The 55,153-nt window shown below is 42.2% G+C and carries 63 protein-coding genes (1 of these 63 running past the window's edge); 6 read left to right on the top strand and 57 right to left on the bottom strand.

From position 1 onward, the window contains the following. From HMPREF1149_RS09455 to HMPREF1149_RS09535, 18 genes are all read right to left on the bottom strand, one after another. A protein-coding gene (locus HMPREF1149_RS09455) for a manganese-dependent inorganic pyrophosphatase (RefSeq protein ID WP_000036055.1) crosses the window boundary here: on the bottom strand, positions 1–6 show its start. 930 nt of this gene lie to the left of the window's left edge; only the first 6 of its 936 coding nucleotides appear in the window; it begins with the start codon at positions 4–6; the stop codon falls past the left edge of the window. An 85-nt stretch (positions 7–91) separates the two neighbouring features. Next, the gene (locus tag HMPREF1149_RS09460; RefSeq protein ID WP_000349627.1) at positions 92–376 is read right to left on the bottom strand and encodes a GIY-YIG nuclease family protein; all 285 of its coding nucleotides are present in this window, start codon (positions 374–376) and stop codon (positions 92–94) included. Next, entirely contained in the window at positions 366–1,115 is a 750-nt protein-coding gene (locus tag HMPREF1149_RS09465; RefSeq protein ID WP_000657015.1) for a tRNA1(Val) (adenine(37)-N6)-methyltransferase, read from the bottom strand. The genes HMPREF1149_RS09460 and HMPREF1149_RS09465 overlap by 11 nt, the downstream gene beginning before the upstream one ends. A 53-nt stretch (positions 1,116–1,168) precedes the next feature. After that, the gene (locus tag HMPREF1149_RS09470; protein WP_000689616.1) at positions 1,169–1,528 is read right to left on the bottom strand and encodes a S1 RNA-binding domain-containing protein; all 360 of its coding nucleotides are present in this window, start codon (positions 1,526–1,528) and stop codon (positions 1,169–1,171) included. Position 1,529: 1 nt separating this feature from the next. Next, a complete protein-coding gene (locus HMPREF1149_RS09475) occupies positions 1,530–2,930 on the bottom strand; it encodes a bifunctional Cof-type HAD-IIB family hydrolase/peptidylprolyl isomerase (RefSeq protein WP_025170463.1) in 1,401 nt (466 codons plus the stop codon). Between the two features lie 124 nt (positions 2,931–3,054). Further along, the gene (locus HMPREF1149_RS09480; protein WP_000856183.1) at positions 3,055–4,158 is read right to left on the bottom strand and encodes a glycosyl hydrolase family 8; all 1,104 of its coding nucleotides are present in this window, start codon (positions 4,156–4,158) and stop codon (positions 3,055–3,057) included. Between the two features lie 8 nt (positions 4,159–4,166). Further along, positions 4,167–5,477, bottom strand: a complete 1,311-nt coding sequence (locus tag HMPREF1149_RS09485; RefSeq protein ID WP_000625494.1) for a glycosyltransferase family 2 protein — start codon at positions 5,475–5,477, stop codon at positions 4,167–4,169. After that, positions 5,470–5,610, bottom strand: a complete 141-nt coding sequence (locus HMPREF1149_RS11575) for a hypothetical protein (RefSeq protein WP_000176306.1) — start codon at positions 5,608–5,610, stop codon at positions 5,470–5,472. Before HMPREF1149_RS11575 ends, HMPREF1149_RS09485 begins: the two co-directional genes overlap by 8 nt. A gap of 9 nt (positions 5,611–5,619) precedes the next feature. Further along, a complete protein-coding gene (locus HMPREF1149_RS09490; RefSeq protein ID WP_000759218.1) occupies positions 5,620–6,399 on the bottom strand; it encodes a hypothetical protein in 780 nt (259 codons plus the stop codon). Continuing rightward, on the bottom strand, positions 6,399–7,553 hold the full coding sequence (gene wecB / locus HMPREF1149_RS09495; RefSeq protein WP_000734442.1) for a non-hydrolyzing UDP-N-acetylglucosamine 2-epimerase: 1,155 nt from the start codon (positions 7,551–7,553) through the stop codon (positions 6,399–6,401). Before wecB ends, HMPREF1149_RS09490 begins: the two co-directional genes overlap by 1 nt. 430 nt (positions 7,554–7,983) lie before the next feature. Beyond that, positions 7,984–8,493 carry a GNAT family N-acetyltransferase gene (locus HMPREF1149_RS09500; RefSeq protein WP_000450286.1) on the bottom strand — a complete coding sequence of 170 codons (510 nt, stop codon included), beginning with the start codon at positions 8,491–8,493 and terminating at the stop codon, positions 7,984–7,986. Positions 8,494–8,786: 293 nt separating this feature from the next. Continuing rightward, on the bottom strand, positions 8,787–9,026 hold the full coding sequence (gene rpsR / locus HMPREF1149_RS09505; RefSeq protein WP_000068664.1) for a 30S ribosomal protein S18: 240 nt from the start codon (positions 9,024–9,026) through the stop codon (positions 8,787–8,789). 31 nt (positions 9,027–9,057) lie between these two features. Beyond that, positions 9,058–9,528 carry a single-stranded DNA-binding protein gene (locus tag HMPREF1149_RS09510; protein WP_000609614.1) on the bottom strand — a complete coding sequence of 157 codons (471 nt, stop codon included), beginning with the start codon at positions 9,526–9,528 and terminating at the stop codon, positions 9,058–9,060. A gap of 11 nt (positions 9,529–9,539) precedes the next feature. After that, positions 9,540–9,830 (bottom strand): 30S ribosomal protein S6, encoded by a 291-nt coding sequence (gene rpsF, locus HMPREF1149_RS09515; protein WP_001151776.1) that lies wholly within the window; start codon positions 9,828–9,830, stop codon positions 9,540–9,542. 135 nt (positions 9,831–9,965) lie between these two features. Further along, a complete protein-coding gene (locus HMPREF1149_RS09520) occupies positions 9,966–11,171 on the bottom strand; it encodes an MFS transporter (protein WP_000476801.1) in 1,206 nt (401 codons plus the stop codon). A 125-nt stretch (positions 11,172–11,296) separates the two neighbouring features. Next, a complete protein-coding gene (gene asnS / locus HMPREF1149_RS09525; RefSeq protein ID WP_000167170.1) occupies positions 11,297–12,640 on the bottom strand; it encodes an asparagine--tRNA ligase in 1,344 nt (447 codons plus the stop codon). Between the two features lie 152 nt (positions 12,641–12,792). Then, entirely contained in the window at positions 12,793–13,971 is a 1,179-nt protein-coding gene (locus HMPREF1149_RS09530) for a pyridoxal phosphate-dependent aminotransferase (RefSeq protein WP_000777446.1), read from the bottom strand. A gap of 9 nt (positions 13,972–13,980) precedes the next feature. Continuing rightward, positions 13,981–14,457 (bottom strand): cell wall elongation regulator TseB-like domain-containing protein, encoded by a 477-nt coding sequence (locus tag HMPREF1149_RS09535; protein ID WP_000776861.1) that lies wholly within the window; start codon positions 14,455–14,457, stop codon positions 13,981–13,983. 118 nt (positions 14,458–14,575) lie between these two features. On the opposite strand from HMPREF1149_RS09535, the gene HMPREF1149_RS09540 reads away from it, so the two are divergent. Together HMPREF1149_RS09540 and HMPREF1149_RS09545 are read left to right on the top strand one after the other, a co-directional pair. Beyond that, positions 14,576–15,022 (top strand): MarR family winged helix-turn-helix transcriptional regulator, encoded by a 447-nt coding sequence (locus HMPREF1149_RS09540; RefSeq protein ID WP_000816320.1) that lies wholly within the window; start codon positions 14,576–14,578, stop codon positions 15,020–15,022. Positions 15,023–15,113: 91 nt separating this feature from the next. After that, positions 15,114–15,662, top strand: coding sequence for an NADPH-dependent FMN reductase (locus HMPREF1149_RS09545; RefSeq protein ID WP_000039636.1), 549 nt, complete (start codon positions 15,114–15,116; stop codon positions 15,660–15,662). Between the two features lie 31 nt (positions 15,663–15,693). On the opposite strand, the gene yaaA is transcribed toward HMPREF1149_RS09545, so the two are convergent. The 5 genes from yaaA to HMPREF1149_RS09565 all read right to left on the bottom strand — a co-directional run bounded on the left by yaaA (position 15,694) and on the right by HMPREF1149_RS09565 (position 21,537). Beyond that, positions 15,694–16,422, bottom strand: coding sequence for a peroxide stress protein YaaA (gene yaaA, locus HMPREF1149_RS09550; protein ID WP_000697806.1), 729 nt, complete (start codon positions 16,420–16,422; stop codon positions 15,694–15,696). A 79-nt stretch (positions 16,423–16,501) separates the two neighbouring features. Beyond that, positions 16,502–16,633 (bottom strand): DUF3953 domain-containing protein, encoded by a 132-nt coding sequence (locus HMPREF1149_RS11465; RefSeq protein WP_155991712.1) that lies wholly within the window; start codon positions 16,631–16,633, stop codon positions 16,502–16,504. An 86-nt stretch (positions 16,634–16,719) separates the two neighbouring features. After that, positions 16,720–18,315, bottom strand: a complete 1,596-nt coding sequence (locus tag HMPREF1149_RS09555; protein WP_000821459.1) for a hypothetical protein — start codon at positions 18,313–18,315, stop codon at positions 16,720–16,722. Between the two features lie 11 nt (positions 18,316–18,326). After that, positions 18,327–18,737 carry a peptide deformylase gene (locus HMPREF1149_RS09560; protein ID WP_000412247.1) on the bottom strand — a complete coding sequence of 137 codons (411 nt, stop codon included), beginning with the start codon at positions 18,735–18,737 and terminating at the stop codon, positions 18,327–18,329. A 103-nt stretch (positions 18,738–18,840) separates the two neighbouring features. Then, the gene (locus HMPREF1149_RS09565; protein WP_000032438.1) at positions 18,841–21,537 is read right to left on the bottom strand and encodes a cation-translocating P-type ATPase; all 2,697 of its coding nucleotides are present in this window, start codon (positions 21,535–21,537) and stop codon (positions 18,841–18,843) included. Positions 21,538–21,844: 307 nt separating this feature from the next. On the opposite strand from HMPREF1149_RS09565, the gene mntE reads away from it, so the two are divergent. Next, on the top strand, positions 21,845–23,032 hold the full coding sequence (mntE, locus tag HMPREF1149_RS09570) for a CDF family manganese efflux transporter MntE (protein WP_000813907.1): 1,188 nt from the start codon (positions 21,845–21,847) through the stop codon (positions 23,030–23,032). A 37-nt stretch (positions 23,033–23,069) separates the two neighbouring features. On the opposite strand, the gene HMPREF1149_RS09575 is transcribed toward mntE, so the two are convergent. From HMPREF1149_RS09575 to cdaA, 8 genes are all read right to left on the bottom strand, one after another. Then, on the bottom strand, positions 23,070–24,941 hold the full coding sequence (locus HMPREF1149_RS09575; RefSeq protein ID WP_001279092.1) for an ABC-F family ATP-binding cassette domain-containing protein: 1,872 nt from the start codon (positions 24,939–24,941) through the stop codon (positions 23,070–23,072). After that, a complete protein-coding gene (locus HMPREF1149_RS09580; protein WP_081502348.1) occupies positions 24,938–26,137 on the bottom strand; it encodes a CCA tRNA nucleotidyltransferase in 1,200 nt (399 codons plus the stop codon). Before HMPREF1149_RS09580 ends, HMPREF1149_RS09575 begins: the two co-directional genes overlap by 4 nt. After that, positions 26,134–26,901, bottom strand: coding sequence for a 4-hydroxy-tetrahydrodipicolinate reductase (gene dapB / locus HMPREF1149_RS09585; RefSeq protein WP_000027880.1), 768 nt, complete (start codon positions 26,899–26,901; stop codon positions 26,134–26,136). The genes HMPREF1149_RS09580 and dapB overlap by 4 nt, the downstream gene beginning before the upstream one ends. Positions 26,902–26,940: 39 nt before the next feature. Continuing rightward, positions 26,941–27,789 (bottom strand): DegV family protein, encoded by an 849-nt coding sequence (locus HMPREF1149_RS09590; protein ID WP_000762156.1) that lies wholly within the window; start codon positions 27,787–27,789, stop codon positions 26,941–26,943. A 2-nt stretch (positions 27,790–27,791) separates the two neighbouring features. Beyond that, entirely contained in the window at positions 27,792–28,166 is a 375-nt protein-coding gene (locus HMPREF1149_RS09595) for a DUF1149 family protein (protein ID WP_001050092.1), read from the bottom strand. Positions 28,167–28,239: 73 nt separating this feature from the next. After that, the gene (gene glmM, locus HMPREF1149_RS09600; RefSeq protein WP_000521457.1) at positions 28,240–29,592 is read right to left on the bottom strand and encodes a phosphoglucosamine mutase; all 1,353 of its coding nucleotides are present in this window, start codon (positions 29,590–29,592) and stop codon (positions 28,240–28,242) included. Positions 29,593–29,620: 28 nt separating this feature from the next. Further along, positions 29,621–30,403 carry a CdaR family protein gene (locus HMPREF1149_RS09605; RefSeq protein ID WP_001230921.1) on the bottom strand — a complete coding sequence of 261 codons (783 nt, stop codon included), beginning with the start codon at positions 30,401–30,403 and terminating at the stop codon, positions 29,621–29,623. Continuing rightward, positions 30,390–31,247, bottom strand: a complete 858-nt coding sequence (gene cdaA, locus HMPREF1149_RS09610) for a diadenylate cyclase CdaA (RefSeq protein WP_001011080.1) — start codon at positions 31,245–31,247, stop codon at positions 30,390–30,392. The genes HMPREF1149_RS09605 and cdaA overlap by 14 nt, the downstream gene beginning before the upstream one ends. 136 nt (positions 31,248–31,383) lie before the next feature. On the opposite strand from cdaA, the gene HMPREF1149_RS09620 reads away from it, so the two are divergent. Continuing rightward, positions 31,384–32,352: an NAD(P)/FAD-dependent oxidoreductase gene (locus tag HMPREF1149_RS09620; protein WP_000081034.1), complete on the top strand. Its 969-nt coding sequence runs from the start codon at positions 31,384–31,386 to the stop codon at positions 32,350–32,352. A gap of 90 nt (positions 32,353–32,442) precedes the next feature. Here HMPREF1149_RS09620 and HMPREF1149_RS09625 read toward each other — a convergent pair whose 3' ends face one another. The 16 genes from HMPREF1149_RS09625 to HMPREF1149_RS09695 form a co-directional block, all read right to left on the bottom strand. Then, entirely contained in the window at positions 32,443–32,754 is a 312-nt protein-coding gene (locus HMPREF1149_RS09625) for a hypothetical protein (protein WP_000024397.1), read from the bottom strand. 5 nt (positions 32,755–32,759) lie between these two features. Beyond that, positions 32,760–33,146, bottom strand: a complete 387-nt coding sequence (locus HMPREF1149_RS09630) for a hypothetical protein (protein ID WP_009067771.1) — start codon at positions 33,144–33,146, stop codon at positions 32,760–32,762. Then, on the bottom strand, positions 33,143–34,390 hold the full coding sequence (locus HMPREF1149_RS09635; protein ID WP_000371918.1) for an Mbeg1-like protein: 1,248 nt from the start codon (positions 34,388–34,390) through the stop codon (positions 33,143–33,145). The genes HMPREF1149_RS09630 and HMPREF1149_RS09635 overlap by 4 nt, the downstream gene beginning before the upstream one ends. A 2-nt stretch (positions 34,391–34,392) precedes the next feature. Beyond that, positions 34,393–34,785, bottom strand: a complete 393-nt coding sequence (locus tag HMPREF1149_RS0102195; RefSeq protein WP_000743070.1) for a DUF1310 family protein — start codon at positions 34,783–34,785, stop codon at positions 34,393–34,395. 47 nt (positions 34,786–34,832) lie between these two features. Next, complete coding sequence (locus HMPREF1149_RS09640; RefSeq protein WP_000410314.1) at positions 34,833–35,054, bottom strand: hypothetical protein; 222 nt, start codon at positions 35,052–35,054, stop codon at positions 34,833–34,835. Between the two features lie 4 nt (positions 35,055–35,058). After that, positions 35,059–35,445: a DUF1310 family protein gene (locus tag HMPREF1149_RS09645; protein ID WP_000842552.1), complete on the bottom strand. Its 387-nt coding sequence runs from the start codon at positions 35,443–35,445 to the stop codon at positions 35,059–35,061. Between the two features lie 132 nt (positions 35,446–35,577). Beyond that, positions 35,578–36,489: a DNA-binding protein WhiA gene (whiA, locus tag HMPREF1149_RS09650; protein WP_000011269.1), complete on the bottom strand. Its 912-nt coding sequence runs from the start codon at positions 36,487–36,489 to the stop codon at positions 35,578–35,580. Next, entirely contained in the window at positions 36,486–37,463 is a 978-nt protein-coding gene (locus HMPREF1149_RS09655; protein WP_001231060.1) for a YvcK family protein, read from the bottom strand. Before HMPREF1149_RS09655 ends, whiA begins: the two co-directional genes overlap by 4 nt. Next, positions 37,460–38,350: an RNase adapter RapZ gene (rapZ, locus tag HMPREF1149_RS09660; RefSeq protein WP_000163046.1), complete on the bottom strand. Its 891-nt coding sequence runs from the start codon at positions 38,348–38,350 to the stop codon at positions 37,460–37,462. Before rapZ ends, HMPREF1149_RS09655 begins: the two co-directional genes overlap by 4 nt. 51 nt (positions 38,351–38,401) lie before the next feature. Then, positions 38,402–38,782 carry a RidA family protein gene (locus tag HMPREF1149_RS09665; protein ID WP_001140430.1) on the bottom strand — a complete coding sequence of 127 codons (381 nt, stop codon included), beginning with the start codon at positions 38,780–38,782 and terminating at the stop codon, positions 38,402–38,404. A 9-nt stretch (positions 38,783–38,791) separates the two neighbouring features. Further along, positions 38,792–39,379, bottom strand: coding sequence for a ribosome biogenesis GTP-binding protein YihA/YsxC (gene yihA, locus HMPREF1149_RS09670; protein WP_000405196.1), 588 nt, complete (start codon positions 39,377–39,379; stop codon positions 38,792–38,794). 8 nt (positions 39,380–39,387) lie between these two features. After that, a complete protein-coding gene (clpX, locus tag HMPREF1149_RS09675; RefSeq protein ID WP_002874765.1) occupies positions 39,388–40,620 on the bottom strand; it encodes an ATP-dependent Clp protease ATP-binding subunit ClpX in 1,233 nt (410 codons plus the stop codon). 31 nt (positions 40,621–40,651) lie between these two features. Next, a complete protein-coding gene (locus tag HMPREF1149_RS11580) occupies positions 40,652–40,822 on the bottom strand; it encodes a hypothetical protein (RefSeq protein ID WP_000442251.1) in 171 nt (56 codons plus the stop codon). Further along, entirely contained in the window at positions 40,822–41,328 is a 507-nt protein-coding gene (locus HMPREF1149_RS09685) for a dihydrofolate reductase (RefSeq protein ID WP_000162304.1), read from the bottom strand. The genes HMPREF1149_RS11580 and HMPREF1149_RS09685 overlap by 1 nt, the downstream gene beginning before the upstream one ends. Positions 41,329–41,446: 118 nt before the next feature. Beyond that, positions 41,447–42,121 carry a (d)CMP kinase gene (gene cmk / locus HMPREF1149_RS09690; protein ID WP_000849406.1) on the bottom strand — a complete coding sequence of 225 codons (675 nt, stop codon included), beginning with the start codon at positions 42,119–42,121 and terminating at the stop codon, positions 41,447–41,449. A 9-nt stretch (positions 42,122–42,130) separates the two neighbouring features. Further along, complete coding sequence (locus tag HMPREF1149_RS09695; protein WP_001040924.1) at positions 42,131–42,637, bottom strand: SAG1386/EF1546 family surface-associated protein; 507 nt, start codon at positions 42,635–42,637, stop codon at positions 42,131–42,133. Between the two features lie 45 nt (positions 42,638–42,682). Between HMPREF1149_RS09695 and HMPREF1149_RS11410 the strand changes: the two genes are divergently transcribed. Then, positions 42,683–42,886: a ferredoxin gene (locus HMPREF1149_RS11410; protein ID WP_162278996.1), complete on the top strand. Its 204-nt coding sequence runs from the start codon at positions 42,683–42,685 to the stop codon at positions 42,884–42,886. A gap of 82 nt (positions 42,887–42,968) precedes the next feature. On the opposite strand, the gene HMPREF1149_RS09700 is transcribed toward HMPREF1149_RS11410, so the two are convergent. The 6 genes from HMPREF1149_RS09700 to HMPREF1149_RS09730 all read right to left on the bottom strand — a co-directional run bounded on the left by HMPREF1149_RS09700 (position 42,969) and on the right by HMPREF1149_RS09730 (position 50,276). Further along, positions 42,969–43,952, bottom strand: a complete 984-nt coding sequence (locus tag HMPREF1149_RS09700) for a glycosyltransferase family 2 protein (RefSeq protein ID WP_000364600.1) — start codon at positions 43,950–43,952, stop codon at positions 42,969–42,971. After that, positions 43,936–44,955 (bottom strand): UDP-glucose 4-epimerase GalE, encoded by a 1,020-nt coding sequence (galE, locus tag HMPREF1149_RS09705; RefSeq protein ID WP_001156514.1) that lies wholly within the window; start codon positions 44,953–44,955, stop codon positions 43,936–43,938. The genes HMPREF1149_RS09700 and galE overlap by 17 nt, the downstream gene beginning before the upstream one ends. Before the next feature lie 301 nt (positions 44,956–45,256). Beyond that, positions 45,257–46,360, bottom strand: coding sequence for an NAD(P)/FAD-dependent oxidoreductase (locus HMPREF1149_RS09715; protein ID WP_000754637.1), 1,104 nt, complete (start codon positions 46,358–46,360; stop codon positions 45,257–45,259). Positions 46,361–46,376: 16 nt separating this feature from the next. Beyond that, positions 46,377–47,174, bottom strand: a complete 798-nt coding sequence (locus tag HMPREF1149_RS09720; protein WP_000881147.1) for a Nif3-like dinuclear metal center hexameric protein — start codon at positions 47,172–47,174, stop codon at positions 46,377–46,379. Continuing rightward, a complete protein-coding gene (locus HMPREF1149_RS09725; protein ID WP_000624054.1) occupies positions 47,161–47,838 on the bottom strand; it encodes a tRNA (adenine(22)-N(1))-methyltransferase in 678 nt (225 codons plus the stop codon). Before HMPREF1149_RS09725 ends, HMPREF1149_RS09720 begins: the two co-directional genes overlap by 14 nt. Positions 47,839–47,939: 101 nt before the next feature. Beyond that, positions 47,940–50,276, bottom strand: a complete 2,337-nt coding sequence (locus tag HMPREF1149_RS09730; RefSeq protein ID WP_025170466.1) for a cation-translocating P-type ATPase — start codon at positions 50,274–50,276, stop codon at positions 47,940–47,942. A gap of 132 nt (positions 50,277–50,408) precedes the next feature. Here HMPREF1149_RS09730 and HMPREF1149_RS09735 point away from each other — a divergent pair, with 132 nt between their 5' ends. Next, positions 50,409–51,158, top strand: a complete 750-nt coding sequence (locus HMPREF1149_RS09735) for a lysophospholipid acyltransferase family protein (RefSeq protein ID WP_000500183.1) — start codon at positions 50,409–50,411, stop codon at positions 51,156–51,158. Between the two features lie 42 nt (positions 51,159–51,200). Here HMPREF1149_RS09735 and HMPREF1149_RS09740 read toward each other — a convergent pair whose 3' ends face one another. From HMPREF1149_RS09740 to HMPREF1149_RS09755, 4 genes are read right to left on the bottom strand one after another with little or no spacing between them, the layout of a single operon-like run. Beyond that, positions 51,201–51,893, bottom strand: coding sequence for an alpha/beta hydrolase-fold protein (locus tag HMPREF1149_RS09740; protein WP_000175781.1), 693 nt, complete (start codon positions 51,891–51,893; stop codon positions 51,201–51,203). After that, the gene (locus tag HMPREF1149_RS09745) at positions 51,874–52,884 is read right to left on the bottom strand and encodes an ABC transporter substrate-binding protein (RefSeq protein ID WP_000753255.1); all 1,011 of its coding nucleotides are present in this window, start codon (positions 52,882–52,884) and stop codon (positions 51,874–51,876) included. The genes HMPREF1149_RS09740 and HMPREF1149_RS09745 overlap by 20 nt, the downstream gene beginning before the upstream one ends. Positions 52,885–52,903: 19 nt before the next feature. Continuing rightward, positions 52,904–53,659: an ABC transporter ATP-binding protein gene (locus tag HMPREF1149_RS09750; protein ID WP_000364120.1), complete on the bottom strand. Its 756-nt coding sequence runs from the start codon at positions 53,657–53,659 to the stop codon at positions 52,904–52,906. 1 nt (position 53,660) lies between these two features. Next, positions 53,661–54,707 carry a FecCD family ABC transporter permease gene (locus tag HMPREF1149_RS09755; RefSeq protein WP_000949325.1) on the bottom strand — a complete coding sequence of 349 codons (1,047 nt, stop codon included), beginning with the start codon at positions 54,705–54,707 and terminating at the stop codon, positions 53,661–53,663. Between the last annotated feature and the right edge of the window lie 446 nt (positions 54,708–55,153).

The raw sequence follows: 55,153 nt of genomic DNA on the forward strand, positions 1-55,153 counted from the left end.
AGACATGATAATACCTCTTTAAATTTATTCATCTTATTGTAGCACTTTTTTCCTCTTTTGACAAAAGTAAGAGGAGCCAAAGGACTCCTCGTTAGATATCAATATGGTTGACTAGATTTTTCTCTTGATTTTCGGATAGAAATCGTTTTTTCTGTGGTCTTTTCTTGCGTTTAAGGAGAGCCTCAGCAGACATGGCTTCTTCCTTGCTAGCAAAACCCTGAGCATAGATAAGTTTAACTGGCAAGCGAGCTCGGGTATACTTGGCTCCCTTACCACTATTATGAACGGCAAGGCGCCTCTTCACATCCGTTGTATAGCCTGTATAGTAAGAACCATCACGACACTCTACCACATACATATAGGCCTTATGATCCATAGTAAATCTCTTGAATTTCTGGTGTATAGGAACCATCATCATTGTGAACAATGAGTGGTGGCAAGACCTTGAAGCCACTCGTCGAGCCATCCTTGATAGCTTCGATTAAGAGCATATTGGCCTCCTTCTCACGTTTAGGATAGACAAATTGCAAGCGCTTGGGTGCCAAATTGTGGCGTTTGAGCATATCTAAGATATCCAAGAGCCGATCAGGACGATGGACCATGGCCAAACGGCCATTAGACTTGAGAATACTCTGAGCACTACGGCAAATTTCTTTCAGGTTAGTCGTAATTTCGTGTCTGGCTAGAAGGTAGTGTTCACTCTCGTTCAGATTGGAATGCGGATCCACCTTAAAATAAGGCGGATTGCACAAAATCATATCCACCTTACTTCCCTGAATGTGGGCAGGCATATTTTTCAAATCATCACAGATGACCTGCATCTGCTCTTCCAAGCCATTCAACTGAACCGAACGCTCTGCCATATCCGCCAAACGCTCCTGAATCTCTACAGATATTATCTGCGCCTGAGTACGTGAACTAGCAAAAAGTCCCACTGCACCATTTCCAGCACAAAAGTCCACAATTAAACCCCGTTTAGGGAAGCGAGGAAAGCGTGACAAGAGAACACTATCCACCGAATAGCTAAACACCTCTCTATTTTGGATGATCTTGATATCTGTCGAAAAGAGCTGGTTGATTCGCTCTCCTGGTTTTAATAATTGTTCTTCTTTCATACTTTCATTATAACAAATTATGTTAATATTACAAATGTTTTAGATAATCGTATTTACGGTTTCTTTTTTAAATGCTCTAATGCTTCACGCGTCCAAACAGGCATCATTCGGGCAAGAGGAGCAAAACCGTGCTTGATCCGATCATTTGAAAAACGTCTCCGTCTTGGCAATTGATGTTTTTCTTCCTCCAAAGTACGTATGGAAAGACTAGCCTTCCCAGTGTATTCGTCAAAATCCACTACCTGAACTTGGACTTCATCGCCAATTTTTAAAATGTCATAGATATTTTCAATAAATCCCGTCCGAATCTCCGAGATGTGAATCAGCCCTGTCGCCCCTGTCTCTAACTCAACAAAGGCACCATAGGGCTGAATTCCTGTAATACGCCCAGTTAGCTTATCACCAATTTTCATCCTAGTCCTCAATTTCAATCGTTTCAATTACTACATCTTCAACTGGTTTATCCATGGCCCCTGTCTCAACAGCTGCAATGGCATCCAAGACCGCAAACGATTCCTCGTCTACCAATTGCCCAAAAACAGTATGGCGACGGTCAAGGTGAGGAGTTCCACCTTGTTCTGCATAAATCTCAGCGATTGGTTCAGGCCAACCACCACGCGCAATCTCTTTCTTAGAATATGGCAAATGTTGGTTTTGCACGATAAAGAACTGGCTACCATTGGTATTTGGACCCGCATTGGCCATAGAAAGGGCACCACGGATATTGTAGAGTTCTTCTGAAAATTCATCCTCAAAAGAGTCACCGTAGATTGACTCTCCCCCCATACCAGTACCGGTTGGGTCCCCGCCTTGGATCATAAAGTCCTTGATAATGCGGTGGAAAATGACACCATCATAGTAACCATCTTTTGAAAGAGCAACAAAGTTAGCCACTGTTTTGGGAGCATGTTCAGGGAAGAGCTTGATACGCAAGTCTCCGTGATTTGTCTTAATGGTCGCAAGAGGACCTTCTACTGTTTCAATATTTATTTGTGGGAAATGCAATTCTTTTTCTACCATACCAAATCCTTCTAAGGCATCAAAAATGCCATCTTCTTCTACTGTTTTTGTAATATAATCTGCTTTTTCTTTAATCTTTTCATGGGAAACACCCATAGCAACACTAATGCCTGCATAATCAAAGAGTTCTAAATCGTTAAGACCATCCCCAAAGACCATGACATTCTCTGGTTTTAAGCCTAGATGTTCCACCACCTTGGCTACACCAGTTGCTTTGGATCCTGAAATCGGCACGATATCAGATGAATGTTCATGCCAACGCACCATGCGAAGTTTATCCGATAAAGACTCTGGTAAGTGCAAGCTATCCCCTTTATCTTCAAAGGTCCACATCTGGTATATATCTGCTTTTTCATGAAAGTCAGGATCCACACCCAAGTTTGGATAAATCGGATCAATAGCCTCACTGATCAGTTCTGTTCGCGTGGAGAGTTTGGCGTCATGACTGCCAACCAAGCCATATTCAATTCCCTCTCGCTTAGTCCAAGAGATATACTCTTCAACATCTGACTTGTCAATCTGATGCTGATAAATGACCTGACCTTTTTTATCTTCGATATAGGCCCCATTCAGGGTTACAAAAAAGTCCGGCTTGAGCTCACGAATCTCTGGAACGACACCGAAAATACCACGCCCAGAGGCGATTCCTGTTAAAATTCCTTTTTCATGTAACTGTTTAAAGACAGTGGGAATTGTAGCTGGAATAAAACCTGTCTTTGACGTACGCAGGGTATCATCAATATCAAAAAAGATGATTTTAATCTTCTTTGCCTTGTATTTTAATTTCGCATCCATCTCTCTACCTCTTTTTTCCATTACTCTTTCCATTATACCATAAAGCTGATGAAATTCCTTTTTTGAAAAAAGATGAAAATCCTATCAAAAAGAGAGCCAGTAAAACTAGCCCTCTCTTTTCATCCTAGAACAACTCTAGAGCAATCATAGTAATCATCGTTGCATCATAGTAGTTGTCCAAAGGTAAATTTTGTGTGAAAATGTATTTATTTTGTTGAAAGAGTTTCAGGTAACCTTCTCCCTTATCAGCTGCATAGGAAATCGGTGCCAAGAAACTACCTGCCTGGTATTGATTGAGGGCCGTTCCATTCAAGTCATAGCCAGCATAAACGCGTCGCTCCTTCATAAAGAAATTCATCATTTTTTGAACAAGTTTTTGACTTCTTTCATCTTGACTTTGAGACAAGTGATAAGGCAAGCGACAAGCGTTATAAGAGTACGCCCCATCGTATTGAGATTCGATTGTGTTGGCATCAACAAGACGTGCCCCTGACTTCTCAGCCCAGATAAAGTCTGGCAAGAGACCCGTATCAGAATGAGAACTGATTTGCTCCAATTGCTCAAGCATCTTATCCTTAACATCTAACCACTGCTTGTTTCCAGTCAGGTCATAGAAAGACTGGAAATAGTGGGGAAGGGTATCAGACGTCCGCATTAAGTAATAATAATCGGAATCCTTGTTTGCCCAGTTTCCTACTGTTAAAACACCTGTCTCTTCATTGTAATTGTATCGAAGAATATCTTCTAAGATTTTTTTAGCTTGCGCTTGGTATTCCTGCGCTTTATCTGGCCACTGCTTGGCAGCTTCAATCAAAGAATAAGCGATATAGAGATCACCATCGGTTGCGTTTTGCTTCTCAACCGTTTCGCTACCATTTGTGATCACTTGCTTCCAAGACATCAACTGCGTTCCCTCAATACGATGATTTTGATAATAGCGATAAAGATTCTCAAAATCTGCTTGTGTCGCTTGCCCTTTTTGGGCTGCTAAAACCGTTATGAGCATGCCGTAACTTTGGGCTTCAGATAGAACTGTTGTTCCCTCCGAATCACTCGTCGTACGAACATAAGACTGATCGCCTTTTGTAACAAGGAACTGTTGGCTCCATTGGCTATAAAGGCGATTGCGCATCTCGATTTTAGTCCTTCCTCTTGCCAAAAACAAGGCTAAACAAAAGATAGAAAGAATGAGCACAAACCAGACATATTTTAATTTATTCGTTTTCATAGAACCTCCTATCCTGCAAATCGCTTGGTTTTAACCCACTTGGTTTCTTTCCGTCGGAGTACTTTGTCCAGCACGATTGAAGAAATGGAATCAATGGAAACAACGATAAACATCTGTGCATAAGTGAAATAGGCAGCCAAAGCCAACCAGATTTGCTTTGTCGTCGCTTGTCCAAATTGACTGGCCAATGCTGTCATAATTTGCATCAAATAGAGACCAATCATGAGTATCCAGTTGAAGAGCATGAGCTGGGCGATGTAGATATTATCCGCATCAAAAGCAAATGGAACCCTGATATCTGGGAAGAATAGGTTCAGGCAAATTGCTAGCACATTCGCTAGGAAAATCAAATCTGATAGAACAATGGCAAAGTTAAACCAAAAGAAAACACACGAATAGTTAAAAACTTCTAATTTAACACGCCAGTTTGCTCTGCCAAATAAATGCTTAAAGTTTGAGAGAACAACTTCGTAGTTTCCTTTAGCCCATCGTTTTCGTTGCATATAGTAACTCTTTAAAGTCTCAGGTTCTTGTTGGAAAGCCTCTGAGTTATAGGCAAGGGCAATCAATTTACCACTCTGCATGATTTTGAAAGAAATATCGGTATCCTCTGTCAAGGCACCATTTTTCCAACCACCGATACTCTTTACAAAGTCGGTTTGAATGATAAAGTTGGTTCCTGGGATACGACCAATTTTAAAGAGATGCCACATCCCAACATGGTGCACCCGTTGGGTAACAACGATTTCTTGGTTGATACAACGAGTCAAGAAATTTTGATTGGCATTTCGAGTCTTGTTTCGACCGAAAGATGCCACATGGCGTTCAGGGTCTTTCATCACTTCTTTGACAAGGAAATATAGGGCATTTTTTTCAGGCATGGCATCCGCATCATAGACACAGATGTATTCACCTGTTGCCATCTTCAAAGCATCGTTTAGAACTCCTGCTTTTCCTCCCGTACCAGTACGGTCGATAATAGTAAGATTTCTTTCTGCATATTCAGGCATGGCTTGTACAGACAAACACTCTGAATAAGTGTTGTCCGAACAGTTATCCGCAAACAGGAGTAACTCCACACGATCGTGAGGATAGTTCATATCCAAGATAGCTTTTGCCGTCTGTGCAATAACCACATCCTCATTATGAGCAGGAACAACAATGGTGACCTTAGGATAATAAGGTAGCGGCGACGTATCTACACGAAAATCACTGTGTTTAAACCAAAAGTGTACTGCCGAAAAGAGAATTACCAAGCCCCAAGCTAGAGAAATCCAAATTGTAAGCAAGGTAAAAATCATTAACATTTGACTAATCATGATTCACCGCCTTAAAATTTTTGTTCACTCGATGGTAAAGAATATTGTATGCAATAAATAATATGATAAAACAAATGCCAAAGGCGAGACTGAGTGCCAAAGCAATGCCAAAAAATAGTTCGGTTAAAGTCATGTTTCCCTCCTAATATTCTACAATTACATCTGTCTCTAGTTGACGTTTGAGATGACTGGCAACATCTGCGTAGTCTTGGTATTTATCTTTATTATCAGAATTAATCACCAAATAGCCTGTTTGAAACTGAATTCCTTGATTGCCATCTTCTCCATGAAAAACTAAACTGCTCAGTTTCTCCTGCAAATCACTCAGATAGACTTCCTTTAAAGAACGCTTATTACTACTAGATAGAACGAGAAAATTACCTTCTGAAACATAATAGAGCTTATCATTGTAACTCAATTCCTGAGCAATGACCTCTTGAATGCGACTGAGCATCTGGTTATACTCTTTAGGTTTTATCTGGAAGAACAAATCTTCATGTGCCCAATGAATCAATAGAGATTGAACCGTCACATCACTTTGTGCAGTTACCATAGCCTGGTAATCTGCTCGAGCTTCGTCTTCCTGTTCTTGGACCTTTGAAGCTACCTTGAAGAAATAACAACGAACTTTAAGTAGAATCCCAATCAAAAGTGGAAAACTGATCAATAAGAACACCAGTTGAATGATTGGGATATAAACCACACCCGCAACCAAAACGATAAGTCCAAGCCCAAATGTTAAGATAAGGGTCCAAGTAAGCAAAAGGTCAGATAATACCAATACTGCAAACAAGGCTAAAGCTAAAAACAAAATTTGTTCTAAAATAATCTCTCGAGCAAAGAAAAAAGAAAGCCCTAAAAGAAGTGACTCGCACCCCAGAAAAGCGAGGAGCCAATTCCTAAATTTATTCCATTTTTTCATTACGCCTCTTCCACCTCTTTAAATTCGGATACAGATTCAGCAATACCAAAATAATGTTGTATAGCACGAACGATTCGTTCAGAGGCTTTTCCATCTCCATAAGGATTTGGTGCCTGAGACATTTGTCTATAAAGGGGTTCATCTGTTAAGAGGGCTGTCATCGCTTCTTTTACACGTGCAGGATTCGTACCAACTAACTTCAAGGTTCCTGCGCGAACCCCTTCTGGGCGTTCCGTCGTATCACGAAGGACGAGAACAGGTTTGCCGAGGGAAGGCGCCTCTTCCTGGACACCGCCAGAGTCAGTCATGATAAAATCACTTCTTGAAGCCAAATTATGAAAATCGAGTACATCTAAAGGTTCAATCAAGTGAATACGATCGTGACCAGCTAAGATATCTTTTGCTACTTCTTGCACAGCAGGGCTAAGGTGAACAGGATAAACAACTTCAATTTCCTGATGAAGATCGACCATCTCACGTAAAGCTGTAAAGACATTTCTCATTGGTTGACCTTGATTTTCACGACGGTGCATGGTTACCAATACAAGTTTCTTATTTGGATCCAATTGATCTAGAACTTCATGATAGTAATCCGATTGAACGGTTAGTTTCAAGGCATCTATGGCTGTATTTCCCGTAATGACAATAGCAGACTCAGGATGATTTTCCTTGAGGAGATTTTCCTTACTCTCACTTGTTGGAGCAAAATAAAGATCCGCAAGGTTATCAGTCATCTGACGATTCATTTCTTCTGGGAAAGGAGAATACTTATCAAATGTTCTTAGGCCGGCTTCAACGTGTCCGATACGTACCTGATTATAGAAAGCAACTAAACTCGCTGCAAAAGTTGTCGTTGTATCTCCATGAACAAGAATCATATCTGGAAGTTCTTGCTTAACAACTGGATCAAACTTTTCTAAAATTTTTCCAGTAATATCCAAGAGGGATTGATTTTTCCCCATAATATCCAAGTCATAATGTGGCTCTATGCTAAACGTTTCAAGAACTTGATCTAGCATTTGACGGTGCTGAGCTGTCACAACTGTGATCGTCTCAATACTATCACTATGTTTTTGCAATTCTAACACTAAAGGGGCCATTTTAATAGCTTCTGGTCGTGTTCCAAAAACAACCATCACTTTCAATTTCTTCATTATGGTATCCTTCTACTATAATAAAATTTGACACATCAGATTAATCTTTATATCGAATTATTGCGCAAATCAATTAATTTGATTATCTTAATTATTTTACCGCTAATTAATTTATATGTCAAATTTTTCCAAGTATATTATTGCATTTAATTTAATTTTAAATAATCGTAATATTTTTGTAACGCTGTGATTTACAGCTTGTAAACCTTATATCTTAAAGTTTCCTTAAAATTTTTTTGAGTGAAGTATTTTTTAAACATTCTAAAACTTACCATTATCTAAATATTTATTTTTTCTTAACAATCCAGATAATTATATTTTAGCGTTTCATAGAATGCATCTCATTTTCTAATACGAAAAAATCCCTCTCTAATGAAAAAGGAATTTATGACTTCTTGCTATTTTATAGTTAAACCTTATAAGATCTATCTTAAATCAAATCTTTTGACAGATATAAAACAAGATCACCGATATCTTCACAAGTAGCATCCATAGCCGGTCTGTGATTTTGATACCAAACACCCGTCCCATCTGGAATATAGCCTCGTTTGATATACAATCTCTGGGCAGGTCCATACCCTGAATGGAGCCCAACACCAAGGGTCACCTTATCCGATATGAGCCTAACTCGTTTTTCCGATTCTTCCATCAAGAGATTTCCAATACCTTGATTTTGAAAGGGCTCAAAGACATTGAAATCTGAGAGTTCTGGATAGATTTCTGCAAAAGGGCCATGTTTAGCAGAGGGCAAAATGGTAATGTAGCCCGCTACAGCACCCTCAACCTCTGCAACTAAGACTTCTCTCTCCCCACTTTCTTGCTCCTTAAAGTATCGAGTTAAAATCTCCTCTCTACCCGGCCAACCTTGATTGATAAAACCTTGGGATAGTTCTTTAACATCAGATGTTTGCATTTTTCTAATCAGACACGTTGTTTCCATAAGGTACTCCTTAAAAGTCTTCTCCCACTATTATAGCACGATAATAGTGATAAAAAGGAAAAGAAAGACCTGTCAAACTAAAAATAGAATCCTACTAGACCCCCAAATATCTACTTTTGATTGTTTACTGTAAGGGACTTAATTCGCTTTCTTGTTTTCGAGCTCATGAAAAGAGCTCCACTGGACCCAACTCGCTCTCTCATTTCCATGCTCGTGAAAAAAAGACCCACCCGGGTCTTAATTCGCTTTCTTATTTTCAAGCTCATGAAAAAGAGGTCCACTGGACCTCTTTTTTAATCTTCGTTTACGAAAGGCATCAAAGCCATTACGCGAGCGCGTTTGATAGCTGTTGTTACTTTACGTTGGTTTTTAGCTGAAGTTCCTGTTACACGACGAGGAAGGATTTTCCCACGTTCTGAAACGAAACGGCTAAGAAGCTCAGTATCTTTGTAATCAACATATTCAATTTTGTTTGCTGCGATGTAATCAACTTTTTTACGGCGTTTGAATCCGCCACGACGTTGTTGAGCCATGTTTTTTCTCCTTTATAGTATTAATTGTCCATTAGAATGGTAAATCATCATCTGAAATCTCCAATGGATTTGTTGCTCCAAATGGATTTTCAGAACGTGAAAAGTCTGGTACTGGGTTTGCAGGTGCTGATTGACCAGCAGTTGGTGCAGAATATGCGCCACCTGAATGTCCTTCACGCACTCCGCGGCTTTCCAACATTTGGAAATTATCCGCCACGACTTCTGTTACGTAAACACGTTGTCCTTGCTGGTTATCGTAACTACGAGTCTGGATACGACCTGTGATCCCGATAAGAGAGCCTTTTTTAGCCCAGTTAGCAAGATTTTCAGCCTGTTGACGCCACATAACGACATTGATGAAATCAGCCTCACGTTCGCCATTTTGACTCTTAAATGTACGGTTTACTGCAAGAGTGAAAGTCGCAACTGCTACATTTGATGAGGTATAACGCAACTCAGCGTCACGCGTCATACGCCCTACAAGTACAACATTGTTAATCATAATCTACCTTCTTACGCGCCAAGTTTGACGATCATGTGACGAAGAATGTCAGCGTTGATTTTTGAAAGACGGTCAAACTCTTTAAGAGCTACGTCATCGTTTGCTTCAACGTTAACGATGTGGTAAAGTCCTTCACGGAAATCTTGGATTTCGTATGCAAGACGACGTTTTTCCCAATCTTTTGATTCAACAACAGTTGCACCGTTGTCAGTCAAGATAGAGTCAAAACGTGCTACCAAAGCGTTTTTCGCTTCTTCTTCAATGTTTGGACGAATGATATAAAGAATTTCGTATTTAGCCATTGATATGTTCCTCCTTTTGGTCTAATGACCCCCAGTCTTTGCAAGGGGTAAGTGAGGTTCGCTCACAATAAACCATTATACTAGAAAAACTGATAGATAGCAAGTAAAAAAGATAAAAGTGAAAAAATAACTTTATTACTTAGAAATAACATCCTCTTTGAGTTCCAAAGCTCTGGCCATCTCTTTCAAAATGAAAAATAGCAAAAAGCTGGCTAGCACTAAAACGAGCCCTAAGTAAAGGAAGGATACTACAAATCCTAGATAGTCAATCAACCATCCCGTCAGAGGAAAAATGATGATCATACTTAGGCTGAACATCATAGAGTAGACACTTAGCATGGTTGCCCGTACCTCGCTTGGGAGTCGCTTTTGTAAATCATTATCAAAAATCGGCTGAAAGAGGGCATATAAGGCGTTACTGAGCCAATAAATCAAAATGTAAATCAGCGGCGTTCCGAAGTAGGAAAGCAAATAAGTTCCTCCCGTCAAGAGTACAAGAATGGGAAAGAGTTTTAAGGCTGAATACTTCTTTCCAATCTTACTTGCTAGATAAACTGCCCAGATATTCAAAATACTGCCCATCAACATGACCATCGAAATCTGCCACCCTTCTAAGTCAGGAAGTTGATTTTGATAGTAAAAATAAAACATGCACATCAGTGTCCCGATGATTTGGGAAAGAATCATCCAACTAAAAAGACTGGGGTTTCTCCGCAACTCCTCTTTGACAGTCCAGATTATTTTTTTCATCGTCAAGGGCTCAGATTTTTGCGCTTTAACACTAGGCTCTTTTAGCATCCAAGTTAGGAAAAGAACGATTATAGAAGTAACAATCATGATATAGTAGGTCAAGTGCAATTGACCATGGACAAAAAATCCCGCTAAAACGGTCCCCAAAGACCGAGTCCCTTCTGCGACTCCTGACATAAAACTGGAGATAGATAAGTAGCGCTCTTTTAATCCGGCTTCCACAGCCGAATCATAAACCATGGCTGCACTCGTCCCCGAATCAAAATTATAAGACAAGGCACTCACCACCATAGCAAGTGCGTAAATCCAAAAATTACCTTGCCCTGCTAACATGAGAATAGACGAGGCAATCCCAGCTATTCGACTTAAATATAGATTGGTTTTATAGGAATAGCGGTCAGCTAACATTCCAGAGGGAATTTCACAGATGACACTGGTGGCATGAAAAATACTTTCCAATAAGCCAATCTGCCAAAGTGACATCCCATTTTGACTGAGAAATAGAATCCAAAAGCTGGTAATGCCCAGAAAGGCAAAAAATTCCACACCAGCCATGAGACCGATATTCTTCCGGTAATTTCGTTTAAACATAGTTTCTCCTTTAACAAGTGTATTTGTATCTTTGTGTTTGTCACTTGTTAAGCTGTGCTTTACATGTTCTCCACCTCTTCTTTCTTCTACTTTGAAAAAACGCCCCTAGGGCGTTTTGATTTGTTTTATGGTTTGATACGATGCAACATACGTGGGAATGGAATGGCTTCACGGATGTGTTTGGTTCCAGCTGCGAAGGTTACCATACGTTCAATACCGATACCAAATCCACCATGTGGCACTGTACCGTATTTACGAAGGTCAAGGTAGAATTCGTATTCTGTACGATCCATGCCAAGTTCTTCCATCTTAGCGACAAGGGCATCATAGTCTTCCTCACGCATAGAACCACCGATGATTTCTCCATAGCCTTCTGGTGCAAGCAAGTCTGCACAAAGCACGCGCTCTGGATTTCCAGGAACTGGTTTCATGTAGAAGGCCTTGATGGCTGCTGGGTAGTTCATGACAAAGGTTGGTACACCAAAGTGGTTTGAAATCCAAGTTTCGTGTGGTGAACCAAAGTCATCTCCATGCTCCAAATGCTCATAGTCAGCGTCTTCATCATTCTCATGCTCTTGCAAGAGGTCAATGGCTTGATCGTAAGTGATGCGTTTGAATGGCTCTGCAATGTAGCGTTTCAAAAGATCTGTATCACGTTCCAAAGTTTCCAAGGCTTGGGGAGCACGGTCAAGTACACCTTGAAGAAGGGCTTTTACGTAAGCTTCTTGCAAGTCAAGTGATTCATCGTGTGTCAAGTAGGAGTACTCAGCATCCATCATCCAGAACTCAGTCAAGTGACGGCGTGTTTTTGATTTTTCAGCACGGAATACTGGACCAAAGTCAAAGACACGGCCAAGAGCCATAGCACCTGCTTCTAGGTAAAGCTGACCTGATTGGCTCAAGTAGGCTGGTGTTCCAAAGTAGTCTGTTTCAAAGAGTTCTGTTGAGTCTTCTGCCGCATTTCCTGAAAGAATTGGGCTATCAAACTTCATGAATCCGTTCTTATCAAAGAACTCATAAGTTGCATAGATGATTGCATTACGGATTTGCATAACAGCCACTTGCTTACGAGAACGGAGCCACAAGTGACGGTTGTCCATCAAGAAGTCTGTTCCGTGTTCTTTTGGTGTGATTGGGTAGTCTTGAGATTCACCGATCACTTCGATATCTGTAATATCGAGTTCATAGCCAAACTTAGAACGTTCGTCTTCTTTGACAATCCCTGTCACATAAACAGAGGTTTCTTGGCTCAAGTGTTTGATTGTTTCAAATTTTTCAAGGCCTACCTCTTCACCAAATTTTTCAATGAAGTTTGGTTTGAAGGCGACTCCTTGGAAAAAGGCTGTTCCGTCACGCAATTGCAAAAAAGCAATTTTCCCTTTTCCTGATTTGTTGGCAACCCAGGCTCCGATGGTCACTTCTTGACCAACGTAGTCTTTTACTTCGATAATTGTTACACGTTTTGTCATAATCTATCTTCCTTTTTTCGTTTAACTTGTCCGAAGACATCATTACCCACTATTTTACCATAAATAGACTGCGATAGCTAGGTTCTACTAGAGAAAAATCGCGAGATTTTCGTTACAAAAAATCTTCGCTAAAAAGGCGAAGATTCTAAGTTTTATTTTTCCATAAATTGATGCAAACGGCGAATAGCTTCTTTCAAAGTATCCAAGTCTGTGGCATAGCTGAGACGAACATTTTCTGGTGCTCCAAATCCAGCTCCTGTAATCAAGGCCAGTCCGACTTCTTCGAGAATAGCCGTTGTAAACTCTGTCACATCGGTATACCCCTTCATCTCCATCGCTTTTTTTACATTTGGGAAGAGATAGAAGGCTCCTTGGGGCTTGACAACTTCAAAACCTGGGACTTGGCACAAGAGAGGATAAATGGTATTCAAACGTTCCTCAAATGCTTGGCGCATGGTTTCAACAGAGTCTTGCGGTCCAGTCAGCGCCTCAATCGTTGCATATTGGGATACTGCTGTCAGATTTGAGGTCGTTTGTCCTGTTAGTTTGCTCATGGCAGCGATAATCTCAGGATTTCCCACAGCATAACCTACCCGCCAACCAGTCATAGCATATGCCTTAGATACACCGTTAATCACGATGGTTTGCTTGCGAATGGCTTCTGACAGACTAGAGATTGGAACAAATTCGTTCCCGTTATAAACCAAACGGCCATAAATATCATCTGCTAGGATAAGGACATCATGCGCAACAGCCCAATTTCCGATAGCCAAGAGTTCCTCACGAGAGTATATCATACCAGTCGGATTCGATGGTGAATTGAGAACCAAGACCTTGGTCTTATCTGTTCGTGCTGCTTCTAGCTGCTCTACTGTTACTTTAAAGTGATTGTCTTCCTTGGCCTGGACAAAGACTGGCACACCTTCTGCCATCTTGACCTGGTCTCCATAGCTGACCCAGTATGGTGTAGGAATGATGACCTCATCACCTGGATTGACCACAGCCATAAAGAAGGTGTAGAGAGAGAACTTAGCACCAGTGGCAAAGGTAACCTCGTTGGCTGCAACAGAATACCCATAATAGCGTTCAAAATAGGTATTAACCGCCGCTTTTAACTCTGGTAGGCCTGAAGCAACTGTATAAAAGGAAGCTCGTCCATCTCGAATCGCTTCTACCGCTGCATCCTGAATGTTTTCAGGAGTATGAAAATCAGGCTGTCCCAAGGTTAAGAAAAGAACATCCTTTCCCTGAGCTTTTAATGCTTTGGCTCTTGCATCACTAGCTAGAGTGACGCTTTCTTCCATTTCTAGTACACGTTTGGATAGTTTCATATGCCCTCCTTATTGGATCACTGCTCCTGTTTCAAAGTCAACCAGATAGTACTGGTTTCCTGACTTAACTTCCCAAATCGGCTTGTCCTGATAACGACCAAAGGTAATCTTGTCAATGTCGCTAGCGCCTTTTCCCCTCGAAATCGTTGCTGCCTTGTCTTGAGAAATCCCCTTATCAAGCTGATAAACATAAATCTTGTGGTCATTCTTTTCAATCAGTACGGCAATGGCCTCTTGCTTTTTATTATGTCCTAAAACGCTGTAATAACCTTCTAGTCCATTATAAAAATCAACCTGATCTGCCTTTTCCAATTCTGCATACTGCTTGGCCAGTTTTTCTCCTTCAACCCTAGCATCTTGATAGGGTTTCATGCTGAGTGATATCAGATAAAGGAAGGAAGTCGTCATGACTAGTAGTACCAGAGAAATGCCGATTCCATACTGTAAAAGTAGCTTGTTTTTTGCTTTTTTCTGTCTTAGTTTCACTCGTCTATTTTACCATCTCTCCTCTTTTATTACAAGTGAAGACAGGAACATTCTAAGATTCTTTTCCTATAAAATATAAGTTCTTGTTTTTCTCTCTCATTATTGATAAAATAACCTTATGAAACAATACTTAAAAGAGAAAATTTCCGATAATCAACTAGACTTAAAAACAGCTATCGTCCTCAATAAAGCCATACGAACCTTTAAACCATATGAAGCCAAAGCCGCTAAAGAACATAGGCTAACACCCACTCAATTTTCAGTTTTGGAAACCCTCTATAGCAAGGGGGAACTACGCATTCAGGATTTGATTGAAAAAATGCTAGCCACTTCTGGAAACATGACTGTTGTCATTCGAAATATGGTTCGAGATGGATGGATTTCTAGAACTTGCGACCCCAAGGATCGTCGCTCTTTTTTCCTGAAATTAACACCTGCAGGACGCAGAAAAATCGAAGAGGTTCTTCCTGACCATATCGATTCTATCGTAGAAGCACTCAGCATCTTGGAAGATGGCGAAAAGGAAGACTTAATCCGCATTTTAAAAAAATTTAAAAATTTGTGAGCAAAATTATTGCTAATTAGTATCATTTGTTGTAACATAGATGGTAACAAAAGAGTTCGCTCTTTGAATTTTAAACTAAAGGAGACACATCATGTCTAAAAAAGTATTATTTATCGTCGGTTCACTACGCCAAGGTTCTTTCAACCACCAAATGGCCCTCGAAGCTGAAAAAGCACTTGCTGGAAAAGCAGAAGTTAGCTATCTTGATTACTCAGCTGTTCCTCTCTTCAGCCAAGATTTGGAAGTTCCAACTCATCCAGCTGTAGCTGCTGCTCGTGAAGCAGTCCTTGCTGCGGATGCTATCTGGATCTTCTCTCCAGTCTACAACTTCTCTATCCCTGGAACAGTAAAAAACTTGCTTGACTGGCTCTCTCGTGCCCTTGACTTGTCTGATACACGTAGTGCTTCTGCCCTCCAAGACAAGTTTGTTACTGTCTCATCTGTAGCCAATGCCGGTCACGATCAACTCTTTGCTATTTATAAAGACCTCTTGCCATTTATCCGTACACAAGTCGTTGGTGACTTTACTGCCGCTCGTGTCAATGACTCTGCTTGGGCAGACGGAAAATTGGTGTTAGAAGAAGCAACTGCTTCATCACTTGAAAAACAAGCTGACAACCTTCTTGCAGCCATCAACTAATCCAGCAAAAACCAGCTCATTCGAGCTGGTTTTATGCTTGTTTCACAAAGACGAGTTCTAAGTCACTTGATAAATCAGGTCGGTATTCAAAGCCGGCGAAGCGGAGCTTACGAGTTTGTTCGACTGTTTGAACTTGCCCTTCTATCAAGGCTGTCAAAAAGGCGCCACGGGCTTTTTTTGAAATGGTTGAGTGAATCTTCAGCTGACCATCCTTGCCCTCCATAAATTTGAAAGTCACCATCTTTTCTCTAATATCCTTAGAAAATACGGTTTCAAACTCTGATGATAGGAGTGAAAATATCAAATCCTCATCCTCTAGCGCCCCATCATAGGCTGACTTCCAATGAGTCTTTAAAGTCTTACCAGCTACTTTTAACTTCATCAAAAAGTCCAAACGGTGGGGAGCCATGGGCGACAAGGCGGGGACAACACCGTATAAAGCCGAGGTAATCAGGACATGATTTTCAAGATAGGTTTGTTCAGCCTCGGTTAACCCATCTCGTTTGATGTGACGATACATGAGACCATCGAATAGTTTCAAAGCTGGATAATGTTTAGCCCTGTGATCTTTTAAATCTTGAATATGAGCGTACTCTTCTTCTGCTTTCTCGGCAGATACCTTATAAAAAGTCTCTAATTCACTAGCTGAGTAATGCGCAAGTGAGTCAAGGACTGCCTGACTTTCTTCCCTCAAGGGGAGCGCTTCGATACAAGGATAGTTTGTGTTCATTTCTTTTGCTGTTGGGATTAAAATTTTCATATTGTTAGTGTAGCATATTTTTCAATCACGACCAAGAATTTCATCTTACAAACCTCGGTTCACACCGAGGTTTGTCTGTTTATTTTGGCCATCCTAACCAGATAGCTACGACAACAAGGGATGTGCCAGCTAAGCTTGTTAAGATAGATAAGAATTTATCTTTTTTCTCCTTGAACTGAGAAAACCTATTTTTATACTCAATGAAAATCAAAGAGCAAACTAGGAAGCTAGCCGCAGGCTGTACTTGAGTACGGCAAGGCGACGCTGACGTAGTTTGAATTTGATTTTCGAAGAGTATTATTGTACTTTAAAGGTCTTGAGATAATTATCTTTTCCAACTTGACCTTCAAAGGATTGGCCATTTTCGAGGTAAGGAAGGTCGTCTGACACGGAAGCCTTGACCTTGTATATCTTACCATCAACTTTAAAGAAGTAGACGGTATCCCCCTTGATGACAGCTGATTTAAGGTCTGAAACCACTCCCTTGATACTTTCTACCGTTTCATTATCCAGGTCGAGGTCGTTTTTATTGGCATACTTGCTGAGGAGTTCATCTACCGTAGTTGCTACGATGACGTTTTGGTACTCCACGGCATCGACCAATGCATACTCCTTGACCAAGCCTGCATTGTCCTTCAAGCCCATGATATAGAGTGGTTTGTCATTGAGATTGACAAGAATAGGGAAGGTGGCCTTGTAGGCCTTCTCTTGCACTGCTCCTTCTGCGGAAGCACGGGCTGATTCTTCGGTTGCTGAAGCCAGATTGTACTTGGTGATTTCACCTGTGCGCATATTTTCAAGGATAAATCCTAGATTACTTTCGTCAGCATTGGCTGAAGTCACCCCTGTATAGAGATAAATGTCATTCCCGATAGAAAGATAGTTATAGCCCTCAGTCGTTTGGGTAACGTTTTTCTTAGAAATTAAGGCATTCCAGAAGCCGTCTTTATACTTGCCGTTGTAGTTGATTTGCTCGATGGTTTCTTCGGCCGGATAGACACGGTCCACCCATTCTGGCACCTCATCCAAGCTGTATTCCTTGGTTTCTCCATTGGTGGCGTCTAAGATAATAACAGACGAAGGGCGAGGAACTCCTAGACCAAACTGTTTTTGATAAACGGTTGCTACATAGAAGGGATTGCCTTCATCATCCACCTCAAAGGAGGGCGTTTTAAAAATCTTGGTTGGGTACTTGATTCGAAGATGACGTTTGACATCACGATTAAAATACTCGGAGTCTGAATACTTCATCGGTGTTTTTAAATCTACCAATTCCGCATTTCCTGTCACCATATCAACCTTGATATACTCGCCAATCCCCTTGGACTGATTATTAAACCATTTGATCGGGTCGGCATACTCCAAAGGTGTCACCCGATAGGGTTTGCCATCAACCGTCAGCTGAGTATAGGTATCTGCTGCTACGTACTGGGATACCTTATCCGTCAGAGAGCCTAGGTAACGGTCACCAATCTTTTCTGCAGTGCTCCGATCTAGGATTGGAACCTTACTGGTATCACTCTTAGGAAAATCTTTAAAGTCTTTTTCTGTGATGGACACCACATTAGCATAATTTTTTGCTTGGAAAAAGCTAGAGGTTACTAGGCTTACCAGACCAGCAAGGGCAAAGATAAGACCTGCAGCCAGCAACAATCCTCCACCTAATTTATTAAAATGAAGCCCTTCTAGATTGAGTTCGTTGGCAACCTTGCCATGACGTACGTGAACGGTCTTGAAAGGATTGGTATCCCTTCGAAAACTAAACAAAATCCCCATCACCACCAAATGTCCACATAGGAAAAAGATAAATTCCCAGCTGGTAAGATTGAAGGGTGGTAAAAAGATATACCAAGTCGTTGCGATAAAAACAAGTTCAAAAAGTATACGTTTCATCTGAGTTCCTCCTAAATAATCCGTCCTTCCAAATGATCCAGTTCATGTTGGCAGATCTGAGCTGGAAAGCCTGTTAACGTAATGGTCTGTTCCTGCCACTTGCTATCGCGATAGGAAACCGTAATCGTTTCATAGCGAGTCGTTGGCCGTACCCCAGTCAAGGACAAACAACCTTCCTCTGTCTCGTAAGGATCTTCAGAGGAAAGGAGAATGGGGTTAAACATAACTATGGGAACCAAGCCAAGATTAAAGATAATCACCCGCTTCTGCACCCCAATCATATTTGCCGCCAGACCAACACAGGTCTCGCGATTGGCTAGCAGGGTATCCTGTAAATCTCTAACCAGATAAAGGTCTTCCTGACTTGCAGCTTTCGAAACTTGCGACAGGAATAAGACATCTCGGACAATTTTCTTTTCCATTTCTTTCGCTCCTTGCCATTTTACTTTATTATAGCATAAAAGTGGATAACTCCTAACTATTCTCCTCAAATGCAAAAAAAGCCATCCGAAGATGACTTTCTTTTTAAATCGCGTTCTTATCAAAACCAAGCTTGCGTTGAACAAACTTAACGATTTCGACAATGAGTATCATTGAGAAGCTTCCGCCCATAACGATTCCCCATTGTGATAAGTCTAGTTTGGTTACGTGGAAGATGCTTTCTAATGGGTCGATAACAATAGTTGATGCTAGTAAAATAAATGAAACCAAGATTGACCAGTTGAAAGTCTTAGACTTGAATGGTCCGACTGTCAAGATGGATTGGTAAACAGACTTGACGTTGTAGGCATGGAAGAGCTGAATCAAGCCAAGTGTTGCAAAGGCCATAGTGAGGGCATCCGCGTGAATGGCTTGGTTGTCTCCTACATGGACTGGATAGGCAAGAGCAAGACCATAAACAGTCAAGACGAGGGCACCTTGAAGGAGACCTTGGTAGATGATAGAACTCATGACCCCACCTGAGAAGAAGCTTGATTTGCGTCCACGTGGTTTGTGGGTCATAACACCTGGCTCAGCAGGTTCAACACCAAGAGCGATAGCTGGGAAGGTATCGGTTACCAAGTTAATCCACAAGAGATGAACTGGCTGTAAGACATCCCAACCAAACAAGGTTGATAAGAAGATGGTTAATACTTCAGCCGTATTGGCAGAAAGCAAGTACTGAATAGTCTTTTGAATGTTTGAGAAGACCTTACGTCCTTCTTCAACTGCGACAATGATGGTCGCAAAGTTATCATCTGCAAGAATCATGTCTGATGCACCCTTAGAAACCTCTGTACCAGTGATTCCCATACCGATACCAATGTCGGCTGTTTTCAGAGCTGGCGCATCATTAACACCGTCACCTGTCATGGCAACGACCTTACCTTGGTTTTGCCAAGCCTTCACGATACGAACCTTGTGTTCTGGAGATACACGCGCGTAAACAGAGTATTGACCAACGACTTTTTCAAATTCTTCATCTGAAAGTTCGTTCAATTCCGCACCTGTCAGAACATGGTCCGCCGTATCTTTTTCATCAATGATTCCCAGACGTTTGGCAATCGCTTCTGCTGTGTCTTGGTGGTCACCAGTGATCATGATTGGACGGATTCCTGCTTCCTTAGCCACACGAACGGCTTCTGCTGCTTCGGCACGTTCAGGGTCAATCATCCCAATCAAACCAGTAAAGATCAAGTTGTTTTCAAGCTCTTCAGAAATGAGGTTTTCTGGAATGCTGTCTACAATCTTATAAGCACCTGCAAGGACACGCAAAGCTTGGTGAGCCATGTCAGAGTTGTTTGTATGGATTAATTCAGTGACTTTCTCATCGATCGGAGCAACATCTCCAGCCTTGTCACGAGCAACACAACGTTTCAAAAGTTGATCTGGAGCCCCTTTGACTGCTACGAGGAAACGACCATCTGGCAATGGATGAACCGTTGACATGAGTTTACGATCTGAGTCAAACGGCAATTCAGCTACACGAGGATATTTCTCTAAGAACCCTTTAACATCGTAGCCCTTGTCCAAGGCATACTGGATGAAGGCTGTTTCCGTTGGATCCCCGATCAAGTTTCCCTCAGCATCAATCTTGGTATCATTAGCCAAGACAACTGAACGAAGTAGTGGCATGTCCAAGCCAAGTTCAATGTCATCAGCAGAGTCATGTAGGACTGCATCATAGAAGACTTTTTCGACTGTCATCTTGTTCATAGTAAGTGTACCAGTCTTATCAGAAGCGATGATCTCAGTCGAACCAAGCGTTTCAACTGCTGGCAACTTACGAACGATAGAGTTTCGTTTTGCCAAAACTTGAGTACCAAGGGCAAGAACGATGGTCACGATAGCAGGAAGTCCTTCTGGGATGGCTGCAACAGCAAGCGCAACAGAGGTCATCAACTCACCAAGTGGATCTTTGCCTTGGATGAAGACTCCAACTACAAAAGTAACAAGGGCAATAACCAAAATTGCATAGGTTAAGACCTTAGAAAGGTTGTTCAAGTTTTGTTTAAGAGGTGTATCCGTCTCATCAGCATCTTGGAGCATGCCAGCGATATGCCCCACTTCAGTATACATACCTGTATTGACAACAACACCAAGACCACGACCATAAGTCACGTTTGAGTTTTGGAAGGCCATATTGACACGGTCACCAATACCAGCATCTGCAGCAAGCTCGACTGTCAAGTCTTTTTCAACTGGAACAGACTCACCTGTCAAAGCCGCTTCTTCGATTTTAAGAGAGTTGGCTTCTAGCAAACGTAGGTCTGCTGGTACCACATCACCAGCTTCAAGGGCAACGATATCTCCTGGCACCAATTCTTTGGAATCAATCTCTGCCATGTGCCCATCACGAATAACGCGAGCAGCTGGACTGGACATAGACTTGAGGGCCTCGATGGCTTCTTCTGCTTTTCCTTCTTGGTAAACACCAAAGGCAGCGTTGATGATAACCACGGCTAGGATAATGATGGCATCTGCGATATCTTCCCCACCAGAAGTTATGACTGATAAGATAGCTGCAGCAATTAGGATGATAATCATCAAATCCTTAAACTGTTCAATGAATTTAACCAAGAGAGATTTTTTCTCACCCTCTTCCAGTTCATTGCGTCCATATTCAGCTTGGCGTTTTTGCGCTTCGCTTGACGAAAGGCCTTGCTCAGTTGCTTCAACTGACTTCAAGACCTCTTCAGGACTTTGAGTATAAAACGCTTGGCGTTTTTGTTCTTTTGACATGCGTCTCCTCCTTGACATTGTGTGCAAAACAAGTTCTCTTTTTGTTTTATGACAAACAAAAAGAGACTTGTTAATCATAACAAGTCTCGCTGTTTAAGATAGGGCCGGAAGGTATACTTTGCAGTACACAATTCGGAATGACGACACTATCACAGGTTTCTGCCAGCTACTCCCTTGAGTAGTACTATTATACCAAATTTTGAAAAGTTTTCAATCATTAAAATTCGGTGAAGGTGGACTAAATTTGAATTTTCCCGCAAAAACCAGTATAATGAAAGAATATTACTTATACTGAAAAGGAAGTTTGATGAAACAATCAATCTCAAATCTCAAGTTAGCTGAGCGTGGTGCCATTATCAGTATCTCGACCTACTTATTCTTGTCTGCGGCAAAATTAGCAACTGGTCATCTACTTCATTCATCCAGTTTGGTAGCGGATGGTTTCAATAACGTATCCGATATTATCGGAAATGTTGCTCTTCTGATTGGCATTCGGATGGCTCGCCAGCCTGCAGACCGTGACCACCGCTTTGGACACTGGAAGATTGAAGATTTAGCTAGTTTGATCACTTCCATCATCATGTTCTACGTTGGCTTTGATGTGCTTCGGGATACCATTCAGAAAATTCTCAGTCGGGAACAAACGATTATCGATCCTCTGGGAGCATTTCTAGGAATCATTTCTGCAGCGGTTATGTTTGTCGTTTATCTCTATAACACACGCCTCAGTAAGAAATCCAAATCCAAAGCTCTAAAGGCAGCAGCTAAAGATAATCTTTCCGATGCAGTCACCTCGCTTGGTACTTCCATTGCTATCCTAGCCAGCAGTTTTAATTATCCGATTGTGGATAAATTAGTCGCTATCATCATCACTTTCTTTATCTTAAAGACAGCCTATGATATCTTTATCGAATCGTCCTTCAGTCTTTCAGATGGTTTTGATGACCGGCTACTAGAAGACTACCAAAAGGCCATCATGGAGATTCCAAAGATTAGTAAGGTCAAGTCCCAAAGAGGGCGTACCTACGGTAGCAACATCTACCTTGATATCACCTTAGAAATGAATCCCGACTTATCTGTCTATGAAAGTCATGAGATTGCAGACCAGGTCGAGTCTATGCTAGAAGAGCGTTTTGGAGTCTTTGATACCGACGTCCATATCGAGCCAGCGCCTATACCTGAAGACGAAATTTTAGACAATGTCTACAAAAAACTGCTCATGCGCGAGCAATTGATTGACCAAGGAAACCAACTAGAAGAACTCCTTGCTGAGGACTTTATCTATATCCGTCAAGATGGAGAGCAGATGGATAAAGAGGCCTATAAGGCTGAAAAAGAACTTAAAGCTGCAATTAAGGACATTCAGATTACCTCCATTAGTCAGAAAACCAAACTTATTTGCTATGAGATGGACGGAATCGTCCATACCAGTATCTGGCGTCGCCATGAGACTTGGCAAAATATCTTCCACCAGGAAACTAAAAAAGAAGAATAGAAAAATCCTGTCGTAATGACAGGATTTTTCTATTCACCTAACTATCAAAGTCACTTAGATATTCATAGCGTTCGTATTTTTCAAGGAGTTCTTCGTTTTTCTCGTCTAGTTCTTTCTGAAGGGTCGCTAGTTTGCCAAAGTCAGAGCCGTTTGCCTGCATCTCTTCTTCAATAGCAGCGATACGACCTTCCAATGTTTCAATATCGCCTTCAATGCTTGCCCACTCCTGCTTTTCTTGGTAGGTCATGCGTTTCCTGTCCTCTCGAACTTTGACCACTCTTTCCTTTTCGGCCTTTTGCACTTGATTGGCCATATCAGTTTCAAAGGCTTTTTCATCAAGGTAGTCGGTGTAATGACCAAAGAAAGGACGAATCTTGCCATCCTCAAAAGCGAGAATCTTGGTCGCTACCTTATCCAAAAAATAACGGTCGTGGCTAACTGTCAAGACAGGGCCGGCAAAACCCTGCAAGAAATTCTCCAAAACTGTCAGAGTTGCAATGTCCAAATCATTTGTCGGCTCGTCCAAAAGAAGAACATTTGGTTTTTCCAAAAGCAATTTGAGGAGATAAAGACGCTTTTTCTCTCCACCAGACAACTTCTCAATCAGGGTTCCATGCGTCGAACGTGGGAAAAGGAACTGCTCCAGCAACTCAGCGATGGAAGTCGTAGAACCACCACTGGTCTTGACTTCTTCTGCCACTTCCTGCAGGTAATTGATAACGCGTTTGCTTTCATCTAAAACTTTAATTTGTTGAGAGAAATAGGCAATGTGAACCGTCTCACCGATGATAACTTGACCTTTAGTCGGCTCAAGACTTCCTGCGATGAGATTAAGCAGAGTTGACTTCCCTACACCGTTATCCCCAACAATTCCGATACGGTCTTTAGCTTGCACCAAGAGATTAAAATCTTGCAAAATGGGCTTGTTTTCATAGGCAAAGGAAACATCCTGAAACTCGATGACTTTCTTCCCAATCCGACTGGTTTCAAAGTTCATGGTTAAGTCTGTTTCAGCAACGCCACCTGAAACTTCTTTTTTCAAATCGTGGAAACGATTGATACGGGCCTGTTGCTTGGTCGCACGTGCCTGTGGTTGTCTGCGCATCCAGGCCAGTTCTTGCTTATAAAGTTGTTCTTTTTTGTGGAGAAGAGCTACGTCACGCTCATCTTGTTCCGCTTTTAGGCGGACATAGTCCTGATAATTCCCCTGATACTCGGTCAAGCCTGCGCGGTCCAACTCGAAAATCCGCGTTGATAGTGCATCTAGGAAATAACGATCATGTGTGATAAAGAGAACGGTCTTCTTGGAATTTTTCAAAAAAAGAGTCAGCCACTCAATGGTCGCAATATCCAGGTGGTTGGTCGGCTCGTCCAGAAGCAAGAGGTCGTGGTTTCCTAGGAGAACTTGCGCCAACTGAACCCGTCTTCTCAGACCGCCTGACAATTCACCAACTGGAGTCGACAAGTCCTGAATACCCAGCTTGCTGAGGACCGTCTTGACCTGGCTTTCAATTTCCCAGGCTTGGAGAGAATCCATCTCTGCCATGACCCGTTCCAAACGAGCCTGCTTGTCCTCACTGTAGTTGAGCATGATTAACTCATACTCACGAATCAACTGGATTTCCTTGAGGTCGCTGGAGAGAACCGTGTCCAAAACTGTCTTGCTATCATCAAAATCTGGATTCTGGGTCAAGTAGCCAATCTGATAATCATTCTTAGCCAAAAATGGACTGACATCTCCATCAAAGCCAGAAACACCTGAAAGAACATCTAAAAGGGTGGTCTTACCCGTTCCATTGACACCGATCAGACCGATTCTATCCAAGTCATGGATGATAAAGGAAATATCCTTAAAAACGGTCTTGTCACCAACGGATTTGCTTAGTTTTTCAACGATAAAATCACTCATTTTTTCTCCCTCAGGTAAGCATGGATGGCTTGACGATCATTTTCCAACTCTCCATCGACAATGGCAAACTCAATCTCTGTTAAAATCTCTCCCAAGTCTGGTCCTGGCTGGTAACCATATTCCTTAATCAGAACTCCTCCGTTAATCTGGATTTCTTTCTTATCATGAATGGTCAAACTCTGGTAAGTTTCTTTGATGGCTTGTGGGTTGACTTCTTTCCCTTGAGCCTGACGAAGACTTTCAGCTTGTAGAAGGGAATCCAAGTCAAAGCGGTAACAATCGCGCTTGCTCAGCTCTCCTTCTTCTCGCAAAACCAAAATAGTCAGCAAATCCTGTACTTGCTTGGCAAACTGGCGTGAGGTTTTCCAAGCTTTCAAAAATGGCTGTGCATCTTTAATCTCCAAAGCCCACAACAGAGCTGCCCAGGCTTGTTCAGAAGATTCAAAAGTGAAATCAGTCTCCAAAACAAACAGTCTGTTGAGCTTGCCCTGGCTTCCTGCCATGTCTGGAAGATAGTCATAAGCTCGACTCTCAATCATGGAAGACAGACCAACTCGCCAAAAAGGAGCCAGCAAGAGTTTATCAAACTCAACGAAGGTGCGCTCTACAGAAATTTTCTCCAAAAGCGGCGTCAAAGTCTTCATCGCCTCAAAAGTTTCTGACTCAAGTTTAAAACCGAGACTGGCCTGAAAACGAAAACCACGCATAATACGCAGAGCATCTTCGTTGAAACGCTCACTAGCCACTCCAACTGCTCGCAAGACTTGGTTTTTCAAATCTTCTAAACCATGGAACAAGTCAATAATTTCGCCTGTCTCATCCAAGGCAAAGGCATTAACTGTGAAATCACGGCGCTTGAGGTCTTCTTCTAGCGAACGCACAAAGGAAACCGCACTGGGTCTGCGATAGTCCACATAGACATCTTCGGTCCGAAAGGTGGTTACCTCATACTCCTCGTCCCCATCTAAAACTAAGACAGTTCCGTGCTCGATTCCGATATCAGCTGTTCGCGGAAAAATCTGCTTTGTCTCCTCTGGATAGGATGATGTCGCGATATCCACATCGTGGATGGGACGATTGAGGAGGGCATCTCGAACAGAGCCTCCAACAAAATAGGCTTCAAAGCCTGCTTCTTTAATTTTTTCTAATACTGGTAAAGCCTTCTGAAATTCAGAAGGCATTTGCGTTAATCTCATAATAAGTGTTCTAATCCATAGACAAGCTCATGACGCTTGACAACTTCTTTGATTCCCAAATTGACCCCTGTCATGAAGGAGCTGCGATCATAGGAGTCATGACGGATGGTCAATCCTTCTCCCTGATTGCCAAAGATGACTTCTTGATGAGCTATTAAGCCTGGCAAACGAACTGAGTGGATCCGCATGCCATCAAAATCAGCACCACGGGCACCAGCAATCAATTCTTCCTCATCAGGCGCACCTTGTTGGATAGACTCTCGAACTTCTGCCATCAACTCAGCTGTTTTAATGGCTGTTCCACTCGGAGCATCTTTTTTCTTGTCATGATGGAGCTCGATAATCTCCACATTTGGGAAATATTTGGCAGCCTGGGACGCAAATTGCATAAGTAAGACCGCGCCCAAGGCAAAGTTAGGAGCAATCAAACCACCCAAATCTTGTTCACGGGAAAATGCTTTTAGTTCAGTAATTTCTTCACTAGTGAATCCTGTTGTTCCTACGACAGGAGCAAAGCCATTTTCAAGAGCAAAGCGTGTATTTTCGTAGGCAACGGCTGGTGTAGTAAAATCCACCCAGACATCCGCTTCAAAACCAGCCAAGTCAGCCTTATCATTGAAAACAGGAATTCCCTGCCATTCTGACTCAGACTCAAACGGATCCAAAACTGCGACCAAGTCCAAGTCTGGATCAGCCAAGACCATCTGACAAGCAGCTTGGCCCATCTTTCCCTTAAAACCGGCAATAATTACTCGAATACTCATCTCTACTCCTGACTAAGATACAAAACTTGTAAGAACAATTTAGACGATTGGTGTATAGCTCAAGGCGATACTACCTTCTCCAAGGTGGGTCCCAATGACACTACCAAAGGTTTCAATTGGAATTTCAGCAGTCACACCACTCTCCATCAAAAGCTGACGTAAATCCGCTGCCTTTTGAGGAGCGTTCCCATGAATGACTGTTATACGGTAGTCCCCATCTTTTGTCAACTCCTTGATGATTTCTACCAAACGTTTGATTGCTTTCTTTTCTGTACGAACTTTTTCGTAAACTTCAATCACACCTTGGTCATTGAAATAAAGAATAGGCTTGATACTGAGGAGATTCCCTAAGACGGCTGCCCCATTTGACAAACGTCCTCCCTTAACCAAGTGGTCGAGATCATCTACTATGATAAAGGCTGAATTATCAGCAATTTGAATCCCCAACTTCTCCTGAATCTGGGCAAAATCATCGCCTTGTTCTGCCCATTCAAAAGCACTCTCTACCATAAATCCTAGAGGGGAGCTTGTGATATGGGTATCCGGAAAGGCAATGGTCAAGCCATCATACTCTTCCAACATGTATTGGATGTTCTGATAAAAACCTGAAATTCCTGACGAAAGAAAGAGTCCCAAGACATGGGTATAACCCTCGTCTTTCAAAGAACTAAGAATCTCATCCAATTTGGCAATACTTGGTTGACTGGTTTTAGGCAATTCTGCAGACTGAGCCATTTTTTGATAAAATTCCTCAGCAGTCAGATTGACACCTTCAACATACTCCTCTCCATCAATATTGACAGGAATATCCAAGATAAAAAGATTCTCTCTTTGCAGCGTCTTCTCCTCTAAATAGGCTGAAGAATCTGTAATGACAGCTAATTTCATGACTAAAACTCCAAATTGATCCCTGGAAGATCCAAGGCGATTTCTGTTACTTCATACGTCAAACGATTGAGCATGTTCAAACATGGACGTGCCAAGGTTTCGACTTCTTCTTGGTTAAATTCGCTTGGTTCGTTGACAATGCGACCTTCCACATGGTTAACTTGAGAAATTGTTCCGCTGATGACAAATTTGTCAAAGACAATCATGAAACTCAAGATAACAACAAGCGAAGTTACTTGGTTTTCTTGGTCATGTTGGAGCAACTGAAAGTTCACGTCTACCTTGGTTTCAGGAGCTCCATTTTCATTTTCCCATTCAAAGTTACGAGCATCAAAGTGATACTGGCTAACAAATTCTTGTTCTCGTTTAAGATTCATTTCTCTCTCCCATTGCTACAATTTACTATGCAATTGTACCACATTTTTATCATTTCATCTAGTTTTCTAGGCTTTAGTCAATACCGATCTCACCTTTAACAACAGTAGCAATCGTATCTACATAGTAATTGACTTCTTCTGCTGTAGGTGCCTCTGCCATAACTCGCAAGAGAGGTTCGGTACCACTTGGGCGAACAAGGATACGGCCGTTTCCTGCCATTTCTCCTTCCATCTTTTCGATGATTGCCTTGATGGCTGGTACTTCCATAGCTTTTTCTTTCATGGCATTTTCCACTCGGATATTGACCAGCTTTTGTGGGTAAATCGTTACTTCCGATGCCAATTGTGACAAACTCTTACCTGTTTCCCGTATAACTTTTGTTAGTTGAACGGCAGTTAACTGTCCATCACCTGTCGTATTGTAATCCATCAAGATAACGTGACCAGACTGTTCACCGCCAAGGTTATAGCCTGATTTTCTCATTTCTTCGACGACATAGCGGTCACCAACTGCAGTGACTGCCTTATTGATGCCTTCACGATCCAAGGCCTTATGGAAACCAAGGTTAGACATAACGGTTGTTACGATCGTATTTTGGGCTAACTGGCCTTTTTCAGAAAGGTATTTCCCGATGATATACATGATCTTATCACCATCAACAATGTCGCCATTTTCATCAACAGCAATCAAACGGTCACTGTCTCCGTCAAAGGCCAAACCAATAGCTGATTGGCTTTCTTTCACTACTTCTTGAAGAGCTTCTGGGTGTGTAGAACCCACATTCAAGTTGATATTAAGACCATCTGGTGTCTCACCGATAACTGTCAACTGGGCACCAAGATCAGCGAAAATCTGACGGGCACTTGTAGACGCTGCACCGTTTGCTGTGTCCAAGGCCACTTTCATTCCCTCAAGAGGTGTTCCAGTTGAAACAAGGTAGCCCTCGTACTTACGCAAACCTTCTGGATAGTCCACCAAGGTTCCTAAACCTTCTGCACTTGGACGTGGAAGAGTGTCTTCTGTAGCATCTAGCAGGGCTTCGATTTCAGCTTCTTTTTCATCATCAAGTTTGAAGCCATCCCCACCAAAGAATTTAATTCCATTATCAAGGGCTGGGTTGTGGCTGGCAGAAATCATGACACCTGCACTGGCTCCCTCAGTTTTTACCAAGTAAGCTACTGCTGGTGTTGCAAGGACACCAAGTTTGTAGACGTGAATCCCTACAGAGAGGAGACCTGCCACCAAGGCAGATTCTAGCATTTCTCCTGAGATACGTGTATCGCGGCCTACAAAGACTTTAGGAGCTTCCGTTTCATGTTGACTGAGGACATAACCACCAAAACGGCCTAGTTTAAAAGCCAATTCTGGTGTCAGTTCTACGTTTGCTTCTCCACGGACTCCATCGGTCCCAAAATATTTACCCATTTTATTTATCATCCTTTTCTATTATTTATTATTGTTTAGACGAATCTGATTTTGTTTCTGAACTCGTTGAAGACGAACTGCCTTCTGAGGAACTTATTGACGAGTTACTTGAACTAGACGTTGCTGTTTTTGTTGTAATTTTCATAGTTGTGTCAAACGGCATAATGACGCTTGGTAAGACATTTCCATTTTTATCGACTGCTTGTAGAGGAACAGAGGACGAGTAGTTTCCAGTTATCCGTTCACTCGTCGGTAAGATGGCAATGACACGATCTACTTTGGAGAGGGTTTCCTCATCACTAATAACCGTTACTTTTTCATCTGATACAGTAACTGTATCGATTTTCACGCGAGAATCAATCTGACTAGGATCAATCTCCGGCACAACAATGACATTGTCCCGTTTTGCTTTTTTACCGACCTTCACTGTTATCTTTTGCGGTGTCGCAACAGCCGTCAAACCGCTCGGAAGATTTTCAATGGTTAGAGGAACTTCGATGGTTCCTACACTGGCATCAGAAAGATCAGCTGTCACCTTAAATTTGCGGGTGCTTTCCTGCATCTCACTCGCCAAAGCAACTCTATTTGACCCTGTTAGAAAGACCGTCACCTCAGATGTAAAACCACTGATAAAATACTGATCACTGTCATACTGAATATCAATTGGGACATTAAGAACTGTGTTCGTATAAGTCTCCGTCCGCACCTGTCTGGCACTGTTGCTATTCTGATAGTTTGTCAAAGTTGCATAGATAAAGAGAATGCAGGCGAAAAAGAAGGAAGAAATGATGTATAGACTATTTTTTCTCATGTTTCAATCCTCCTAGCAAGCGCTCTCTCAGACCTTGCTTTTTCTCGGATTTTGGAAGTAAGATTCTTCTCAATTCAGATTCAAACTCTTCCAAGGTCAAATCGTGCTTAAAGACTCCATTATAGGTGATGGAGATTCCACCCGTTTCTTCCGAAACCACAAAGGTAAGAGCATCTGACACTTCCGACAAACCGATTGCCGCCCTGTGACGCGTTCCAAACTCCTTGGAAATTCCGGTATCTTCAGTCAAGGGTAGATACGCTGAAGTTACAGCAATCCGGTCTTCCTTGATAATGACAGCACCATCATGCAAGGGAGTATTGGGAATAAAAATATTGATAAGCAATTCAGCCGAAATTTTAGCATCTAAAGGAATCCCTGTCGAGATATATTCCTGCAAGGTTCTCACACGCTGCACTGCTACCAGAGCACCAATCTTACGTGGACTCATGTATTCAACTGATTTCACAAATGCACGAACCATCTGCTCTTCCGCACTAATAGGGGCATTGTAGAAGAAATCAGTAGCCCGGCCCAATCGTTCCAAACCAGTCCGAATCTCTGGTGAAAAGATAACCACCGCTGCAATAACCCCATAAGTGATGATCTGATTGATCAACCAGGAAATAGTCGTTAAACCAATCATATTGGAAAGAATCTGGGCTAGAATAAAAACTAAGACTCCACGGACCAATATCATAATCTTGGTGCCTGCAATAGCTTTAGTAAAATGATATAAAATATAAGTCACAATGAGAATATCAATCAGATTGGTGACTATACTCCAAGGACTTGAAAACAAACTCGTCCAGTATTGTAAATTGGATAATTGTTGAAAATTCATCCTTGGCCTCCTCCCTTTCAAAACACTTTCTGTACCATTATACCATTTTTTGCCCATTTTTTCCCTATCCTACCTCATTTTAAATTAAGCAAAAATATGATAAAATAAACTGATTAGAAAAAACGAAGGAGAAATCATGTCTCAACTCTATGATATTACCATTGTAGGTGGCGGTCCTGTCGGGCTCTTTGCTGCCTTTTACGCCCACCTACGCCAAGCCAAAGTCCAAATCATCGACTCTCTTCCCCAGCTCGGTGGTCAACCAGCCATCCTCTACCCTGAAAAGCAAATCCTTGACGTGCCAGGTTTTCCAAACTTAACTGGGGAAGAGCTAACCAATCGCTTGATTGAACAGCTAAACAGCTTTGATACCCCTATTCTTCTCAATGAAACCGTTCTTGAGATTGAAAAACAAGATCAAGGCTTTGCCATTACAACCAACAAGGGAAGTCACCTGACTAAAACCGTCATCATTGCTATGGGTGGTGGCGCCTTCAAACCACGTCCGCTCGAATTGGAGAACGTTGAGGACTATGAAAATATCCACTACCACGTTTCCAACATTCAGCAATACGCTGGCAAGAAAGTGACCATCCTTGGTGGGGGAGACTCAGCTGTGGACTGGGCTCTGGCTTTTGAAAAGATTGCCCCAACTACCCTTGTTCACCGCAGAGATAACTTCCGCGCCTTGGAACATAGTGTGCAAGCCTTGCAAGAATCATCTGTAACTATCAAGACACCGTTCGTCCCTAGCCAACTTCTCGGAGATGGAAAAACACTCGACAAACTAGAAATCACCAAAGTCAAATCAGATGAAACCGAAACTATCGACCTAGACCACCTCTTTGTCAATTACGGCTTCAAGTCTTCTGTCGGTAACCTTAAAAACTGGGGTCTGGACCTCAACCGTCACAAGATTATCGTCAACAGCAAGCAAGAATCTAGCCAATCAGGTATCTATGCTATCGGCGACTGCTGTTACTATGAAGGAAAAATTGATTTGATTGCGACAGGACTGGGGGAAGCTCCAACAGCTGTTAACAATGCCATCAACTACATCGACCCAGAACAAAAAGTGCAACCAAAACACTCGACCAGTTTATAAGAAAAGAACCACGGATCAACGATTCGTGGTTTTATAATTCATCTGCTATAAAAAGCAACTTACTGGAGTTTTACTTTAAAAAGCAAAAGTCTACTTTGTACCATTTAAAGCTTTTGGATATTCTTTACTTTTCGTTTCTATAGTTTCAACTACTTTTCTAGAAAATTCTCCCTTCATCGAACTATCAATATTTTTCGAAACTTCTTTCAAACTTTCTTGAGCACTTAATAGAGAAATCTTCATATATTTTTCTGTATCTTTTTCTATAGTGGAAATACGAGCTTTTTTTGCTGGAGCCAAGATGTTTTTTATAAATGATCGTTCCAGCTCTTTTTCTATATTTCTTAGAGCTTCCTCTCCCCCTGCGAAAAAATCATTAATGTAATCAAATACATTCGCCATGGTCCTTAACCTCGTTCTTCTAAGCGTCTTTTTTGCTCCTGAGCTCTGGCAAGCTCATCTTCTAAGAGACGGTGTTGCCGCTTGTAATCCTGTTCGAGCTCCAATTCTTCTTGTTCGAGTTGTCTTTGTCTATTTCTATACGCCATTTCGATTTGTTGACTAAAGTTGGATGCTAGTCGATTGGATTGATAACGCCATTCGGTTGTGTCGCCGCCTAGCTGGTCTAAGGTATGGGAAATGATTCGATGCTTTTCATCAATCATATGACACAATTGCTGAAATTTATAATTGGCCTCTTCGTACTGATTTTCGATTTTTTTACAAGAACGTCGATAGTCATCCTCACATTCTTCAATACGTTGGCGCTTTTTCCTGATTTCATCTTCTATCATATCAAACTCTTCCATTGCTTAAATTCATTCGCCAATGCCTTATCTTCATCTAATTTCTTCTGAATACCGTTTTGGATTTGCTTTTCTAAGTCTGTAAAATCTTTCTCTAATTGTTTCGCAGTATCAAGAACTGGAGTAAACCTCTTTTGAATGACACCAACAGTTGTTTCATAAGTCACTCCTCCATCAGAATAGGCAACCTCCGTTTCGTACGGACTTAGGGTGAAACCCCAAGGAACATTACTGCAAGATACAAGCACTTCACTCGCATCTTGAACACCTTCATTATATATTTTTTTGAGAACATCTAGTTCTTCTGTTACAATATGGCAAATACCTGACGCCGTTAGCTTAGCCTGTTCAGAGTCTAGAAAGATTCGCTCATCAGATGTAAAACCATCAGAAGATAGACTCTTCTTAAGCCTTTTGAAACTCTCCATTTTAATCAGAAAGCTATTATATGCGACTGTACTAGTATTGGAGAGAATTTTTATTTTCCCATCCTTATCCAAGCGATAACCATAAGTCATATGCTGATTTACAAAATCTTCTTGTTCACTATCTACATAATAAACCATACCTACAGAACCGATACTGCCCTTCGAGGGATCTCTACCAACCATGCTGATCATATCTTTAGGGTCAGCATAGTTGTAGATACGTCCTTTAATCTGATCGACAATTTTTCTCTGTTCAGGGCTAAGGATTCGATAGATATCAGGGCCGTTGTAAATATAAGCCTGTTGGATTCGTTCGGTTTGGGCCGCTTCTAGGTCAGCCATGGCATACTGAGCATCCATAGATCCAAGCGAATGCCCGTAGATGTTAATCTTGGCATTAGGATATTTTTCCATGACATCTTTTAAAGCTCTGGCAGAAGCCTTTAGCTGCTCGGTAGAATTGTCTCGGTCGCTGGGATTGCTTTGCATTACAATTCTCTTGGCTATAACTGCATCATTTTCAGCCCAGTCATTCCAGACATCTGGTGCTTCATTCAAAATATGATCTGGACCCGTAGAACCACGAAAAAGGACCGTTACTTCCTGTACATCCTCAGCTTTTTCATCAGGATTTTTGACAACTGCATAAATCTGCTCACCCGCTCCTGCGGTATTGTTGTAGACTTGGGTGACAGTGCCAAGAATTTCATTGTTAGGTGTAACAGCTTCTCCACCTTTAAACAAATCTCTATATTCAGTCATTGCGATTTGCAAATGATAGTCATTAATGTATTCTTGATCCATAATTAATTATTGCTCCTAAGAAGTTCTGCGAGTTTTGGATACGTAACGTAGCCACTGGATTCTAAATTACCCTCTCTATTTCTTACAACACCAAATTGAAAACATAAATCTTTTTCGTCATTAACATAGACTCTTACTTCCATACCTCCCATTGGATTATACTCCAATGAATCAACATCAATTTTATAAGATTTAATTATGCCTTTTTCAGTCAGTGCATATGAATCTCTATGTTTCATATGGCTTTCATAAATTTTCTTCGCCTCATCGCTGGTCGCGATGGCAATCATTTCTTGTTTCTTTTGATATTGGTACATACTACAACCTCCTACTGCGATTCCAATTACTGCTAAAATACTGAATAAAATAATCATACTTTTTTTAGGTTTTTTCATGGTGCCTCCTTTACGCTATCCTATCAATGAATTAGGGACTAACTTACTCATAGTATAGCATAATTTTCCTCTACATCATCTGCTTTTCCATAAGGATTTTTTACAACTGCATAAACCTGCTCGCCCGCTCCTGTGGTATTGTTGTATACTTGGGTGACTGTGCCTAATTTCTCATTATTAGGAGTTCTAGCAATATTATCTAACTTTAAATTTCTATATTCTGTCATAGCTATTTGAAGTTGTTTTTCATTGATATATTCTTTTTCCATAACTCTATTCTCCAAGAAGTTTTGCTAATTTCCCTGAGTATATATAACCACTAGATTTTAAAATGCCTTCATTATCTTCAATGATTCCAAATTGAAATTCCAAATCCTCATCATCATTCACATAAACTGTAACCTCCATCCCTCCCATGGGATTGTAATATAGAGTATCTTTATCAATTTCATACGATTTAATAATTCCATCATCAGTTAAGGCTTTGGAATCTAATGCTCTCATATGATTTTCATAAACCTTTTTTGCTTCCTCGCTTGTCGCGATGGCAATCATTCCTTGTTTCTTTTGGTATTGGTGCATGCTACATCCTCCTACTGTGATTCCAATTACTGCTAAAATACTGATTAAAATAATCATACTTTTTTTAGAACTTTTCATATTTCCTCCTTTGTTCTACAGCATAACTCATCTATAGTATACCATAGATTATAGAGTTGGCTTCCTTTAAAATTCTTCTCACATATTTACTAACTTCAAGAAAAACAACCACGGATCAACTGATTCGTGGTTTTATAATTCATCTGCTATTTTATTGATCTTTCTGAGTCTGTGGTTGACACCACTTTTGGTTAGGGGATTGCTCAGGCTATCTGCCAACTGCTGGATAGAGTAGTCTGGATGCTGAATCCGCAACTGCGCTACCTCTTGCAAATCCACGGGTAAATTTTCCAAACCCATTCTATCTTTGATTTTACTGATATTATTAATGGTCTTCATACTAGCAGAAACCGTCCGAGCGATATTAGCTGTCTCGGCATTATTAGCCCGATTGAGATCATTACGAGTTTCACGCAAAATCTTGACACTCTCAAAATTATCACGCGCCTGCATGGCCCCAATCACGATCAAGAAATCCATGATGTCTTCTGCACGTTGGAGATAAGTAACTGCACCTTTCCTGCGCTCAATAACCTTGGCGTCCAGCAAAAACTGCTGAAGAAGAGAGGCCAATCCTTGGGCATGGTCCAGATAAACGGAACTGATCTCCAACTGGTACTTGCCAGACTCCGGATCTCGGATACTACCATTTGCCAGAAAGGCGCCACATAAGTAAGCACGACCAGCTTCTTCATCTGCTAAGATATCAGGATCAATACCCGTCTCCAAACCAAAGAAGGAATCCGCAAGCCGCAAATCAGCCAAAAGCTCCTGCACCCTCTCATCGGTATAGACCGTGTAGACACGATTCTTGCGAAGATTGCTTCTCTGATGGTGACGAATTTCTGACTTGATGTCATAAAAATGGAGAAAAGACTCATAAAGATGACGAGCTAACTTGGCATTTTCGGTCACGACGGACAAGGTCAGGCCTGAAGTAGAGAGACCGATACTGCCAGACATCTTGATGATGGCAGACAATTCATGACGACTGAGATGGTGTTGACCAAGAATTTCTTCTTTTACTGCAACTGTAAAACTCATTTTCTCACCTGTATAATCCGCATCAATTCGTCTACAATCAAATCGCCATCATGGAAGGCTCCTCCATTTTCCAAACGAAGGAAGTTGGATGAAATCACACGAGGGACCTGCTTGCAAAGACCAGCAAAGTCATGCTCTACCTGAACCAAATATTCATCAAAACGGTTGGTATCCATGTATTCTCTAGGAACCTTCTCGATATTAACCAAGACCGTATCAATAAAAGGCCGACCTAAGTGTCGATGGAGGACTTCCACGTGGTCACTGTCTGAAAAGTACTCTGTTTCCCCACGCTGGGTCATGATATTGCAGACATAGGCGATCTCTGCCTTAGTCTCCAAGAGAGCCTGCCCGATCTCCTCGATGACAATATTCGGCAAAATCGATGTAAAGAGGGAACCAGGCCCCAGGACGATCATGTCACTCTCTAGGATAGTATTGACCACTCGACGGCTGGCTTGCGGTGTTTCATCATCCAAGGTATTGGTCACATAAACATGGTCGATCATGCCGGGATGATCTGCAATGTGGCTCTCACCTGCCACCTCAGAACCGTCTTTAAAGACTGCATGCAGTGTCAAAGGCTGATCGCTTGAGGGGTAGATTTTTCCTGTTGTGTGGAAAAAGAGACTTAGCAGCTGCATGGCATTGTAAGTGGACCCTTGCATTTCAGAAAGTCCTGCTATAATGATATTTCCTAGAGGATGACCCGCAAAAGCTCCAGCCTCTTCCGAGAAGCGGTACTGAAAAACTTTCTCATAAAATTTAGGCATATCCGACATGGCTACCAGAACATTGCGAAGATCGCCTGGTGGTGTCAGCTGTTGGATATTCTTTCTTAGTTCACCAGAAGATCCACCATCATCAGCTACCGTTACGATGGCTGCGATATCAACATCCTTTTCGCGCAAGCTTTTCAAAATGACGGGGATACCAGTTCCTCCACCAATCACCGTTATCTTTGGTTTTCTCATGAACGGTTTACCGTTTCCTTTCTTCGGTCTTTGTCACGATGGCTTTCATTGACAGGCCAGTTTTTAGCAAGATCCTCAGCAATTCGTTTGGCAAAGGCAACACTACGGTGCTGTCCACCTGTACAACCTACTGCGATAGTTAAAACAGACTTGCCTTCTTTTTTGTAACTTGGCAAAATGGGTTCAATCAAGGCGAGTAAGTGCTGATAGAAACTTTCAGACTCTTCATGATTCATCACATAGTCATAAACTGCTTGATCCTCACCTGTCTGATTACGGAGTTCCGGAAGGTAGTATGGATTTGGCAAAAAACGGACATCAAAAACCAAGTCTGCATCGATCGGGATACCATACTTGAATCCAAATGACATGACTTCGATACGGAAAGACTGGGCTTGTTCTTGGTCTGAAAATTGCTCTGCAATGGTTTTACGCAGTTCACGAGGAGTGAGTTCTGTCGTATCCACCACATTTTGACTCATGTTTTTCAAAGGTGCCAAGAGTTCACGTTCCAGCTTGATGCCATCTAAAATCCGACCATCCGCTGCTAGAGGGTGACTTCGTCTAGTTTCCTTGTAACGGGCCACCAATTCCTTATCTTTTGCATCCAAAAAGAGGATTTTGAAGTCCAAATCGTCTTGGTTTTCCAATTCATCCAAAACAGCCTGAATCTCTGAAAAGAAGGAACGGCTCCGCATATCAACTACTAGGGCTAACTTATGGTCATCATCCTTGGTCTCTACCAACTGCAAAAACTTTGGTAAGAGGGCTGGCGGCATATTGTCAATAGTGAAATATCCCAAATCCTCGAAGGACTGAATGGCTACCGTTTTCCCTGCGCCACTCATCCCTGTCACAATCACCAGGTGAAGTTGTTTCTTTGTCATCTATCTCTCCTTATATCAAAAAAAGTTTGGCAGAGCCAAACTTCAACTAGCTTATCCAATCTCTGCGATCACTTCAATTTCGACTTTTACATCACGAGGAAGACGTGCAACCTCTACAGCTGAACGAGCTGGAAATTCCTCTTTAAAGGCAGTTTGGTAAACCTCGTTAAAAGGAACAAAGTCATTCATATCGCTCAAGAAGCAAGTTGTTTTAACAACATGGTCAAAGTCTGTTCCTGCTTCAGCCAAAATAGCACCGATATTTTTCAAGACTTGTTCGGTCTGTTCTTGAATCGTTTCTCCTACAATTTCTCCAGTTTCAGGAGATAGGGGAACTTGACCGCTAGCAAACAAAAGATTGCCAACGATTTTTCCTTGAACATAGGGTCCGATAGCCTTTGAAGCTTTGTCTGTATGAATTGTTTTTGCCATTTCTTTCCCTCACAATTTTTCTAATATTGCATCCCAAGCCTGATCCATCCCTGCCTTGCTGACAGATGAAAAGAGAATGAAGTCGTCACTTGGGTCAAAGTTTAATTTCTTTTTGATTGCTGATTCATGCTTGTTCCACTTACCACGGGGAATCTTGTCCGCCTTGGTCGCAACGATGATAACCGGAATCTCATAATACTTGAGAAATTCGTACATCTGCACATCATCTGCTGACGGGTCGTGGCGGAGATCCACCAAACTGACAACCGCACGGAGATTTTCCCTAGTCGTCAGGTACTCCTCAATCATGCGCCCCCACTTTTCACGTTCCTTTTTGGAAACGCGGGCATAGCCGTAACCTGGTACATCCACAAAACGCATCTTGTCATCAATGTTAAAAAAGTTGAGTAGCTGGGTTTTCCCAGGTTTCCCAGATGTACGAGCAAGATTTTTGCGGTTCAGCATGGTGTTGATAAAGCTAGACTTGCCAACATTTGAACGCCCTGCAAGGGCAATCTCTGGCAAGTCATCCTGCGGATAGTGGGACTTGTTGGCCGCACTGAGCAAGATTTCAGCATTGTGTGTATTGATTTCCATAGTCACCTCTAGGCTGTTTCTAGGATGGGTTTTTCCGTTCCATCGACAGCTTCTTTTGTGATGCGGACCAATTTCACATTTTCTTGACTTGGAACTTCAAACATAACGTCTAGCATGGTTTCTTCGATGATTGATCGAAGACCACGCGCACCAGTTTTGCGTTCGATAGCCTTATTGGCGATTTCCTGAAGGGCTTCATCGTCAAATTCCAACTCAACATCATCATAAGAAAGCAAGGTTTGGTATTGTTTCACCAAGGCATTTCTTGGCTCCTTCAAGATGCGAACCAAGTCATCAACCGTCAATTGCTCAAGAGCAGCAAAGACAGGCAAGCGTCCAATCAACTCAGGGATAATACCGAATTTTTGAATATCTTCTGCGATGATTTCTTGCATGTAGGAGCTGTTTTCGTCAATCGCCTTGTTATTTTGGCCAAAACCGATAACTTTTTCTCCCAGACGTTGTTTGACGATTTCTTCGATGCCATCAAAAGCACCACCCACGATAAAGAGGATATTCTTGGTATCCACCTGAATCATCTCTTGTTGTGGATGTTTGCGTCCTCCTTGAGGTGGCACGCTAGCGACAGTTCCCTCGATAATCTTGAGAAGGGCTTGTTGCACCCCTTCACCCGAAACATCACGTGTGATAGACACATTCTCGCTCTTCTTGGCAATTTTGTCAATTTCATCCACGTAGATAATCCCACGTTCTGCACGTTCGATGTTAAAGTCAGCAGCCTGCAAGAGTTTGAGGAGGATATTTTCCACGTCCTCACCCACATAACCAGCCTCAGTCAGAGCTGTCGCATCTGCAATAGCAAAAGGCACGTTCAAGCTCTTAGCCAAAGTCTGAGCCAAGAAAGTTTTCCCTGAACCAGTTGGCCCAATCATCAGGATGTTTGACTTCTGCAAATCCACATCTTCTGACTCTTCACGCGTATCGTGGAAATTGATGCGTTTATAGTGATTGTATACAGCCACTGCCAAGGCACGTTTGGCACGATCCTGACCAATCACATAGTGGTTTAAGATATTGAGGAGTTCGATTGGTTTTGGTACTTCAGACAAGTCTGCCAAAACTTCCTCAGCCAACTCCTCCCGAATGATTTCCTGGGCTAACTCCACACATTCATTACAGATAAAGGCGTTGTTCCCAGCGATTATTTTCTTTACTTCTTCTTGGCTTTTACCACAAAATGAGCAATAAACCATCATATCATTTTTCCTATTTGTAGGCATGATTTCCTTCCATTCTAATTTATCATTCTATCTAAAATAAGTTCATGTAAAAAGCATGAATACTGTTTACCAGATTGGTAAAAGCATTCAACCAGAGTAAGGCAGACAGTCCATAGCGCTTCTTACGAAAAGCCTGTGCTCCAGTCAAAATACAGATCACACACAAAAAAGCTGTGAAAAATCCAAATATACTGCGCTCCATTAGACTTCCTTTCTATCTCGGTATTCGATGGTAAAATCATAGTCGTTTTTCTCATCTCGGGTGTAAGATTTGCTTGCAACTGTTTCAAAACGAGACAAGTCAAACTCCTCAGGGAAATAGGTATCTCCCTCCACCTGAGCATGAATCTGTGTCACGATGATTTCATCTAAATAAGGCTCAAAAGCCTGAAAAATCTGTTTTCCGCCAATGATATAGAGATTTTTTTCCTGACTCTGATACCACGCTAAAACAGACTCCACATCTTGAAATACGAGCGCCCCATCTATGACCTCTTCGCTATTGCGCGTTAAAATCAGGGTTTGCCGTTTTGGAAGCAGACGACGTCCCATGCCATCAAAGGTCACTCGTCCCATCAGTATGGCATGATTTAAAGTTGTTTCCTTAAAATGTTGCAACTCTGCTGGCAAATGCCAAGGGAGACGATCTTCCTCCCCAATCACACCTTTTTCATCCTGGGCCCAAATGGCTATGATTTTCTTTGTCATGCTTCCGTCCTTTTTATTGATATTACTATTTTATCAAAATTCTCCCAAAAAGACTGTTTTGAAACGCGCGCAAAAGAGAGAAAAGGAGCAGGCATCATTTAGCCTGCTCCTCTCGTCCCTAGGACATATATTTTTTTGCTTCTGATTCGATTTTTTCGACCACTTCCTGGATACTTAGTCCAGTTGTGTCAAGGTAAACTGCATCCTCAGCCTGTTTGAGAGGTGAGGTTTCACGATGACTATCCTTGTAGTCACGCGCAGCAATCTCTTCTTTCAGCGTTTCAAGGTCTGTTTCAATCCCTTTAGCAATATTTTCCTTGTAACGACGTTCTGCTCTTTCTTCAACAGAAGCCACTAGGAAAATCTTGAGTTCAGCTTGTGGTAAAACAACTGTCCCGATATCACGGCCATCCATGACGATACCACCTTGCTGGGCAATCTCTTGCTGAAGAGAAACCAGTTTCTCACGCACCTCAGGAATGGCAGCAATGCTTGAAACCTTGTTGGTCACTTCATTTTCACGAATAGGATGAGTGATATCCACATCCCCTACAAAAACAAGTTGTTCGCCTGTTTCTGAACGTCCAAAACTAATGGGGTGTTGGTTAAGAAGCTCAAGAAGTTGGTCTACATTTCCTGCATCCAACTGGTGCTTAAGCGCTATATAAGTCGCAGCACGGTACATAGCGCCCGTATCGAGATAAGTGTAACCAAAATCTTTAGCGACAATCTTTGCAACCGTACTCTTACCACTGGAAGCTGGACCATCAATAGCAATTTGAATTGTCTTCATTCCCGACTCCTATCTTGTCTTAATCACATCACCTGGGTTGGCAAACCAAGATCCAGATGACATGTGAGAAGGATTTAGGGCTTCTAATTGAGCAATGGAAATCCCTGCACGTTGAGCAAGAGCTGCCTCACCCTCTCCAGGATGCACAGTGAGTGTTCCTTCTCCTTCTGTGTGCTCTTCTGAACTGCTCTCTGAAGGAGTTGTTTCAGAAGAAGATGTTTCCTCTACCTTGCTACTTGAAGATGACGATGCTTCTACTTTAGAACTTGAACTTGTAGAAGGAGACGATGTATCATAGAAGTCCTTCAAAGATGAAGTACGATTGCTTCCTCCGGTTGATAAGTAAATCAATACAACCACCATCGCTACAACGATCACAAAGAAGAGGCTAGCTAGAACTGTTAAGACACGATTGGCAACAGCGCCTTTTCCTTTTTGTTTACGGCGACGACGCTCTGATCTTGATTCTTCCTCACTATTTTCATAGATATCTTCTTGCCATGGTTCCTTTGCCATACCTTACTCCTTGTATTTTTTAAACTTTCTTATTACAATATAAATATGAAACTCACACTTATACCTGAACGGTGCATCGCCTGCGGGCTTTGCCAAACCTATTCTGAACTCTTTGATTACCATGATAATGGAATCGTTCGATTTTGCGATGATCCAGTTGAATTGCAAAGAGAAATCGCTGAGAACAGCGATGTTCTGGAGGCCATCAAAAATTGTCCTACACGTGCACTTCTAAAAGATCCATCATAGTTTAAAAGGGAGATTGATTTTGTAGATTCTCTTTATCACTTTAATCCCTTCACCTACTAGTTTAGCATATTTCTAGGTAAAATTATAGTCTTTTCCGGTTATTTTTTCCTTCAAAAATAGAAAGATCACTTTTTTCTTTGATGAGGTAGAGTGGTCTTTTTTTGGTTTCCAGGTAAATCTTACTGATATACTTGCCCAGAATCCCAATGGTCAGAAGTTGAATCCCCCCAAGAAAGAGAATGACGGCCATCAGAGAGGTCCAGCCAGATGTTGGATTTCCCAAAATAAGAGTCCGAAATACTACAAAAACAGTCATCATAAAGGAAATAAAACAAGATAGAAGTCCAGCTACAAAGGCTATACTCAAGGGGAAATCTGAAAAATTGAGAATCCCTTCAATTGAGTAGAAAAAGAGCTGTCTAAAACTCCAACTGGTCTTTCCAGCCTGTCTTTCAACGTTTGGATAATCAAGATAGTGCGTTTTAAAGCCCACCCAGGCAAAGAGCCCTTTAGAGAACCGATTGGACTCGGTCAGGGTTAAAATAGCATCTACCACAGATCTTCTCATCATCCGGAAATCACGGACGCCTGAGGGCAGAGCCACTGGGCTAATTTTTTGCATGAGGCGATAAAAAAGATCAGCACAGAAACTGCGAAAGAAGGGTTCTCCCTCCCGACTGGTTCTGCGCGTTCCAACACAGTCCAAGTTCGCATCCTGGTCTAGTAAGGCTTTCATCTCAAGTAGCATACCGGGAGGGTCCTGGAGGTCTGCATCCATCACAACCACCAGGTCCCCAGTCGCATACTGTAAACCTGCGTACAGAGCTGCCTCCTTCCCAAAATTTCGCGAGAACGAGATATAATGCACCGCAGGATTTTGCTCCCGATAAGCCTTCAAGAGCTCTAAGGTTCCATCGCTTGAGCCATCGTCTACAAAGACATACTCGACCTCTGCTCCCAGATCAGGAAGCAAATCTTCAACAGACTGATAAAAAAGAGGAAGTACTTCCTCTTCATTTAAACAGGGGACAATGATCGAAATCATTATCTTAGTCTTCAAATCCATTTGGATGCTTACTTTGCCAACGCCATGCGTCTTCACACATTTTCGTGATATCAAATTCTGCTTCCCATCCGAGTTCTGCTTTGGCTTTTGCAGGATCTGAATAGCAGGCAGCGATGTCTCCTGGGCGGCGTTCTACGATGCGGTAAGGAATTGGATGTCCCACTGCTTTTTCCATATTTTGAATAATTTCAAGAACAGAGTAGCCCTTGCCTGTTCCAAGGTTATAAATGTTAAGGCCAGACCCCTTTTGGATTTTTTGAAGAGCTGCAACGTGACCTTTGGCTAGGTCTACGACGTGGATATAGTCACGAACACCAGTTCCATCTTCCGTATCGTAATCGTCTCCGAAGACTTGCACTTGCTCTAATTTTCCAACAGCTACCTGAGTCACATATGGTAAGAGATTGTTTGGAATTCCATTAGGATTTTCTCCTAAATCTCCGCTCTCATGTGCTCCGATTGGGTTAAAGTAACGAAGCAAGACCACATTCCATTCTGAGTCTGCTTTGTAGATATCAGTCAAGATTTCTTCTAGCATGAGTTTGGTACGACCATAAGGGTTGGTCACTGAAAGTGGGAAATCTTCTAAGATTGGAACTGTGTGAGGATCTCCGTAAACTGTCGCAGAAGAGCTGAAGATGATATTCTTACAGTTTGCTTCTTCCATAACTTTTAAAAGACTAAGAGTTCCAGCGATATTGTTGTCATAGTAGGCAAGAGGGATACGTGTTGATTCACCTACAGCCTTCAAACCAGCAAAGTGAATCACACCTGTTGGCTCTTCTCGCTTGAAAATATCTCTGAGAGTATCAGTATCACGGATATCTGCCTCATAGAAAGGAATTTCGACTCCTGTGATTTTTTCAACAACTTCTAAACTTTTACGATGACTATTAACAAGGTTATCCACTACAACCACTTGATGACCTGCTTGGATCAACTCAATAACAGTGTGGGTTCCGATAAAACCGGCACCACCAGTTACCAAAATTTTTTCTTGCATCTTTTTTCCTCGATTCTCGAATTATTTTTTCTTATTTTACCATTTTTGGTAGGGAATGTCATTTGCCATCCTAGAGGGGAGACTAAAATTTTAGTAAAATGCTTATACTCTTCGAAAATCTCTTCAAACAATGTCAGCTTCGCCTTTCCGTGGGTATGGTTACTGACTTCGTCAGTTCGATCCACAACCTCAAAACAGTGTTTTGAGCTGACTTCATCAGTTTTCTATCCACAGTCTCAAAGCCATGCTTTGAGCAGCCTGTGGCTAGCTTCCTAGTTTGTTCTTTGATTTTCATTGAGTATTATTCGCTTTTTACTCGTTTGACATAGTTTGCAATGGGATAATTTTCAGGGTCCAAGGTCAACTCCTTGTCTTGGACCAGCTGGGCTAGATGGTAACCGATGATAGGACCCGTTGTGAGACCTGATGAACCTAGACCACTAGCCGCATAAACACCTTCTAAGCCTGGGACTTGTCCAAAAAATGGGGAGAAATCACTGGTGTAGGCACGGATTCCCACACGCTCATCTCTGGAAGTCGCTTTAGCCAAGGCTGGATAGTGAGGCAAGGCCATATCCTCCATTTGTTGGAGTAAGGTTTCATCTACCGTCAAATCAAATCCCATGTCATTTTCATGAGTAGCGCCTAAGGACAATTTCCCACCTACAAAAGGGATCAAATCCCACTCCCCTTCCGGCATGACAACAGGGTAAGATTCCATGTCTTGGGCAAGCTGATAATCTCGGAGTTGCCCCTTTTGGGGACGAATATCTACCTCATATCCTAAAGGCTCCAAAATGTCCCTCAACCAAGCTCCCGTCGCTAGAATAACCTGGTCAAATACCTCTTCACCAATCTGATAACCGGATGTTAAAGGTGTCAGAGTCACTTTTTCTTTGACCAGCTTGACCTGACTAGCTTCTAGCAAACTAGTCACTAAGAGGTGGCCATCCACCCGTGCCCCACCAGAAGCGTAGAGCAGGCGATCAAATCCCTGCAAACCAGGGAATAATTCATTTGCAGACGCTTGGTCTAAAATGGCTAACTGGCCTATCAAGGGAGATTCTTCCCTGCGCTGAAGGGCTAGTTCATAGAGTTCTTCCAACTTGGATTCATCCTTTTTCAAGAGAAAAACTCCCGAACGCTGGTAAAAGTCGATCTCCTGACCAGATTTTTCTAAATCAGCCAACAAATCCACATAAAAGTCAGCCCCCAAGCGTGCCATCTTGTACCAAGCTTTATTGCGGCGTTTTGAAAACCAAGGACTGATAATTCCTGCTGCAGCCTTGGTTGCCTGACCTTGACCATGGTCAAAAACGGTCACTTCTAGGTCACTTTCTTTCGAGAGGTAGTAGGCAGCTGTCGCCCCCACAATCCCTGCTCCAATAATGGCAACTTTTTTCATTGTCTTCACCTTCTAACTAGATATGGTGGAAAGGATCGGTCGATGCCTGACTAGGCAAGATATCAATAGACCAGCCCTTCTCTTCCTTCCATTGAGTAAGAAGTGCTGCGATTTTTTCCACAAAAAGCACTTCGATATAATGTCCTGGATCCAATGCCAGCAAGCCATCAGACAACATATCCTGAGCTGTGTGGTAGTAGATATCCCCAGTGATATAGACATCTGCTCCCTTAGCTAAAGCATCCTTATAGAAAGATTGGCCACTTCCGCCACAGATAGCCACTCTTGAAATAGGCTTTTGCAAATCAATCTCTTGATAATGTACCATTCGAAGGCTATCTAGACCAAAGACTTGTTTGACATGCTGGGCAAATTCCCCAAATGTCTGAGGCTGAATATTCCCAATCCGTCCAATCCCACGTTCAGTGCCTGTTTCCTGCAGATAGGTCGTGTCCTCAATACCTAGCATCTGGCAGAACCAGTCATTTAACCCGTTATCAACGATGTCAATATTGGTATGGCTGGCATAAACTGCAATGTCATGCTTGATCAGGTCGATGTAAATCTGATTTTGCGGACGGCTGGCTACCAAGTCCTTGATGGGACGAAAGATAGGCGCGTGCTTAACGATAATCAAGTTCACACCCTTTTCAATGGCTTCAGCAACCGTCTCTTCTCGAATATCAAGGGCAACCATGACCCTTTGGATATCCTTGTCTAAAGTACCAATTTGCAGGCCACGACTGTCACCCTCCATTGAAAATTCCTGAGGGCAAAAGGCTTCATACGCGTTAATCACTTCACTTGCTAGCATGGAGCACCTCCTTGATGGCTTGAATTTTATCTACAAGAACTTGACGTTCCTCCAGATTTTTTTCTGGGATTTGGCTAAGAGCAAATTCTAGCTTAGCCGCTTCTTTTTGCCATTTTTGGATAAAGACTGGGCTGACTTCTTTGGACAAGAAAGGTCCAAAACGGACATCACTTGCTGATAGCTTCATTTGTCCTGCTTCCACAACTAGAATTTCATAAAATTTGCCAGCTTCTTCTAGGATGCTTTCTGCTACGATCTGAAAACCGTGGTCTTGCAACCAAATGCGCAAGTCGTCTTCTCGATTATTGGGCTGGAGGATTAAACGCTCTACATTAGCCAGCTTGTCCAAGCCTTCTTCCAATATCCTAGCAATCAAACGGCCACCCATACCAGCAATGGTGATAACAGAGACTTGGTCTGCCTCTTCAAAGGCTGCCAAGCCATTGGCTAAACGAACTTGGATTTTCTCCTTTAGAGCGTGACTTTCAACATTTTTAACCGCTGACTGGTAGGGACCTTCCACCACCTCACCTGCAATGGCACTTTTGATTTTTCCTCTTTCAACCAAGTCAATCGGCAGATAAGCATGGTCACTCCCTACATCTAGTAAAATGGCACCTTGTGGCACAAAGGACGCCACCAATTCTAATCTCTTTGAAATCATCTTCTCTCACTTTCCAAAACTCTATTACCTTTTATTATACCATACTTCAGCTAGCAATCTTGCACCTAAAAAGACCACAATCCACAGATTGCAGTCTTTCTTTATTTTCTAGCTTGGTAACGACTGGTTAGAATGAAAATCACCGTAAATACCAGCATCATGGCCCCATAAACAGGGAATGTTTGTCCTGTAAGTGTCGAAATTTCAAGCAGTTTCTGGATTCTTGGGAAGAGAGCTGTGGCTAGGAAACCACCTACTGACCAGACAATCAAGAGGACACGCCAGAGGGTAAATGGCATGCAGGCTCTAAATACAGATAAGAAACCGATAGACCCCAAGAGATAATAGAGTAGGGTTGAGATTTCTAACTCAGACCAACCTTGACTCGCTCCAAAAATTTTCACAAAAAGAACGCTGAACACAACCATCAGTGCGCTTGGTAGGGCACGAAGCATGGATTTTCTGAGGAAGTTTGCTTCGACTGGTTTGATATTTCGCTCAAAAGTCAGAACAAATGGCGGGAACCCTTCCACGAACTGGTCAATCATGGTAATCTGGATTGGAATGAAGGGGAAAATCAAGATCCATTCAGACCGCCCTAGTAAAACACTAGCAATACAAATCACCGCGAGCAAGAAGGAATAAATCGTCTTAATCAAGAAAATCGGTGCAATGTGGGCAATGTTATTAACCACGCGACGACCTTCAAAGAGAATCTCAGGAACATCATTAAAGTCTGAGTTCAAGAGAACTAGATTGGCGATCTGGCGAGTCGCCGGATCTCCCTCCGCCATCACGATCGAACAATCTGCCTCACGAAGGGCCAGGATATCATTGACTCCGTCCCCTGTCATTGCCGTTGTATGCCCTGCTTTTTTCAGCGTTTGGATGATGAGTTTCTTTTGATGAGGGGAAACACGTCCGAAAATAGCTGTCTCTTCAGCCATGGCAATCAATTCCTCATCCGTGATTTTTGAGCAATCTACATAGCTGTGATAATCCGCAAAGCCAGCCTTCTGGGCAATGCTGGACACTGTAACTGGATTGTCACCAGAGATAATTTTGAGTCCCACTTCCTGAGAACGGAGATAGTCCAGCGTCTCAGCTGCTCCTTCTCGAATAGGGTCCAAGATTTCCAGCAAGGCTAGAGCCTGAATATCAGATGGTTTCTGTGGTTTGTGATGATCTAGTTTTTCCTGACTGAGAGCCAAGACTAAGACACGAGAACCTCGCTCCAAGGCCTCTCTAGCTTCAGGGACTTCATTTTCCAACAACATTTCAGGCGCACCTAAGAAAACCGTTCCTAGCCCTTCTAACTCCATAGCTCCCCACTTGCGGTCGCTTGAGAAAGGAAGATTCGAAAGCATAGGATAGGCAACCTGTCCTTGGAAACGCTGACGAATGGCTTGGGCGGTTGGATTTTTATCCTCACTGTGAGCGATATAGCTAGTCAAAATGCTGGCAATAGCCTCGTCACCATATGTTTCCGTCAGAGGAAGAATAGCCTCCACCTGCATCTTTCCTTGGGTGATGGTGCCCGTCTTGTCCAGACAGAGCATATCCACGCGCGCCAAGGTCTCGACAGAGTACATCTCCTGCACCAAGACCTTTTTCAAGCCCAGCTTGATCACCGCAGTCAAGAGCGAAGTAATGGTCAAAAGGGCGATTCCCTTGGGCAACATTCCCAAAAGGGCAGTCGATGAATTTACAACGGATGACTTGAGGGGCAAACCCTTTAAAATCAAGGCTTCTAACAAGAGAGCTAGACCAAAGGGAATGATAATCTTCCCAGTAAAACCAGCTAACTTGTCCAACGATTTCATGATACGGGAGTTGATCGGTTTTACTGTCTTAGCTTCTAGCATGAGTTTGGAAGCATAGTTTTCTGCCCCGACATGGTGGACTTGAGCCAAAACTGCACCACTAGCTAGGAAACTGCCCGATAAAAGCAGAGCATCCACTTCCTTTTGCACCAAATCACTCTCACCCGTCAACATGGCTTCATTGACTTCCGCAAATCCTTCCAGAACCAGGGCATCACTAGGAATCTGCTCTCCCGCAGACAAACGAATGACATCTCCTAGGACTAATTCTTCTGGATCGAGAGCGACTTCTTGACCATCACGGATGGTTTTGACCTTTTCCTTGGTCATGAGATTGAGCTTGTCCACCATATGTTTGGCCCGTAGCTCAGTCACAATCCCAGAAAAAGCGTTAAAGCAGATAACAGCAAAGAAGACCAGATTGCTCCAAGCCTGCACAAAGGCCAGCGCTAGAGCAATAACAAAGTTTAATGCGTTAAAAAGTGTAAAAACATTTCGTTTGATGATTTGCCAAGTACTGGTACTAGCTGATGCGGTAAAGTCATTGACCAAACCTTGAGCCTGTCTTTCTTTGACTTCTCTTTGGGTTAATCCCATTATCTTATTTTTATCCATAAAATCTATCATATCATTTTTTTTAAAAGAATTCTAATCCCATCTAAAACTGTTGGCTGATAACTGAAAAAGTTTGCCAGCAGTCTTTTGATAAGGTATAATAATAAAAGCAATACAATCGAAGGAGATCTCATGTTTTATACTTATTTGCGTGGACTAGTCATGCTGATCTTGTGGTCCATCAATGGCAATGCCCACTATCACAATACTGATAAAATCCCTAGCCGAGACGAAAACTATATCCTCGTCGCACCTCACCGTACCTGGTGGGATCCTGTTTACATGGCCTTTGCGACCAAGCCAAAACAGTTCATCTTTATGGCCAAAAAAGAGCTGTTTAACAACCGCATCTTTGGCTGGTGGATCCGTATGTGTGGCGCCTTTCCTATCGATCGGGAAAAACCTAGTGCCTCTGCCATCAAGTACCCTATCAACGTCCTCAAAAAAAGCGACCGCTCTCTCATCATGTTTCCAAGTGGGAGCCGTCACTCAAACGATGTCAAGGGTGGCGTAGCCCTGATTGCCAAGATGGCCAAGGTCCGTATCATGCCCGTCACATACACAGGTCCTATGACCTTGAAAGGCTTGGTTAGCCGTGAACGTGTGGATATGAACTTTGGAAATCCTATCGATATCTCAGACATCAAGAAAATGAATGATGAAGGGATTGAAATGGTTGCAGACCGCATCCAAGCTGAATTCCAACGTTTAGACGAAGAAACCAAGCAATGGCACAATGATAAAAAACCAAACCCACTCTGGTGGTTTGTCCGAATCCCTGCCCTCATCCTTGCTGTGGTTGTTGGTATCCTAACGATTATCTTTACCTTCATTGCAAGCTTTATCTGGAATCCAGATAAGAAGAGAGAGGCTCTTGGTTAAAAAATACAATTATCCCTTGGCAAAAGCCAAGGGATAATTCTTTTATTTGATTTTCCATTTTTGGGCCAACCAGCTGGAAAAAGCTAGAAATCGCTCAGCAACTTGCTCATGATGCCCATAGGGATCAAAGACAAACTGACCAGTCGGATAACGTTTCTGAAGACTGGTATGGATCTGCTCAGCATAGGCTGGTGCTTGACCCAAACGATTGGTATGATGGGCTCCTTCTGTTTGACCATTCTGTAAATACAGTAAACAGTCCAAATTTTTCACCTTTTCTTCCTTGCAATAAGTCACAAAATCAGGAAACCAAAAGGAACCACAGATAGAGAAGATACAGGAGACTTTATCAAAGCTGAAAAGACTGTATACTGCCGCCAAGCCACCTAGTGAGTAGCCTCCATAAGCAAGGCGATTTTTGTCTAGGCGATAAAGCGACTGCAACTTGTCTAAAAGACCTCCAAATAAATGACCATGATAGGCAGTTGCCTGACCGCCAAAATCTGGAGCCCCCTCTCTCAGAGCAGCTGCCTTCCAGGGAGTGTAGTCGTCTAGGCGATTTTTAGAGGTCAAGCCCACTAAAATCACAGATTCTGAAAGGGAAGAGAGGAAATCCAAGTTTCCATCATTCAAGAGAACAGCTGGATAGGTTTGGTTAGGATCATAGGTCGAAGGAAGGCTGACCTTGACTTGGATCCCTTCCCAGTCAAACTCATTATTTATTGATAAAGTCATTGATTTTCTCAAGGGAATCAATCACTGCTGGACCATAGTCCATTAACTCATCGTAAGAAATGGTCATGATTTTTTGATTCTTAATAGCAGGAACATTTTCCAAAACTTCATTTGCCTTCATCAACTCTACTGCGTTAGCATCCAATTTTTTATTGCGGTCGCTGGTTACATAGATAATCAACTCAGGATCCATTGACACGAGATTTTCCAAGGTCAAGCCTGATGTTCCCGTTGCAACGTTTGTATAACCAAGTTGATTCAACAAGCTTTCTTGCAAAGCAGACTTGTATGCTCCAAAGGTTTCGTCATTATAAGCAACCATAATCAAAGCCTTTTTCTTTTCACCTTGGCTTGCTGGATTTGCTTTCTTAACAGCGTCAATTTTAGCTTGTAATTGGGCTGCGTATTCATTGGCCTTGTCCTGCACATTAAAAATCATTCCAAGATTTTTGACATCTTCTACGATATTTCCCAAATCTTGCTGAATCGTTGAAAGAGATGCTTTTTGTGTATAGACTGGGATTTTATTTTCATTCCAAGCGCTAACTGTTCCCAAGGATTTTTCAGAAAACATCATGTTTCGACCCATCACCGCATCTGGTTCATAAGAAAGGACTGTTTCTTGTGAGACTGTTTTTTTGTCCCCAATTTGAGGAATCGTCGCAATCGCGTCCTTGTATTTGTCTGTTACAGCATTGTCCGGGTTGAGCATGCCAGCAATTTTATCCTTCAAGCCTAACTCTAACAAGATTTCAGTTGTTGAAAGATTGTTGGTAATAACTTTTTCAGGTGCCTTATCAAAGACTTGTTCGACTTCATTTCCCTTAGCGTCGTAGGTCTTGACCGTTAACGGATAAGTCGTCTCTGTGCTGGCCTTTTGACTTGTTTCTGTGCTAGACTGTGTGGTAGCTTTTTCTGTAGTAGTGTTACCACAAGCTGCCATGGTTAGGGTAGCTACTGTTACGAGTAAAATGCTTAGTGTTTTTTTCATCTTGTTTTCCTTTTTATTTTTATAAATAGTGAATCATGGCTTGCTGATCCTCAGTCCAAGTAACCTGACTTTGAACTCCGTATACAGTTTGCAATGACTCAGGGGTGATGGTCTCCTTTGGAGTCCCTTGGTAAAGGATTTCTCCCTCTTTCATCAGGTAGAGATAATCCGAATAGCGACAAGCAAGTTGAATATCATGCAGGACAGCTAAAACATTGACCTTGAGATTCTTCACAATAGCCAACAAGTCTAACTGATACTTGATATCTAGGTGATTGGTTGGCTCGTCCAGGAGCAAGAGAGTCGGTTCTTGCGCTAAGGCGCGGGCCAATAAGACTCGTTGTTTCTCTCCCCCTGAAAGAGACGAATAGAGACGAGTTTTCTTCTCAAGCATATCCACCTTGACGAGAGCATCTTGAACGAGGGCATAATCCCTTTCCTTTTCCTTCTGTAAAAAAGAGAGGTGGGGAGTTCTTCCCAGCAAGACGATTTCCTCAACTGTACAATCAAACTGCAATTGATTAAACTGGGTAACAACTGCCATTTGCTTGGCTGTTTCTTTGAGTGACCAATGCTCCAGCGGCTTTCCATCTAGGCTTATCAAGCCTTTGTCTGCCTTTTCCTGGCGATAGAGGAGTTTAAGCAGGCTGGTTTTTCCACTTCCATTTGGCCCTAGTATCGTATGAAATTGATGCCCCTCAACCTTAAGAGAAACTCCTTTGAGGATTTTTTTCTCTCCTAGTCCAAAGTGGACATCCTGACAAATCAAGTCCATATCAGGCCCTCACCTCCCTTCGCCTACCTCCAACAATGTAGATAAAGAAGGGAGCACCTACTAAGGCTGTGAAAATACCAATCGGCAGCTCAGCATTTGGAATGATGACACGAGAGAGTACATCTGCCCAGACCACAAAGAGGGCACCCAGTATGGTTGCAACAGGAAAAAGTCTTCTGTAATTCGTTCCTACTAACCCTCGAGCTAAGTGAGGAGTAATGAGACCAACAAATCCAATAATCCCACAAGTTGCTACTAAGACTGCTGTCAGCACAGCCACCATGGTCACATAAAGATACCAATAAAAGCGTAAGGGAATCCCCAAAGTTAAAGCAGCCTCATCTCCCATCATCATCGCATTAAAAACACGATACTGAGTTGAGAAAAATAGAAAGGCCATACCTACTACTATAGTTGGCAGGACTAAGTCAGACCAGGTAGTCCCGGCAAGCGAACCCATGGTCCAAAACTTAATGGTCATCACACTGTCCGCATTAGCGCCAACTGAGATAATAAAGTTGGAAAAAGCCAGAAAGAGAGCATTGACCACCGTTCCTGATAAGATCAGACTAGAAGTCGTCATCCTTCCCTGCATAGAGGCAATGATAAGAACAGCAATGGTTGCCAAAATAGCTCCAAGAAAAGCTCCAAGGCTAATCATCACTTTTAAACCAAGAATGATGCTCAAGGTTGCCCCTAGAGTTGCGCCCGCAGAGATGCCTAAGACATAGGGTTCAGCGATGGGATTGTTCACTGTAGACTGCATTACGCTACCACACATGGAAAGACCAGCCCCTACTATCAAGCCTAACAATACTCGGGGGAACCTCATGTTCCATACAATGGCAAGAGTGGACTTGGAAACCTCTCCTATCTCAAGAGGAAAACCCAACCTGCTCAAAATAATCCGATAGGTATCTCCTAAATTAATCGCAACGGATCCCATAGAAACTGCTAGAAATAGGGAAATCCCTAAAGCAGCTAGCAAAATACCTAAAAGTAACACAAATTGCAGGTCCCGTCGGCTTCCAGAAAATTTGGAAAGCATGCAAACCTCCTTTGATAGCATCTTAAAAATTTAGAAAATTCTCATGAAAAGTATACCATATTTCCATTAGATGGACAAGGATGGAAATATATATAGAAAAAGCCCTCTGAAGTCAGAGAGCTGATTTGAGCTCGGGCTATAATCCTAGTGAAAAAGATGAAACTCCTTGTGTTCATCGAACACTGTGTCGTTTCCCTATTTTCATACGGATTTTTAACGCCCTTAGCATCATAATTCTTGCTGGATAAAACGTTTATAGACTAGGCGACAAGCCGAAGATTGTACGAAAATGTTAGTAAAACAAAAAATCTCCCCGAAGGGAGAAAATCTGGTTTATTTTACATTACTGTGCTAGGAACCGTAACCAATGATAATACTTGAGTATATCGAGGTAAGGTGACAACATAAAAAGCCCTCTGAAATCAGAGAGCTTTATTCTTGCTGGA

Source organism: Streptococcus sp. BS35b (genome assembly GCF_000286475.1).
GTDB lineage: Bacteria > Bacillota > Bacilli > Lactobacillales > Streptococcaceae > Streptococcus > Streptococcus oralis_W.

Bases quoted from the DNA above. Each gene is read 5' to 3' on its own strand.
- HMPREF1149_RS09520 (WP_000476801.1), bottom strand. From the start codon at position 11,171: ATGTTTAAACGAAATTACCGGAAGAATATCGGTCTCATGGCTGGTGTG.
- HMPREF1149_RS09685 (WP_000162304.1), bottom strand. From the start codon at position 41,328: ATGACAAAGAAAATCATAGCCATTTGGGCCCAGGATGAAAAAGGTGTG.
- HMPREF1149_RS09655 (WP_001231060.1), bottom strand. From the start codon at position 37,463: ATGAGAAAACCAAAGATAACGGTGATTGGTGGAGGAACTGGTATCCCC.
- HMPREF1149_RS09540 (WP_000816320.1), top strand. From the start codon at position 14,576: ATGAAACAATACTTAAAAGAGAAAATTTCCGATAATCAACTAGACTTA.
- HMPREF1149_RS09575 (WP_001279092.1), bottom strand. From the start codon at position 24,941: ATGAGTGATTTTATCGTTGAAAAACTAAGCAAATCCGTTGGTGACAAG.
- glmM (WP_000521457.1), bottom strand. From the start codon at position 29,592: ATGGGTAAATATTTTGGGACCGATGGAGTCCGTGGAGAAGCAAACGTA.
- HMPREF1149_RS09645 (WP_000842552.1), bottom strand. From the start codon at position 35,445: ATGAAAAGTTCTAAAAAAAGTATGATTATTTTAATCAGTATTTTAGCA.
- wecB (WP_000734442.1), bottom strand. From the start codon at position 7,553: ATGAAGAAATTGAAAGTGATGGTTGTTTTTGGAACACGACCAGAAGCT.
- HMPREF1149_RS09725 (WP_000624054.1), bottom strand. From the start codon at position 47,838: ATGATTTCAAAGAGATTAGAATTGGTGGCGTCCTTTGTGCCACAAGGT.
- rpsR (WP_000068664.1), bottom strand. From the start codon at position 9,026: ATGGCTCAACAACGTCGTGGCGGATTCAAACGCCGTAAAAAAGTTGAT.
- clpX (WP_002874765.1), bottom strand. From the start codon at position 40,620: ATGCCTACAAATAGGAAAAATGATATGATGGTTTATTGCTCATTTTGT.
- rpsF (WP_001151776.1), bottom strand. From the start codon at position 9,830: ATGGCTAAATACGAAATTCTTTATATCATTCGTCCAAACATTGAAGAA.
- HMPREF1149_RS09720 (WP_000881147.1), bottom strand. From the start codon at position 47,174: ATGCTAGCAAGTGAAGTGATTAACGCGTATGAAGCCTTTTGCCCTCAG.
- yihA (WP_000405196.1), bottom strand. From the start codon at position 39,379: ATGGAAATCAATACACACAATGCTGAAATCTTGCTCAGTGCGGCCAAC.
- rapZ (WP_000163046.1), bottom strand. From the start codon at position 38,350: ATGACAAAGAAACAACTTCACCTGGTGATTGTGACAGGGATGAGTGGC.
- whiA (WP_000011269.1), bottom strand. From the start codon at position 36,489: ATGAGTTTTACAGTTGCAGTAAAAGAAGAAATTCTTGGTCAACACCAT.
- yaaA (WP_000697806.1), bottom strand. From the start codon at position 16,422: ATGAAAATTTTAATCCCAACAGCAAAAGAAATGAACACAAACTATCCT.
- HMPREF1149_RS09460 (WP_000349627.1), bottom strand. From the start codon at position 376: ATGGATCATAAGGCCTATATGTATGTGGTAGAGTGTCGTGATGGTTCT.
- HMPREF1149_RS09530 (WP_000777446.1), bottom strand. From the start codon at position 13,971: ATGAAACTATCCAAACGTGTACTAGAAATGGAAGAAAGCGTCACTCTA.
- HMPREF1149_RS09490 (WP_000759218.1), bottom strand. From the start codon at position 6,399: ATGAAAAAATGGAATAAATTTAGGAATTGGCTCCTCGCTTTTCTGGGG.
- HMPREF1149_RS09480 (WP_000856183.1), bottom strand. From the start codon at position 4,158: ATGAAAACGAATAAATTAAAATATGTCTGGTTTGTGCTCATTCTTTCT.
- galE (WP_001156514.1), bottom strand. From the start codon at position 44,955: ATGCAAGAAAAAATTTTGGTAACTGGTGGTGCCGGTTTTATCGGAACC.
- HMPREF1149_RS09595 (WP_001050092.1), bottom strand. From the start codon at position 28,166: ATGAATCTTAAACGAGAACAAGAATTTGTTAGCCAGTATCACTTTGAT.
- HMPREF1149_RS09565 (WP_000032438.1), bottom strand. From the start codon at position 21,537: ATGTCAAAAGAACAAAAACGCCAAGCGTTTTATACTCAAAGTCCTGAA.
- HMPREF1149_RS09500 (WP_000450286.1), bottom strand. From the start codon at position 8,493: ATGGAAACAACGTGTCTGATTAGAAAAATGCAAACATCTGATGTTAAA.
- HMPREF1149_RS09715 (WP_000754637.1), bottom strand. From the start codon at position 46,360: ATGAAAAAAGTTGCCATTATTGGAGCAGGGATTGTGGGGGCGACAGCT.
- HMPREF1149_RS09475 (WP_025170463.1), bottom strand. From the start codon at position 2,930: ATGGATGCGAAATTAAAATACAAGGCAAAGAAGATTAAAATCATCTTT.
- HMPREF1149_RS09665 (WP_001140430.1), bottom strand. From the start codon at position 38,782: ATGGCAAAAACAATTCATACAGACAAAGCTTCAAAGGCTATCGGACCC.
- HMPREF1149_RS0102195 (WP_000743070.1), bottom strand. From the start codon at position 34,785: ATGAAAAAACCTAAAAAAAGTATGATTATTTTATTCAGTATTTTAGCA.
- HMPREF1149_RS09465 (WP_000657015.1), bottom strand. From the start codon at position 1,115: ATGAAAGAAGAACAATTATTAAAACCAGGAGAGCGAATCAACCAGCTC.
- HMPREF1149_RS09735 (WP_000500183.1), top strand. From the start codon at position 50,409: ATGTTTTATACTTATTTGCGTGGACTAGTCATGCTGATCTTGTGGTCC.
- HMPREF1149_RS09560 (WP_000412247.1), bottom strand. From the start codon at position 18,737: ATGGAAAAGAAAATTGTCCGAGATGTCTTATTCCTGTCGCAAGTTTCG.
- HMPREF1149_RS09630 (WP_009067771.1), bottom strand. From the start codon at position 33,146: ATGATAGAAGATGAAATCAGGAAAAAGCGCCAACGTATTGAAGAATGT.
- HMPREF1149_RS09695 (WP_001040924.1), bottom strand. From the start codon at position 42,637: ATGGCAAAGGAACCATGGCAAGAAGATATCTATGAAAATAGTGAGGAA.
- HMPREF1149_RS09640 (WP_000410314.1), bottom strand. From the start codon at position 35,054: ATGGAAAAAGAATATATCAATGAAAAACAACTTCAAATAGCTATGACA.
- HMPREF1149_RS11410 (WP_162278996.1), top strand. From the start codon at position 42,683: ATGAAACTCACACTTATACCTGAACGGTGCATCGCCTGCGGGCTTTGC.
- HMPREF1149_RS09545 (WP_000039636.1), top strand. From the start codon at position 15,114: ATGTCTAAAAAAGTATTATTTATCGTCGGTTCACTACGCCAAGGTTCT.
- dapB (WP_000027880.1), bottom strand. From the start codon at position 26,901: ATGAGTATTCGAGTAATTATTGCCGGTTTTAAGGGAAAGATGGGCCAA.
- HMPREF1149_RS09730 (WP_025170466.1), bottom strand. From the start codon at position 50,276: ATGGATAAAAATAAGATAATGGGATTAACCCAAAGAGAAGTCAAAGAA.
- cmk (WP_000849406.1), bottom strand. From the start codon at position 42,121: ATGAAGACAATTCAAATTGCTATTGATGGTCCAGCTTCCAGTGGTAAG.
- HMPREF1149_RS09620 (WP_000081034.1), top strand. From the start codon at position 31,384: ATGTCTCAACTCTATGATATTACCATTGTAGGTGGCGGTCCTGTCGGG.
- asnS (WP_000167170.1), bottom strand. From the start codon at position 12,640: ATGACAAAACGTGTAACAATTATCGAAGTAAAAGACTACGTTGGTCAA.
- HMPREF1149_RS09745 (WP_000753255.1), bottom strand. From the start codon at position 52,884: ATGAAAAAAACACTAAGCATTTTACTCGTAACAGTAGCTACCCTAACC.
- cdaA (WP_001011080.1), bottom strand. From the start codon at position 31,247: ATGAATTTTCAACAATTATCCAATTTACAATACTGGACGAGTTTGTTT.
- HMPREF1149_RS09485 (WP_000625494.1), bottom strand. From the start codon at position 5,477: ATGATTAGTCAAATGTTAATGATTTTTACCTTGCTTACAATTTGGATT.
- HMPREF1149_RS09755 (WP_000949325.1), bottom strand. From the start codon at position 54,707: ATGCTTTCCAAATTTTCTGGAAGCCGACGGGACCTGCAATTTGTGTTA.
- HMPREF1149_RS11580 (WP_000442251.1), bottom strand. From the start codon at position 40,822: ATGGAGCGCAGTATATTTGGATTTTTCACAGCTTTTTTGTGTGTGATC.
- HMPREF1149_RS09635 (WP_000371918.1), bottom strand. From the start codon at position 34,390: ATGGATCAAGAATACATTAATGACTATCATTTGCAAATCGCAATGACT.
- HMPREF1149_RS09510 (WP_000609614.1), bottom strand. From the start codon at position 9,528: ATGATTAACAATGTTGTACTTGTAGGGCGTATGACGCGTGACGCTGAG.
- HMPREF1149_RS09580 (WP_081502348.1), bottom strand. From the start codon at position 26,137: ATGAGATTAACGCAAATGCCTTCTGAATTTCAGAAGGCTTTACCAGTA.
- HMPREF1149_RS09625 (WP_000024397.1), bottom strand. From the start codon at position 32,754: ATGGCGAATGTATTTGATTACATTAATGATTTTTTCGCAGGGGGAGAG.
- HMPREF1149_RS09470 (WP_000689616.1), bottom strand. From the start codon at position 1,528: ATGAAAATTGGTGATAAGCTAACTGGGCGTATTACAGGAATTCAGCCC.
- HMPREF1149_RS09605 (WP_001230921.1), bottom strand. From the start codon at position 30,403: ATGAGAAAAAATAGTCTATACATCATTTCTTCCTTCTTTTTCGCCTGC.
- HMPREF1149_RS09750 (WP_000364120.1), bottom strand. From the start codon at position 53,659: ATGGACTTGATTTGTCAGGATGTCCACTTTGGACTAGGAGAGAAAAAA.
- HMPREF1149_RS09555 (WP_000821459.1), bottom strand. From the start codon at position 18,315: ATGAAACGTATACTTTTTGAACTTGTTTTTATCGCAACGACTTGGTAT.
- HMPREF1149_RS09740 (WP_000175781.1), bottom strand. From the start codon at position 51,893: ATGACTTTATCAATAAATAATGAGTTTGACTGGGAAGGGATCCAAGTC.
- HMPREF1149_RS09590 (WP_000762156.1), bottom strand. From the start codon at position 27,789: ATGAAATTAGCTGTCATTACAGATTCTTCAGCCTATTTAGAGGAGAAG.
- HMPREF1149_RS11575 (WP_000176306.1), bottom strand. From the start codon at position 5,610: ATGACTTTAACCGAACTATTTTTTGGCATTGCTTTGGCACTCAGTCTC.
- HMPREF1149_RS09700 (WP_000364600.1), bottom strand. From the start codon at position 43,952: ATGGATTTGAAGACTAAGATAATGATTTCGATCATTGTCCCCTGTTTA.
- mntE (WP_000813907.1), top strand. From the start codon at position 21,845: ATGAAACAATCAATCTCAAATCTCAAGTTAGCTGAGCGTGGTGCCATT.